This window comes from Streptomyces sp. NPDC002573, from assembly GCF_042889625.1.
Classification (GTDB): Bacteria; Actinomycetota; Actinomycetes; order Streptomycetales; family Streptomycetaceae; genus Streptomyces; species Streptomyces gibsoniae.
Genome location: NZ_JBIARC010000006.1, coordinates 183130 through 238813, shown reverse-complemented (window position 1 = coordinate 238813; position 55684 = coordinate 183130). Strand labels below are relative to the sequence as shown.

Here is a 55684-nt window from a genome sequence, read left to right as displayed (position 1 = left end):
TTCCAGCGCGGTGGTCATGGCGACGTTCCCTTGCTCAGATCATCGACTTGTCGGACACCTCATGACGACGCTGTGGCGGGACGGAGGGCCGACGGGTGGTCACCCGACGCTTCTGAGGGCCCGTTCGAGGATCGCCGCGCCCTCCTCGGCCTCCGCGACGGTGAGTGTGAGCGGCGGGGCGATGCGCAGAACGCTGGTGTTGTGCCCGCCGCCCTTGCCGATCAGCAGTCCGCCCTCACGGGCGGCCTCCAGCACGGCGGCCGCCGCGTCCGGGTCGGCCTCGTCGGTGCCGGGCCTGACCAGTTCGACGCCGACCATCAGGCCGCGTCCGCGCACCTCCCGGACGACCGGCAGCTGTGCGGCGACGGCCCGCAGCCGCTCGATGAGCAGCCCGCCGACCCGCCGGGCGTTGCCCTGGAGGTCGTGCTCCAGCAGATAGGTGAGGTTCGCGAGTCCCGCGGCCATGGTGATCTGGGTGCCGCCGAACGTCGAGATGGAGTTGGCGTCGAGGCAGTTCATGATCTCGGCCCGGGCGACGACCCCGCCGATGGACATGCCGTTGCCGATCCCCTTGGCGAAGGTGAGCAGGTCCGGCGGTCCGCTGCGGCCGTGCGCCTGCCAGCCCCAGAAGTGGTCGCCGGTGCGGCCCCAGCCGGTCTGCACCTCGTCGGAGATCCACAGGATGCCGCGTTCCTGGAGCACGTCCCGGAAGGCCGCGTACAGCCCGTCGGGCGGCGAGGTGAAGCCGCCGACGCCCTGGATGGGTTCGGCGATCAGCGCCGCGGGCGGCCGGCCCTGCCCGAGCAGGTCCTTCAGGTCCGCGACGCAGGCCGCGATGAAGTCGGCGTCGCTCAGGTGGGCGAAGGGGCCCCGGGTACGGACGCCCCCGTGGACGTACAGGGTCCCGAGCGGGGACAGCGAGGTGGGCGACCAGCTGCGGTTGCCGGTGATGCCGACCGAGCTGAAGGAGCGTCCGTGGTAGCTGTTGCGCATCGCCAGGAGCTGGTTGCTGCGCCGGTAGGTGGTCGCGAGCAGCAGCGCGGTGTCGTTGGCCTCGGTGCCGGACGTGGTGAAGAAGACGCGGGCGTCCGGGATGCCGCTCAACCGGGCGATGCGTTCGGCCAGTTCGACCATCGGCCGGTTGAGGTAGAGGGTCGAGGAGTGGATGATCCGCCCCGCCTGCTCGCTCACCGCCTTGGTGACCTCGGGCAGCGCGTGCGCGGTCATGGTGGTGAGGATCCCGCCGAAGAAGTCCAGGTACTTCCTGCCGTCGGCGTCCCAGACGTGGCGGCCCTCGCCGTGGGTGATCTCCAGGGGATCCTTGTAGTAGAGCGCGAGCCACTCGGGCAGGACGTCCCGGTGGCGGGAGTACAGGTCGCTCACGGCTTCACCAGTCCTTCGTACGCGTCGGGGCGGCGGTCGCGGTAGAACGCCCACAGCTGCCGCACTTCTTCGATGAGGTCGAAGTCGAGGTCTCGGACGATCAGCTCCTCCTTGTCGCCGGCGACGTCGCCTACGAACTGCCCACGGGGGTCGACGAAGTAGCTCGTGCCGTAGAAGTCGTTGTCGCCGTACTCCTCGCGGCCCACGCGGTTGATCGCGGCGACGAAGTACTCGTTGGCGACGGCGGCCGCGGGCTGCTCCAGCTGCCAGAGGTAGGCCGACAGACCGCGCGAGGTGGCGGAGGGGTTGTAGACCAGGTGGGCGCCGTTGAGGCCGAGTTGCCGCCAGCCCTCCGGGAAGTGGCGGTCGTAGCAGATGTACACCCCGACCTTGCCGACCGCGGTGTCGAAGACGGGCCAGCCGAGGTTGCCCGGCCTGAAGTAGTACTTCTCCCAGAAGCCGTTGACCTGGGGGATGTGGTGCTTGCGGTACTTGCCGAGGTAGCTGCCGTCGGCGTCGATCACGGCGGCGGTGTTGAAGTAGAGGCCGGACTGCTCGATCTCGAAGACGGGGACGACGATCACCATGCCGGTCTCGCGGGCCAGTTCCCGCATCCGGGCGACCGTGGGCCCGTCGGGCACCGGCTCGGCCCAGCGGTAGTGCTCGGGCTCCTGGACCTGGCAGAAGTATGGGGCGTTGAAGACTTCCTGGAAGCCGATGACCTGCGCGCCCTGCCGGGCCGCCTCCCGGGCGTGCGCCACATGCTTGTCGATCATGGATTCGGTGTCACCGGTCCAGGCCGCCTGGACCAGTGCGGCGCGTACGACGTGGGCCATGATGCCGCTCCTTTGCCTCAAATCCCGGTGAGGACGTCAGCGAGCCTCTACGCCCGTAGAAACAGGTGGTAGAGGCTCGAACGTAAGCCTCCGGGGAGGCCTTGCCAAGACCATCGTCGTCAACCCGCTGAGTCGATCATGTTTCGCACCTGTGCGGGTGAAGTCGTCGGATTGTCGACGGGGTGGTCAGGCGCTGAATCCGGCGACTCTCAGGGCGTGGACGAGGTCCCAGTGCCGCTGGTCGGAGACGCCCCGGGCCGCCTGGAGGAGCAGCGGCAGGATGCGTCCGGGATCCGCCGCGACACTGCGGGCCGCCTCCTCGGGGGTCCGCATACGGACGTAGGCGTCGAGGAGGGCGCCGACCTCACGGTGCCGGCCCTCGGCGCTCAGGCCCAGCACGGCCTCGCCGATCTCGCTCGCCGGGCGTACGACGCCCTGGCGCAGCATCTGCTCCCCGTCAGCGGTGCGGCCCGCCGCGGTGAGCGCGTCGGCGGCGGCGACGAGGCGGTCGGCGGGCAGCGAGGCGGCCTCCCACAGCAGGGTGGCCCAGTCGGCGCCGAGTCCCGCGCGGTGCAGTTCGTCGGCGAGCAGGGGGTAGCGGGCGGCGGGCCAGTGGGCGACCTCGACGAGCAGCGCATGGGCCTCGCCGCTACGGCCCTCGGCACGCAGCCGGGTGAGCGCCGCGACGGTGTCCGCGGTCCTCGGGTCCGTCCGGTCGGGACTCTCCGCCGTGCGCTCCTCGGACGGTGTCCCGGGCGCGGGGTCCGCGGCTCCGGCGAACCGCGCGCCGCGCAGGCCCCGGCGGCCGGGTGCGGGGTCCACAGCGGCGGCTGCGGGGCCCGTGGGCGCCTCCTGGACGTCCATCACCCCGGCGAACCGGGCACTGCCGCGGAGGCGGCGCCTGGGGCGCTGCTTGGCGCTGGGGGCAGGGTCCGCGACGGTGGGCTCCTGCGGGGCGGACGGGTGGGCGCCGTGCGGTGCCGCCGGGTCCGGGCCGGCCGGGTCGGCGGGGTGTGCCTCGCTCCGGAAGGCCGCCCCCGGGGCCCCTGAGGCCCGCGCGTCCTGCGCGGACGGGCGCCGGGCCCGGTGGTCCAGGGCCGCCGTGCGGCGGCGGAGTTCCGCGATACGGGTCGTGGCGCGTGCGTGGTCGTCCCGGGCCCAGGCCAGGTCGACGCGGAGCGACTCGGCCTCCTCCCGGGTCACGGCCGACTCCAGACGGCGGCCGAGCTCGGCCTGGCGCTCGGCCGCGTAGCGCTGTTCGCGGAGCATCACATCGAGCCGGTCGCCGAGGGCGGCCCAGCCGCCCGGCCGGGCGTCGTGCGCGGCGACCGCGGCACGGTGCAGCGCCCGCGCGCGGTCGGACTCCCGGGCGGCGCTCGCGGGCCCGTAGGCCGCGGCGACGTCCTGGAGCAGCGCCTCCACGACGTCCCAGGGCGGCACCTCCCGGCCGGCGAGGCAGGCCCGCATACCGTCGGCATCGCGCTGCCAGAAGACCGCGCACCAGCCGTCGTTCCGGTCGAGCCGCGCCAGCAGCCCGTTCAGGTAGTCCGCGAACTCCCTGACCTGCACCGGGAGTTGTTCCACTGCCATCGCCCAGCTCCCGCCCGACTGGAGTGCTCTGGTCCGGTAGACAACACCAGCTGTGTTACGGGAGGGCTACGGGGAGTTTTCGGACCGGCCGCGGAGCGCTCTGTCGTAGTGCGCAGACGCCGTGCGCGCCTGCCGTACCGGGCACGCGCCTCCCGTGCGCGCCCCTTTGCCGGGCGGGCTCCGGACATGCCGCGGGAGTGCGTTCGTGCCATCGTGGTCTACGAGCGCCGCGCGCGCCCCACAGGTGTAACCGGGCCCCGTCCGGGCACCCGGCACCGGCACGTCGATCAGCGAGCGTGTCCCGGGCCCCGCCGGGACGCCGGAACGGATGGCCATGACCAGCGGCTACAACGGTTCGCAGGGCTACGGCTCGGACCCCTTCCAAGAGTTCTTCCGACGCATCTTCGGCGGTGGGCCGCGCCCGGGTCCGCGTCAGATCGACCTGGGCCGGCTGCTGAGCGAGCCCGCCCGGCAACTGGTCGCCGGCGCCGCACGGTACGCCGTCGAGCACGGTGCCCGGGACCTCGACACCCAGCATCTGCTGCGCGCCGCGCTCGCCACCGAACCGACCCGGAGCCTGCTGAGCCGGGCGGGCGCGGACCCGGACTCGCTGGCGACGGAGATCGACCAGCGCTGGGGGCCGGTGCAGCACCCGGAGGAGGCCGCGCCCCCCACCTCGCTGTCGCTGACCCCGGCCGTCAAGCGCGCCTTGCTGGACGCGCACGATCTGGCCCGGTCGAGCGGCGCCGGTTACATCGGGCCCGAGCATGTGCTCACCGCCCTGGCCGCGAACCCCGACTCGGCCGCCGGGCACATCCTGCACTCGGCGCACTTCGCGCCGCCCGCCCTGCCGCCCGAGGCGGCCGACACCACCCAGCCGCGCCCGGAGCGGCCGCGCCCCGTCTCGACGCCGACCCTGGACAAGTACGGCCGCGATCTGACCGATCTCGCGCGCCAGGGCCGTGTCGACCCGGTGATCGGACGGGACGAGGAGATCGAGCAGACCATCGAGGTGCTCTCCCGGCGCGGCAAGAACAACCCGGTGCTCATCGGCGACGCGGGGGTCGGCAAGACCGCCGTCGTCGAGGGGCTCGCCCAGCGCATCGCCGACGGGGACGTGCCGGACGTCCTGCTCGGCCGCCGGGTGGTCGCCCTGGATCTGCCCGGCGTGGTCGCCGGCACCCGCTACCGCGGCGACTTCGAGGAGCGGCTCACCAATATCGTCGGCGAGATCCGCGCGCACTCCGACGAGCTGATCATCTTCATCGACGAGCTGCACACGGTCGTCGGTGCGGGCGGCGGCGGCACGGAGGGCGGGTCCATGGACGCGGGCAACATCCTCAAGCCCGCCCTGGCCCGCGGCGAACTGCACATCGTGGGCGCCACCACGCTGGAGGAGTACCGCCGGATCGAGAAGGACGCGGCGCTGGCCCGCCGTTTCCAGCCGATCCTGGTGCCCGAGCCGTCCGTCGCGGACGCCATCGAGATACTGCGCGGGCTGCGCGACCGCTACGAGGCCCACCACCAGGTCCGCTACACCGACGAGGCGCTGCTGGCCGCCGTGGAGCTGTCCGACCGCTATCTCACCGACCGTCATCTGCCCGACAAGGCGATCGACCTGATCGACCAGGCCGGCGCCCGGGTGCGGCTGCGCGCCCGGACCAAGGGCACGGACGTACGGGCCATGGAGCGCGAGGTCGAGCAGCTCGCGCGGGACAAGGACCAGGCGGTGGCCGACGAGCAGTACGAGCAGGCCACCCAGTTGCGCGACCGCATCACCAAGCTGAAGGAGCGGATCGGGGAGGCTTCCGGGGAGACCGAGGCGGACGAGGGGCAGCATCTGGAGGTCACCGCCGAGGCCGTCGCGGAAGTGGTCTCCCGGCTGACCGGGATCCCGGTCTCCCGGCTCACCGAGGAGGAGAAGCAGCGGCTGCTCGGCCTGGAGGGGCATCTGCACGAGCGGGTCATCGGGCAGAACGAGGCGGTCAGCGTGGTCGCCGACGCGGTGATGCGCTCGCGCGCCGGGCTGTCCAGTCCGGACCGGCCGATCGGCAGCTTCCTCTTCCTCGGCCCGACGGGTGTCGGCAAGACCGAACTGGCCCGCGCCCTCGCGGAGGTGCTGTTCGGCAGCGAGGAGCGCATGGTCCGCCTCGACATGAGCGAGTACCAGGAGCGCCACACCGTCAGCCGGCTGGTGGGTGCGCCGCCCGGGTATGTGGGCCACGAGGAGGCCGGCCAGCTCACCGAGGTGGTACGGCGGCATCCGTACTCACTGCTGCTGCTCGACGAGGTCGAGAAGGCGCACCCGGACGTCTTCAACATCCTGCTCCAGGTCCTCGACGACGGCCGGCTCACCGACGCGCAGGGCCGCACGGTGGACTTCACCAACACCGTCATCGTGATGACGAGCAACCTCGGCTCCGAGGCGATCACCCGGCGCGGCGCGGGCATCGGGTTCGGGCCGGGCGGTGCCGAGGCGGACGAGGAGGCGCGCCGCGAGCGGATTCTGCGACCGCTGCGCCAGCACTTCCGGCCCGAGTTCCTCAACCGGATCGACGAGGTCGTGATCTTCCGTCAGCTGACGTCCGATCAACTACGGGAGATCACCGACCTGATGCTCGACAAGACGCGTCGCCGGCTGCAGGCCCAGGACATCGGGGTCACCTTCACCGAGCGGGCCGTGGACTGGCTGGCGCGACGCGGCTACCAGCCGGAGTACGGTGCGCGCCCGCTGCGCCGGACCATCCAGCGCGAGGTCGACAACCAGCTGTCCCGGCTGCTGCTGGACGGCCGGATCGAGCGCGGAGGCCGGGTCGAGGTGGACGCGGAGGACGGGCAGTTGCTCTTCCGGCCGGAGCGGCCCGCCCGCAGGGAGCAGACCGAGTCCTCGGGCGCGCCCACGCAGTCACGGGCCGGCGAGGACGCCGCGCCGCCCGCGGTGCAGGGCGGCGAGACGGCCCGTCCCGAGGGGGACGGGGCCGCCCGCCCCGAGTGAATCGCCCGTCGGCCGTTACGGCGCCGGGTTCACGACCATCGCGGACCCGCCGCCGCGCCGTACCTTCTCGGCGGCGGCCAGCCACTTGCCGCCCGGCAGCCGCTGCACGCCGGTGGCGGCGCCGATCTCCGGGTTCAGTGTGAAGGAGTGCCCGATCGCCGCCAGCTGTGCCCGCAGGTCGCTGTTGTAGAGGGCGGGTTCGAGTTCCGTCTTCGCCGCGTTGCGCTGGCTGGCGCGCGGTGCGGCGATGGCGTCGACGAGCGGCAGATGCCGGTCGAGGAACTCGGTCAGGGTCTGCAGCACGGTGGTGATGATGGTCGCGCCGCCGGGTGAACCGAGCGCGACGACCGGCCGGCCCTGCTTGTCGAGCACGATCGTGGGCGAGATGGACGAGCGCGGCCGCTTGCCCGGGCCGGGCAGGTTCGGGTCGTGGACGGCCGGGTTGGCGGGGGCGAAGGAGAAGTCCGTCAGCTCGTTGTTGAGCAGGAAGCCGCGGTGCGGGACGGTCATGGCGCTGCCGCCGGTCTGCTCGATGGTGAGCGTGTAGGAGACGACGTTGCCCCATTTGTCGGCGACGGTGAGGTGCGTGGTGTTCTCGCCCTCGTACGTCGTCGGAGCCGCCGTTCCCCCGGTGCCGCAGGCCGCCGGGTGGCGCGGGTCGCCGGGCGCGAGCGGGCTGGTGAGGACCGCGTCGTCCTTGATCAGGCAGGCGCGGGAGTCGGCGAACCGCTGGGAGAGCAGTCCCTTGGTGGGCACGTCCTCGAAGGCGGGGTCGCCGACCCAGCGCCCGCGGTCGGCGAAGGCGATCCGGCTCGCCTCGATGAAGTGGTGCAGATACTGCACCTCGCTCGCCTTGGAGAGGTCGGTCCTCTCCAGGATGTTGAGCGCCTCGCCGACCGTGGTGCCGCCGGAGGAGGACGGGGCGATGGAGTAGACGTCGAGGCCGCGGTAGGAGGTCCTGGTGGGCGCCTGGAGCTTGGCCCGGTAGACCGCGAGGTCCTTCTCGGACAGCTTGCCGGGACGGGCGTTCCAGCCCGAGGCCGGGTCCACCGGGGGCTTGTCGGCGGTGGCGACGATGTCGTCGCCCAGATCGCCGTGGTAGATCGCGCCGATGCCCTTCCGGCCGAGCTCCGCGTAGGTGCCGGCGAGGTCGGGGTTCTTGAACGTGGAGCCGACCGCGGGGAGCGCGCCGCCAGGCAGGAACAGCTTGGCGGTGTCCGGGAAGGCGCGGAAGCGGGTCTCGTTGGACGCGGTCTGGGAGCGGAAGGTGTCGTCGACGGTGAACCCGTCACGGGCTATGCGCTCGGCCGGCTCCAGGACCGTGCCGAGCCGCCTGCTGCCCCACTCGTCCAGCGCCTTCTGCCAGGTAGCGGCGGTGCCCGGCGTACCCACGCTCAGGCCGCTGCTGACCGCGTCGGCGAAGGAGAGCGGCTTGCCGTTCTCCATGAACAGGCCGGAGTCCGCGGTGAGCGGGGCCGTCTCCCGGCCGTCGATGGTGTGCACCGTACGGGTCTTCGCGTCGTAGTAGACGAAGTAGCCGCCTCCGCCTATGCCCGCGGAGTAGGGCTCGGTGACGCCGAGCGCGGCGGCGGTGGCGACGGCCGCGTCCACCGCGTTGCCGCCCTTCTTCAGCACCTCGATCCCGGCGGCGGTGGCGTCCGCGTCGACGCTCGCCACGGCCCCGCCGTACCCGACGGCCACGGGGACCTTGTCCGGTGCGGGGGTGGACGACGGCGGCGCCGCCGCTCCCACCGACACCACGGCGGCCGAGACCGCCCATACCGCCAGTTTCCGTCCGACAGGGCGACGCATTCGTACCTCCAGTCGACGTCCGTCCACCGAGCGTAACCGCATTGCCATGGTCCCGTCAGTCCCATCGAACACCGGTTCACAACGGCCCGCTACCATGCCCGGCCATGAACGACGACGTGCGCAACATCGTCCTCGGGGTGGTCGCGGCCGGCATCAGCGCCGCGATCGGCTGGCTCGCCAGGACGTATCTCTGGAAGCGGAAACTCCGCCGCAAGCAGGTGTTCTTCGGGCTGCCCGACAACTCCGAGTCGCTGCTGGTGGTCAACCGGGAGGCGGGCGGGCCCGAGTTGACGGTGATGCGGCACGACGTGTTCGCCCTGCTGGAGCTGTCCGCGCTCATCAAGGACTGCGGGGCCCATGCCCAGGTCGTCGCGCACGACGCCGCCCAGCAGGGTTTCGGCGAGCGCACGGAGTTCTGCGTCGGCGGCCCGGCATCGAACCGCCGGATGGCCGCCCACCTCAACTCGTTGCTGCCTGGCATACGCATCAACACCGACGCGGAACCGGGCCCGGAGCGCGGTGCGTTCGCCATCGGGGGCGAGCGCTATCTGCTGCAGTCCGGCCGGGCGGAGTATGTGATCCTGGCCCGGCTCACCGCGGACCTGGGCCGCGGCGCACGCCCCGTCTTCCTCTTCTGCGGCCAGCGCGCGATCACCAACCAGGCCGCGACCCGCTATCTCGCCCGCCACCACGAGCGACTGGCACGCAAGTACGGGACCGGGTCCTTCGTCCTGCTGCTGAAGGTGGTCAACTCCCAGGCGTACGGACCGGACGTGGTGGAGCTGGTGGCGGACGTCACCCGGGCCGCACACGCTCCCGCACCGGAGGAATCTCCTTCCGACTCCTCACGTGTTTCCTAAGTTTGCTGAGACGTCAACAATCGTTACTGGCACGTAACTTACCGATGGGTTACCTCTGGTAAGGACATGAGGTTACCGTCTGGTCACTTTGCACTGACACGTGAGGAGTGACCCGTGGGAAACCACCGCAAGGCCCTGCGCACGACCACCGTGGGTGCCGTCTCGGCGACGCTGATCGCCGGCAGCGTCCTCGGGTTCGCCCCGACCGCCCAGGCGGCGTCGAACGACGTCCGCTTCGTCGACATCACGGGGGATGGCGGAACGGTCCTCAAGGGGAACGTGGTGACGCCCTCGGGCGCCGACGGCACGCGCCGCTATCCGCTGCTCGTGCTCCCGACGAGCTGGGGCCTGCCGCAGGTCGAGTACCTCGCCCAGGCCCAGAAGCTCGCGGACTCCGGCTATGTCGTGGTCACGTACAACGTGCGGGGGTTCTGGCAGTCAGGCGGCCAGATAGAAGTGGCCGGGCCCCCCGACATAGCCGACGCCTCCCGGGTCATCGACTGGGCGCTCGCCAACACCCCGTCCGACGCCCGGCACATCGGAATGGCGGGGGTCTCCTACGGCGCCGGCATCAGCCTGCTCGCCGCCGCGCACGACAAGCGCATCAAGGCGGTCGCCTCGCTGAGCGGCTGGGCGGACCTGATCGACTCGATCTACTCCCAGCGCACCCAGCACGTCCAGGCGGGCGCCCTGCTCGACGGCGCCGGTACCCTGACCGGCCGTCCGAGCCCCGAAGTCCAGCAGGTGTTCAAGGACTTCTTCGCCTCCAACCTGGCGAAGGAGCCGGACCTGATCGCCTGGGGCAGGAAACGCTCCCCCGCCACCTACATCGACGAGTTCAACAAGAACGGCACGGCGCTCCTGCTCGCCAACGCCTGGGGCGACACGATCTTCCCGCCCAACCAGTACGTCGACTTCTACGAGAAACTGACGGGACCGAAGAGACTGGAGCTGCGTCCGGGCGACCACGCCACGGCCGAACTGACCGGGCTGTTCGGGCTTCCCAACGATGTGTGGACCGACACCGAGCGCTGGATGGACCACTATCTCAAGGGCGAGGACAACGGCATCGACCGCGAACAGCCGGTGGAGCTCAAACCCCGCTCCCCGGGCGGTTACGAGGGCTACCCCGACTGGAAGTCGGTGGGCGCGACCCGGCGGAAGATCGACCTCGCGGGAACCACCACGATCCACGCCAACGTCGACTCCGGCGCGGACGGCGGGGTCATCTTCCTGTCCAGCATCCTCGACCAGATCGCCCATGTGCCGCCGATAGCCGCGATCCCGCTGCTGCCGCGCCGCTACGCGGCCGTGTGGCAGTCGCCCAGATACGCCACCGCGCAGCACATCCGCGGCACGGCGACGCTGCACACCACCCTCACCCCGACCAAGGAGAGCGGCACCCTCGTCGCTTACCTCTACGACGTGGGCCCGCTCGGCCTCGGCAAACTGGTCAGCAACGCGCCGTACACCTGGCACGGGCTGACGCCCGGCAAGCCGTTCGGCGTCGACCTGGAGCTGTTCTCCACGGCCTACGACGTCCCGGCCGGGCACCGGCTCGCGATGGTCGTCGACACGGTCGACCCGCTCTACATCGAGCACAACCCGTCCGGCGCGCAGCTGACCTTCTCCTCGCCCGCGGAGGACCCGTCCTACGTGTCCGTTCCGCTGCGCGAGCAGTGATCTTCGACCGCCACCGGCCGGGCACACCCCGATGAGCTGGTGCTGCCCTCCCCCTACGGTCCGGGTGGCTGTGGGGGGAAGTCCCACCGCCACCGAGATCGCGGGGACGAACGGCCCATCCTAGTCGAGGTTCCGGCCTGTGGTCCTCAGGGCCGGTGCCCCGGCAGGCAACGTCTGCCCGACGCGGCGAGCGTCACCTGTCGGGGCTCTAGAACTCCGCCACCTCGGCGTACACATGAGTCAGTTCGGGGGCGCCGGTGTCCGCCCAGGTGTGGCCGGCCTCGACCACGTCGATCTCCCGGCCGGAGGTCAGCCGTACCACGGGATGGCCGCTCGGCCACACCACCCAGGTCGCGCCCGGCACCGTACGCACGATCACCGTGCCCAGATACAGGCCCGCGTCGTTCCCGAGCCAGGGCACGATCTCGTCGTCGTCGCGCCAGCGCGGCACGATCTGGTCGAGCGCCTCCAACGACTCCGCCGAGTCGTCCAGTTCGACGCCCGCCTGGTCGGCCTGGGAGCGCAACAGTTCGCACTCGGAGAGAAGTGCGGCGACGCTGCCCGGGTCGGGGTCACCGGTGGAGAGCACCGAGACCCCTCGTGAGAGGCCTCGTTTCTTGCGCCAGTCGCCCAAGAAAGGGATGTTCATAAGCCCAGCGTGACACCACCGCCACGGCTCGCACCACAGGGCGCGCGGACTCCGGCCGCCGCGCCCCGCGCAAGGCCGTCACAACCCCAGGTCGACCACCACCGGCGCGTGATCCGACGCGCCCTTGCCCTTGCGCTCCTCCCGGTCCACGTACGCGTCCTTGACCGCCTTCGCGAACGGCTCGTTGCCGTACACCAGGTCGATGCGCATGCCGCGGTTCTTGGGGAAGCAGAGCTGGCGGTAGTCCCAGTACGTGTAGGGGTGGTCGTACTTCAGCGGACGCGGGACCACATCCGTGAGACCGGCCTCGCGCAGGGAGGTCAGGGCGGCGCGCTCGGCGGGGGTGACATGCGTCGCACCCTCGAAGGCGGCGATGTCGAAGACGTCGTCGTCCGTCGGCGCCACGTTGTAGTCGCCCAGCACCGCGAACGGGCGGCTGCCCCCGGCGTCGCCCGCCACGGCCGCCCTCAGGGCCTCGAACCACTGCAGCTTGTACGCGTAGTGCGGGTGATCCACCTCACGGCCGTTCGGCACGTACACCGACCAGACGCGGACCGGGCCGCAGGTCGCCGAGACGGCGCGGGGCTCCTGGACACCGTCGTAGCCCGGATCGCCCGGCAGGCCCTTGACCACGTCCTCCAGGCCCACACGGGAGAGCACCGCCACGCCGTTCCACCGGCCGGTGGCGTGGACCGCCGCCTCGTACCCCAGCTCGCGGAGCTGATCGTAGGGGAACTGGGCCTCCGAGACCTTGGCCTCCTGGAGGCACAGCACATCCGTGCCGCTGCTCTCCAGCCAGGCCAGGAGCCTCGGCAGACGGGCAGTGATCGAGTTCACGTTCCAGGTGGCGATGCGCATGTCCCCCAACCTACCGGGCGGGTACGACAACCGGCTGGGGGCGGCGGGGCCGGGCCCCCAGCCGGCGCGCCGCGACCGTCAGACCTCGGCCGACCCGCCCGGGGCCAGGCGCAGGTGCTCGGCGCCGCCCAGCGCGCCGATCTGGTGGTCGTAGATCGGCCGCGCGAGATCCGTCAGCAGGGCGTCGTGGATGTCGTACGCGCGCTGCGGCTTGACCTCGCGGACGTAGTCGATCACCTCGGAGATCTTGTTCCAGGGAGCCATCACCGGAAGCATCAGCGCCTCCACCGGGCGGTCGGGCACCGTGAGCGCGTCGCCCGGGTGGAAGACCTTGCCGCCGTCGATCAGAAAACCGACGTTCGTGATGCGCGGAATGTCCGGGTGGATCACCGCGTGCAGCTCGCCGTGCACCTGCACGTCGAAGCCCGCGGCGGTGAAGGTGTCGCCGTGACCGACGGTGTGCACCCGGCCCGGGAAGGTCGCCGAGATCTTCTCCGCGACGGAGGCGAGGGTCCAGATCTCCGCGCCCGGGTCGGTGTCCAGGGCGGCGCGCAGCCGGTCCTCGTTGAAGTGGTCGAGATGCTCATGTGTGACCAGGATCGCGTCGGCGCCGACCGCGGCGTCCTCCTCACTGAAGGTGCCGGGGTCGATGACGAGCGTGCGCCCGTCCTTCTCGAGCCGGATGCAGGCGTGCGACTTCTTCGTGAGCTTCATGAACACCATCCTGCCCCCGCCCGGGTGTCCGGGGTCCCCCCGACGTGGTGCTCCCACTACCCGGCTGACGATCACTCCTGCGGGGTCGTCTCCTCGCGGATGACCTCCTGCGCCACCTTGAACGCGCTGCTCGCGGCCGGTACACCGCAGTAGACCGACGCCTGGAGCAGCACTTCCTTGATCTCGGCCGGGGTCAGTCCGTTGCGCAGGGCCGCCCGGGTGTGGGAGGCGAGTTCCTCGAGATGGCCGCCCGCGACCAGCGCGGTGAGGGTGACACAGCTGCGGGCGCGCCGGTCCAGGCCCGGCCGGTCCCAGATCTCGCCCCACGCGTAGCGCGTGACGAACTCCTGGAAGTCCCCGGAGAAGTCGTCCGCCGAGGACAGCGCCCGGTCGACGTGCGCGTCGCCGAGCACCTCACGGCGGATCTTGAGACCCACCTCGTACGGGTCGGCCCGGTCCGCGGGCTCGGACGTCATGACGGGCGGGGCGATCTCGGCCACGGGCGCCACCGGGGCGGGCGGGGCGAGCGCCGGCTTGACCGGGGGTGTGGTGATCGCCGTCAGCTGGCCGGTCGTCGCGTCGAAGGCGGGCTGCCAGGCGGTCGAGAAGTGGTGGACGAGCAGATCGGTGACCGCCGCGGGCTGCTCCACGGGCACCAGATGGGAGGCGCCGGGGACGACCGCGAGCCGGGCGTCCGGGATCCCGGCGACCAGGGTGCGGGCCTCGGCGGGGCCGGTGACCTGGTCCTCCGAGCCCACGAGGACCAGGGTCGGCACGCCGATGCGGCCCAGCTCGGCCCGTACGTCGAAGGCGGCGAGCGCCTCGCAGGCCGCGATGTAGCAGCCGGGGTCGGTGGTGCGGACCATCTGCACGGCCCACTCGGTGATCGCGGGCTGGGCGGCCGCGAAGCCGGCGGTGAACCAGCGATCGGGGGAGGTCCGGGCGATGGGATCGAGCCCGTTCGTCCGGACGATCACGCCCCGCTGGCGGAACTCGTCGGCCGTGCCGAAGCGGGGCGACGCGGCGATCAGGGCGAGCGAGGCGAGACGCTCGGGGTGGCGCAGGGCCAGCTCCATACCGACGGCGCCGCCGAACGCACAGCCCGCGTAGCCGAAGCGCTGCACTCCGAGACCGTCGAGCGTGGCCAGCAGCCGGGCGGTGAGCTCGGCGACGGAGCCCACCGGGTGCGCCGGGGCGCCGCCATGACCCGGCAGGTCGTAGCGGAAGACCCGCCACTGCTTGATGAGCTCGGGGATCTGCCGGTCCCACATGTGCCATGTGGTACCCAGTGAGGGACCCAAGATCAGGACCGGAGCGTCTTCTGGCCCGTCAAAGCGGTATTGCAGGGTGTTCGGGGGTGTCTCACTCACGCCCCAGACCCTCTCACGTCTCACGGACGCCCCTATAACGCGGGGGCGCGGGAAACCGGTCTGACCAGGTTGAAGACCTCGCGGGCTGCGTATCGCTTGAGGCATCGGATGATCTCGCGTCGGGTCTTGCCCTCCTGGGTGCGGCGTTCGTAGTACGCCTGGGTACGAGGGTCGTGACGCAGGCGGGTGAACACGATGCGGTCCAGGGCGGCGTTGGCCTGGCGGTCTCCGCCGTGGTTGAGCCGGCGCGTGCTCCGCCGGCCGGAGGAGTACTCGATGGGGCTGACTCCGCAAAGGGCTGCAAAGGACGCCTCGGTGTTCAGTCGCTCGGGGTTGTCTCCCATGGTGATCAGGAGAGTGACGGCGCTGTCCGGGCCGATGCCCACCGGTTCGAGCAGCTGTGGGGCGTGGCGTTCGACGAGCCGGGTCAGGCGCTGGTTCAGCTCATCGATCTGCCCGGTGAGCTGTTCGATGCGCTCGGCGAGCATGCGTAACGTCATGTGGGTGGCCTGGGCCACCATGTCCTCGTCTCCCCCGTCATCGGGTGGGCTGAGGGTCGCGCAGGTGCGGAACAGCTCGGCATTGCCCAAGCTCGACAGCCGTTCCCGCAGGGCGGGGTCGGCGATGACCAGGACGGCTTTGAGCTGGTTGATCGCCTGGGTACGGGCCTTGACCGCTGAGTCCTTCGCCAGCTTGAAGATCCGGGCGCTGTGCACCGGACCGTGGCCGGATTTTGCCCGGGCCCGGGTGCGACCGCTGAGCACGGCTCGCGCGGCGGCCTGCGCATCGAGCGGGTCCGACTTCCCCAGCAGCCGGCGGGCCGAGCGGTCGGGCCGGTTCACTTCGAACACCTGGATCTGCTGGGCCAGCAGGTAGCGGGACAGGGCCGCGCCGAAGGTGCCGGTGCCCTCCACACCGGCCCGGCGCACTTTCCCCAGCTTGCGGGCCCAGGTGAGCAGCCGACGGTAGCCGGCCGCCGTGGCCGGAAAGGACTCGGAACCCAGGACCTTCCCCAGCGGGGAGACCACAGAGGCGACATGAACCTCGCCGTGCGTGTCCACGCCCAGGACGACCTCGCCCGGAACAGGAGGATCCGTGCTGGTGGAGGAGGTGCTGCGCTGTCTGGTCGTCATGGTGGTTCGCCTCTCCCGCGGGTGACGTGCTGGGTGGATGGCACCGGCCCGCTCGGGCGGTCTGAACCGTGATGGCGCCTGAAACTCGGCAAGGCCCCTATTGGGACACGCCCTGTGGCTCGGTACCTGCAGGTGCTATCCCGCAACGACAGTCGACACGCCTGTGACTGGACACTTCGGTCATAGATCTCATGAGTCAGACCCCCGTCCGGGACGGCACTGCACAACCGTCCCATCGATCCCGCCACAACGGCGCGACTCGATCACCGCCGGATGGCTTCGAACGAACCGACGCTCGAACTGGCCTGGACGGGCTGACAATAGGTCGACTCTTCGTCCACTCATGACCGGCATTGACGGACGGCGTGGAAGCCCGCCGGAAGCACCACCGGAGTACGGCCCTTTCGCCGTGAGCTGGGTGCGGATGAGCTGGGCTCAGTCCTCGCCCTGGGCGCGTCGGTAGAGCTTGGCGATGTCGTCGTCGAAGTACGCGGCGTAGGAGACATCGTCCTGGTCGCCGCCGCCCTCGTGGCCGCCCAGGACGCCGATGACGGTGCCGGTGTGGCGCTTGGGGTCGTAGTCGGCGAGCCAGGGGCTGCCGCTGGTCCCGTCCTCGAGGTCGGTGCACTGGATGCGCAGCTGGGTGTCGCTGAACTTCGTGGTGCGGTTCTGGCATGAGATCGGGGTGTCACGGCTGGTGGGGTAGCCGGTGATCTTGACCTTGTTGTCGAAGCCGCGGTTTATGCCGAGGGTGTTGTCGCCCAGGAGGTCCTGGATGTTCTTGCCGTCCTTCTGGTCGAGGACGAGGAAGGCGACGTCGAGGTCCTCGTCCTGCGACTTGGCCCAGCGGTCGTCGACGACCACCTTGCTGACCTTCCACAGGCCGGTGGGTTCGTCGCCGTTGCGGTAGCCGGGGGCGAAGACGAGGTCGTTCAGGGGCTGTCCGGAGTCGTTGTCGAAGGCGCAGTGGGCCGCGGTGATCAGCATGTTCCGGCCCGGACTCTGCACCACGCTCGCGGTGCAGAAGTGGGCGCCCTGGTCGTCCTTTTCGAAGATCGCGCCGATCCGGGCGTTCTCCTCGGTCCTGCGGGGGGTGTACGCGGTGCCGTCCTTGGCCGGGGCCGTCGCGGAGAGGGCCTGGTCCTGGTCCTGCGGGGACTGGCCCCGCTCGCCGGACTTGCCGAAACGGCTGCGCCCGCTGCTTGTGGCCGTATGAGTTTCCCACGCGGCGTCGCCCACCACTGCGGCTGCCCCGACGATGACCAGCATCAGGGGCAGGACGGCATTCCTGACCAGCGAGCGCACAAGGTCATTATCGACGCGGGCCGGGAGTCCGGGAGGTGCTCCACCGGGAGGTTCCCGTCACATTCCACCGCCCCGAAGGCACTGGCCTGACAGCCCACACCCGCAAGGACCTGCCGTCCGATTGCCCCGGCAGCACTGCTGAACCAGCCGTCGCCAACCAAGCCGCACATGACTGGTCGTTCATATGGACATGGATTTCATTTCCATCTACGGTGGAGCGTGCCGACCCGGCACGAGCCACAGGGGGTGATGCGCCATGGGCGACCGGACGACCCGACAACGCAAGGCGGTCACGCGGACACTCGCGGGCTGCCAGGACTTCGTGTCGGCCCAGGACTTGTACGCCCTTCTGGTGGCCGGCGACCACGCGATCGGCCTGACCACCGTCTACCGCGCCCTGCGCGAGCTGGAGGCCGACGGCGGTGTGGACGTCGTACGCGACGAGACCGGCAGGCGGCTCTACCGGCTGCGCCCCGCCGAAGGGCACCGCCACTACCTGATGTGCCGCGACTGCGGCCGCAGCCGGCCGGTGGACTCCGAGGTCGTCGAGGAGTGGGCGGGCCGGATCGCCGCCGCGACCGGCTTCACCGCCGTGGAGCACCCCGTCGAACTCACCGGCGTCTGCACCGACTGCCTCCCCCACACCGTCGGAGGCCGGCCGTCCGGGGACGGAAATGGAGGAGAGGAACAGCCATGCCACTGGGATCGCGGCCCGGGCCTCCGGGGCCCAGTCCGCAGCTGCGCGAGCTGAAGGAGACCGTGCGCGCCCTGCTCGGACTCGACGACGACACCGCCGTCCTGATCCGCCAGCTCGCCTGCACCGAACCGGGCTGCCCGCCATTGGAAACGGTCGTCATCGTGCTGCCGATGGAGGGCGACGCCCGCCGCTGGACGCTGCACCACCCCGCCGACCAGATCACCGAGGACGACCTGCGGGCCGCCCTCCTCGCCACACCCGAACAGCACGACTAGGAGACCGACTTGACCACCTCCGTAACCGAAGAGCCGCGCGACGTGGGGGCACCCCCGAACGAAGTCTGGGGGAGGGTCCCCGTCACCGTCCTGACCGGCTTCCTCGGCTCCGGCAAGACCACCCTCCTCAACCGCATCCTCACCGAGAACCACGGCATGAGGATCGCGGTCATCGAGAACGAGTTCGGCGAGGTCGGCATCGACGACGCCCTGGTCCTCGACGCCGAGGAAGAGATCTTCGAGATGAACAACGGCTGCATCTGCTGCACCGTGCGCGGAGATCTGATCCGCATTCTGGGCGCGCTGATGCGGCGTCGCGAGAAGTTCGACCACATCCTCATCGAGACCACCGGACTGGCCGACCCCGCACCGGTCGCGCAGACCTTCTTCATGGACGACGAGATCGCCGCCCAGCTGCGGCTCGACGCCATCGTCACCCTCGTCGACGCCGCCCACGTGCTCCAGCACCTGGACGAGGTCAAGCCGGAGGGCGTGGAGAACGAGGCCGTCGAGCAGATCGCCTTCGCCGACCGCGTCGTCCTCAACAAGACCGACCTGGCCGACGAGGAGACCATCGGACAGGTCGTGCGCCGCATCCGGGCCATCAACGGCGGAGTGCGGATCATCCCCGCACAGCACGCGCGCATCGATCTCCACGAAGTGCTGGACGTGGGCGCGTTCGACCTGGAGCGGGTGCTCGCCGACGATCCCGCCTTCCTCACCGAGACCGAGCACCAGCACGACACCACCGTCACCTCGGTCGGCATCGAGCTGACCGGGGAGCTGGACGAGGACCGGCTCAACGCCTGGCTCGGCCGGTTGCTGCGCACCAAGGGCGTCGACCTCTTCCGCTCCAAGGGCATCCTCGCCATCGCCGGAGCACCCAAGCAGTACGTCTTCCAGGGCGTCCACATGCTGCTGGACGGCACCTTCGGACGCGACTGGCGGGAGGACGAACCCCGCACGAACAAGCTGGTGTTCATCGGCCGCAACCTCGACCGGGAGGCCCTCGAACACGGTTTCGCCGACTGCCTGGCCACGGCGGGAGCGGCCGCGTGAGTACGACGGTTCAGTCCCCGCTCGCCTGGGAGGCCGGCGTCGACGACGCACCCGTCGCGCTCAATGCACGGGGTGATCTGGTCGCCGTCGCCGGGGCCGAGGGGACGGTGAAGGTCCTCGACGCGGCGATGGGCGCCGAGATCGGGGCGTTCGAGCTTTCCGGAGGCGCACTCGCGGTCGCGCTTTCCCCGGATGCCGGGCACATGGTGGCGACCGGCCCCCTGGGATATGCACTGTGGCGGGGGTACGACGGTGCGGGAGTCCGGCGCATGGTCGGCCGCCGCCGCGTGGGCCGACGGCACACGGGTCGCGGTCGCCTCCGGCCGCCGCGCACTCGTACTCGACACGGACGGCGGCGAGTTGTGGCGCACGGAGCCCGCCGCGTCCACCGTCACCGACCTCGCCTGGATGCGACAGGGACGGCGCCTGGCCGTGGCGGCGTACGGCGCCGTGCGCTGCCACGAACGGCACACCGAGAAGCCGGTCGCCACCTACCCCTACGTCGGCTCCCACCTCGCACTCGCCGTCGCACCCACCGGCAGGTGGATCTGCAGCGGCAACCAGGACGCCTCCATCCACATCTGGCGCACCCGCGACGGCGGCGAACTCACCATGTCCGGCTACCCGGAGAAGGTCTCCCGCCTCGCCTTCGACGACACCGGCTTCTGGCTGGCCGCCGACGGCGCACCCGACGTGACCGTATGGGACTTCTCCGGCAAGGGCCCGGAGGGCACGGCACCGCGCTCCCTGCGCTGCCACGAGACGGTCACCGCGCTCGCCTGGCGGCCGGGCGCGGCCGGGCATCTGGCCAGCGGCGGCGCCGACGGCACCGTAGCCCTGTGGCACGCCACGGCCGGGCGGCCCCAGGCACGCCTGCGCCCGGCGCGCGAACTGGACGGCACGGGCGAAGCGGTCGCCGCACTGGCCTGGACGGACCCGCACCTGCTGGCCGTCGCCTGGCGGGACGGACGGATCCGGACGTACGGCGTGCCGTCCCGGAACGCGCTGTGAACCGGGCCGTGATCCGGGCAGCCGCTCCCCGCCCCTGCACGCTAGTCGTGTGCCGGGGCTGCTGCTGCGGCAACCCGCGCAAGCACCCGAGCATCGACCACGCCTGGCAACTGGAACGCCTGCGCGCCGGCGCGGCACAGCACGGCTTCCAGGTCCGCACGACGGACTGCCTCGGCCCCTGCGACCAGGCCAACGTCATCGTCGTCCAGCCCTCCACCGCCGGGCGCCGCGCCGGAGGCCGCGCCGTCTGGGTCGGCTTCGCCATGGACGACGACAGCACCGACGACCTGCTGCGCTGGGCAGCCCAAGGCGGACCCGGCATCGTCGAACCGCCCACCGCCCTGGCCCTCCAGCTCATCCGCCCACCGCGCGAGGCCCGCGCCCGTGCACGCCGATGACCTCGACGCCGGCGGCCGCGACGTCCACGCGGCCGCCCGGCTGGACGAAGCCACCGCCGCCTCCGTCGCCACAACGCTCCAGGCCCTGGTCACACCGTCCCGCCTGCTGATCCTCACCACCCTGCGGCAACGGCCCTACCCGGTCGGCGAACTCGCCGCCGTCATCGGCATGGAACAGTCCGCCGTCTCCCACCAACTCCGCCTGCTGCGCGCCCTCGGCCTGGTCACCGGCCGCCGCGACGGCCGCCGCATCGTCTACAGCCTCTACGACGACCACGTCGCCCGACTCCTCGACCAGGCCGTCCACCACATCGAGCACCTGCGCCTCGGCGTCCGCGACCTCGACTGACGCACACCTCCAGGAGCAGCACGTCAGTTGAGGTGGGCGACCTGCTGCGGCGCCGGGGCTGCCCGGAGCCGGTCGGGCAGTGTGCCGTCGTCGGGCATCCCGGCCCGCAGCCACGCCCCCACCGCCTCGGCGTCGGCTTCCGTCACCAGCGGACCGAGGCGTACCACCATCCCAGTGGGCCTGCGGTCGATCCCGCAGGGCTGCACAGCGCCTTGCAGCCCGCGGCCGCCTTGGCAATGCAGCACCTTTCCCAGGCAACCGGTGGAGACCATCACCGCGTGCGGGCACTCCCGGACCGCGTGACGCAGCCCGTTCATCGCCCCTCCCCTCGCGGCGGCAGGGCATGAGCCGCAGACGACAAGGGTGAAAGGGCGGCTCTGACGGTCGCCGGCGGTATCGCTCATCTCCGTGTTTCCTCCGCATGAGTGAAAGAGGTCCCCCTATTTGCCGCCGCGGAGACCCAACCCGCCACAGCTGTCAGCAAGTTGACACACCGGGGATTTGACAGCGCCTGGCCGCATCACCAGCCTATGCTCATGACATCCATTTTCAACAGCGGGGGTGGCGGTTAGCCATGCGTGTTGCCTTCGTCGGCAAGGGCGGCAGCGGCAAGTCGACCCTGTCGGCCCTCTTCTCCCGCCACCTGGCGCACTCGGGGGCGCCGGTCGTCGCGATCGACGGCGACATCAACCAGCACCTGGCCCACGCCCTCGGCCTCGACGAGAACGAGCTCTTCGCCGCCCCGCCGCTCAGCGCGCGCACCGGCGAGATCAAGGACTACCTGCGGGGCACCAATCCGCGGATCCCGTCCCGCGACGCCATGGTCAAGACAACCCCGCCCGGACGCGGCTCCCGGCTGCTGCGGCTGCTCGGCGACGACGAGATCCACGGCCACCACGTCCAGGAGGTCGCAGGCGTCCCGCTCATGGTGACCGGCACCTTCGACGAGAGCGATCTGGGAGTGGCCTGCTACCACTCCAAGCTCGGCGCGGTCGAGCTGTACCTGAACCACCTCGTGGACGGCCCCGGAGAGTACGTCGTCGTCGACATGACCGCCGGCGCCGACGCCTTCGCTTCCGGCCTGTTCACCCGCTTCGACATGACGTTCCTGGTCGTCGAGCCGACCCGCAAGAGCGTCTCGGTGTACCGCCAGTACCGCGACCACGCGGCCGAGTTCGGCATCCCGATCGCCATCGTCGGCAACAAGGTCACCGGTGAGGACGACCTGCTCTTCCTCAAGAAGCACGTCGGCGACGATCTGCTCGCGCACTGCGAGCAGTCCTCCTACGTGCGCGCCCAGGACCAGGGCCGCAGCCACAGCGAGCTGGAGCCGCACAACACTCGCACCCTGGACCTGCTGCGCGCGGCCGTGGACGCCCGCCCCAAGGACTGGGCGGCCTTCCAGAAGCACGCCGTGGACTTCCACCTGCGCAACGCCGCCGCCTGGGCCAACGAAGCCACCGGCCAAGACCTCGCCGGCCAGGTCGACCCGGACTTCCGCCACGGCCCCGCATCACTGACCGCCTTCGCCTGACCCCCACTCCCCAAGACCAAAACCCAGAGCAAGAGAACAGGACAGCCCTTCATGTCACTCGACGTCTCCCCGCAGCTCCTCGCCGAAGCCGAGAACGGCGAGGTACGGGAGCAGGACTTCGTGGAAACGGCGCGCACCTCCCTGCCGTACGCCTACGACCTCATCGCCCGCCTCGCCGAGGAATTGAGGTCCGGCACGGCGGAGTTCGCCGACAACCAGACCCCGCCGCCCTCCGAGAAGGAGCGCGGCCAACTCCTGCGCGCCCTGTCCAGCGACGCCATCCGCGGCAGCCTGGAACGGCACTTCGGCATCGTCCTCGCCTTCCAGAACTGCCACCGGGTGGCCGCCTTCCACTCCGAGGCGCGCGGCAGCGCCACCCACACCCGCTTCACCTCCCCGCGCGCGCAGATCCTCAACCAATCACCAGAGTTCCGCGACTGCTGAACCACTGCCGATCGCGACCGCTGCATGCCGGAACCGGCGCTCGGCAGTCAGGTCCGCCACTTTGCCCCTTGGCGGCCGTCGCCCACCAGGACACCCGGTCCTCGTGAGCGACGGCCGCCAAGGCTTGTCCCGGAGGCATCCGGCGCACCCCCCTACCTGCGCAGCCCCGGAGCAGTCGTACGCCCGGTCAAAAGATGGCAACGGTTTTCATCTGGCATTGATCTGAAAATCATTTCCATCTAGCGTCGAAGGTGTCGCCACGCAGCCGACGCCTGTCCGTAGCGCGACCGGTATCGCCCGAAGGAGCTCCCGCATGTCCACCGCCCCCGCCTCCCGTTCCGCCCGGCCCGTCGCGAGGATCGCACTGGTCACCGCGACGGCCGCCCTGACGGCCGTGACGGCGACCGCCTGCTCGACCTCCTCCTCGCACACCACCGACACCGCCGCTACCGGCAGCGGACACGGCTCGGGCAACACGATCCAGGTGGTGGCAGCGGAGAACTTCTGGGGCAGCATCGCCTCCCAGCTCGGCGGCAGCCACGTGAAGGTGAACAGCATCATCACCAACCCGGACACCGACCCCCACGACTACGAGCCGACCGCAGCAGACGCCCGCACCGTGGCCAGCGCCCAGTACACGATCGTCAACGGCATCGGCTACGACGCCTGGGCCGACAAGCTGCTCGCCGCCAACCCCGGCAGCGGACGCACCCAGCTCAAGGTCGGCGACCTGGTCGGTATCAAGCCGGGCGGCAACCCGCACCGCTGGTACTCCCCGGACAACGTCCACCAGGTCATCGAGAAGATCACCGCCGACTACAAGAAGATCGACCCGGCCGACGCGGCCTACTTCGACCAGCAGAAGAAGACCTTCGAGACGAAGACCCTCGCCGGCTACAACAAGCTCATCGCCGGCATCAAGGCGAAGTACGCGGGCACCCCGATCGGTGCCTCGGAGTCCATCGTCACGCCGCTGTCGGACGGTCTGGGACTGAAGATGCTCACCCCGGAGACGTTCCTGGACGCGATGAGCGAGGGCTCCGACCCCACGGCCAAGGACAAGGCCACCATCGACCAGCAGATCAAGAACAAGAAGATCAAGATCTACGTCTATAACTCCCAGAACTCCACGCCGGACGTGCAGGCGCAGGTCAAGGAGGCCAAGGCCCAGGGCATCCCGGTCGCCACGGTGACCGAGACCCTCAGCCCTGCCGGGGCCTCCTTCCAGCAGTGGCAGACCACCCAGCTGCAGGGCATCGAGCAGGCCCTGGCCAAGGCCACCGGGAAGTGAACTGAAGCCATGAACCCGATAGCGAAGGCCCGCGAAGCCGTCACACACACCAGCGGCCACAGTGTCCCCGGCCGCCGAAGCGGGGGGCACGACACGGCCACAGGAACCGGAAGCGATCCGGTGGTCGCCCTGCGCGGGGCCGCCGTGCGGGTCGGCGGCCGAACGTTGTGGTCGGGGGTGGACCTTCGCATCGGGACCGGCGAGTTCACCGCCGTGCTCGGCCCCAACGGCGTCGGCAAGTCCACCATGATCAAGGTTCTGCTCGGCACCCTGCCTGCGGCGGCCGGAGACGTACGGGTCCTCGGGGCCCGGCCCGGACAGGCCAACGACCGCATCGGCTACCTGCCACAGCGCCGAAGCTTCGACGCCACCCTGCGCATCCGCGGCATCGACGTGGTGCGCCTCGGCCTGGACGGCGACCGATGGGGAGTGCCGCTGCCCTTCCCGAGCGCACGTCGACGGGCCGACCGCGCGCGGGTGGACGAGGTGATCGAGCTGGTCGGAGCGTCGGCCTACGCACACCGGCCCATCGGGCAGTGCTCCGGCGGCGAGCAGCAGCGTCTACTGATCGCCCAGGCACTGGTCCGCAGGCCCGAACTGCTCCTGCTCGACGAACCGTTGGACAGCCTCGACCTGCCCAACCAGAGCGCCGTCGCAGCACTCATCGGGCGCGTCTGCCACCAGGAGGGCGTGTCCGTGGTCATGGTCGCCCACGACGTGAACCCGATACTCCACCACCTGGACCGCGTGGTGTACCTGGCCGAGGGCGGCGCCGCCGCAGGCACACCGACCGAGGTCATCACCTCCGAGACGCTGACCCGGCTGTACGACACACCGGTCGAGGTGCTGCAGACCTCGGACGGGCGGCTGGTCGTCGTGGGCCAGCCGGAGGCACCGGCCGTGCACACCGACCGGCACGACACCCCGGGGAGCGGTCATGCTGCTGGCTGAGACAGGGGCACCAACCTGGTCGTGGAACCTCCTGACCGACTTCCAGGACATGTGGTCCTATCCCTTCATGGTCAACGCGTTCCGCGCCGGCGCGGTCGTGGCCGTGGTCTCGGCGGTCGTGGGGTGGTTCGTGGTGCTGCGGCGACAGACCTTCGCCGCGCACACCGTCTCCGCCATCGCCTTCCCCGGCGCCGCCGGGGCGCTCCTGCTCGGGTTCAGCGCGGTCTACGGCTACTTCACGCTGTGTGTGGCCGCCGCGCTGGTCATCGCGGCCCTGCGGGGCGGCGGTGAGCACGAGGAGTCGGCGCTGACCGGGACCGTGCAGGCGTTCCTGCTCGCGTCCGGGTTCCTGTTCACCGCCCTGTACCGGGGGCTGCTGGAGGGGCCGCAGACCATCCTCTTCGGCACCTTCCTGGGCATCACCTCCTCCCAGGTGACCGTGCTGACGGTGGTCGGCGCGGTGGTGCTCGCGGTGCTGGCGCTGATCGGTCGGCCGCTGCTGTTCTCGTCCGTCGACCCGCAGGTCGCCGCCGGGCGCGGGGTGCCGGTGCGCGCCCTGTCGGTGGTCTTCCTCGTCCTGCTCGGTGCGGCCACCGCCGAGGCGAGCCAGATCACCGGGACCCTCCTGGTCTTCGCCCTCATGGTGATCCCGGCCGCCACCGCGCAAGTCCTCACCGCCCGCCCGGCGTTGAGCCTGGCCCTGGCCGTCCTGCTGGCCTTCGCCGCGACCTGGCTCGGGCTGACCGCCGCCTATTACTCGCCCTACCCCTTGGGCTTCTTCGTGACGACCATCGCCTTCGCCGGATACCTGCTCGCGCTGGGCCGGCGCTCGCTGCGCGAGGTCCTCAGTCGCACCCGGGCCGGGGCCACGCCCACCGCCAAGGAGGTGATCGCATGACTGTCCTGCTCGCCGCCTCCCCGCTGTCCCACCCGTTCTTCCTTCACGCCTTCCTCGCCGGTACCGCCATCGCCGCCGCCTGCGGACTGGTCGGCTACTTCCTGGTGCTGCGGGCCCAGGTCTTCACCGGCGACGCGCTCAGCCACGTCGCCTTCACCGGCGCGATGGCTGCCCTCGCCTTCGGCGCCGACCTTCGCGTCGGCCTGTTCGCCGCCACCATCGGCATGGCTCTGCTCTTCGGCACCCTCGGCCGCAAGGCCCGGCCCGACGACGTGGTCATAGGGAGCGTCTTCTCCTGGATCCTGGGCCTGGGCGCCTTCTTCATCACCCTCTACACGACCTCGCGCAGCACCACGAACGGCACCGCCGGGGTGAGTGTGCTGTTCGGCTCCATCTTCGGCATCTCCTCCGCCAGCGCGGCCGTCGCCGCTCTGGTGGCCGCGGGGGTCGGCCTGCTGGTGGTCCTCATCGCCCGGCCGCTGCTGTTCGCCACGCTCGACGAGGCCGTGGCCGCCGCCCGCGGGGTACCGGTCCGGCTGCTCGGATACGGCTTCCTCGCCCTGGCCGGGATCAGCGCCGCCGAGGCCACCCAGGCGGTCGGCTCCCTGCTCCTGCTCGGCCTGCTCGCCGCCCCCGCCGGCGCCGCGATCCGGCTCACCGACCGCCCCTACCGGGCACTCGCCCTCTCCGCCGGCCTGGCGGTACTGGAGATGTGGGCAGGGCTGTTCGCCTCGTACACGGTGCCGAAGATGCCGCCCAGCTTCGCCATCATGGCCGCCGCCACGGCCGTATACGCCGCCACCTTCCTGATACGACGGCCCGCCCCCGGTCCTCTTACGCGAACCGCCGTCCCCACCGGCACATGAGCGAAGGCACCCGATGGCACCCGACCGCCAGTGCACCCCCACCCCGTCGCGCGACGTCACGCTGATCGGCCGCCTCACCCAGCAACGCACCACCGTGGTCGAGGCACTCGTCCGGGCCGACGGCTTCGTCGGCGCCCAGGCCCTGCACAACCAACTCGCCGCCGCCGGCTCGTCAGTCGGCCTCTCCACGGTCTACCGCACACTGACCGCCCTGGCCGGCGTCGGCCGGGCCGACATGGTCCGCGACACCAGCGGTGAACGCCTCTTCCGCTACCGCCCGGGACCCGAACACCGCCATTACCTCATCTGCACCGAATGCGGCCTGAGCCGGCCCGTCGACTCCGGCCCGGTGGAGGAGTGGGCCGACACCATCGCACAGACCTCCGGGTTCGCGAACGTCCGGCACACGGTGGAGTTGTCCGGGCTGTGCCCGGACTGCGGCCGACGGCAGGCGGCGGACCAGCCCCGGTGAACCCCGGCACCACTTCCTCCGGAGTGGGCTTCGTCAAGGGCAGCAGTCGCACCCCGGAGCACAGCCGCAGGCATCCTCCTCCCGCCGGCCCGCGCCCGGCGCGACGGCCGCCGGCGTCGCACAACACCCCTCCTCGCGCCAGGCACCGCGCCCCTCCTTCACCGCGACCGCGGCGATGACCAGGGCCGCGAGCGGATCGGCCCACGACCAGCCGAGCACGGCATTGACGACCAGACCCACCAGCAGCACCGCCGACAAATAGGTGCACAGCAAGGTCTGCTTGGAGTCGGCCACGGCGGATGCGGAGCCGAGTTCCCGTCCGGCGCGGCGCTGGGCCGCCGACAGCACCGGCATGACCCCGAGCGAGAGGGCGGCCAGCACGATCCCGGGCAGGGAGCGCGTGGCCTCTCCTGCGCCGGTCAGGGCCCGTACGGCGTCGACGGTGACGTAGGCGGCGAGCGCGAAGAACGACAGCGCGATGATCCGCAACGCGGTCTTCTCCCTGGCCTCGCGCACCGCGCGCTCGCGGGCGGAGAACTGCCAGGCGACGGTGGCGGCCGAGGAGACCTCGATGACGGAGTCGAGGCCGAAGCCGATCAGCGCGGTGGACGAAGCCAGGGCCCCGGCCGTGAGGGCGACGGCCGCCTCGACGGCGTTGTAGGTGATGGTCGCGGCGACCAGCAGCCGTATCCGCCGGGCAAGTGCGCCGCGCCTGGCCGGGTCGGGGCCGAGGGACAGGGATGCCTCTGCGCTCATGGTCAGCAGCACCCCTTCTCCTCGGCATCGACGCACGTGCGGTCGCCCTCGACGGCGACCACGGCGGTGCGCAGGTCGTCGAGCGCGTGGCCGAGGCGGTCGTCGGCGAGTTCGTAGCGAGTGCGTCGGCCGTCGGGGACGGTGACGACCAGGCCGCAGTCACGCAGGCACGCCAGGTGGTTCGACAGCCTGGTGCGCGAGATGTCCAGCGCGTCGGCAAGGTCGGCGGGATAGGCGGGTGCCTCCCGCAGGGTGAGCAGGATGCGACAGCGGATCGGATCGGCGAGCGCCCGGCCAAACCGAACCAGGACCTCGATGTCGGAGGCAACAGTCAGCACATCGTCGACGGTACACAAATTCCTGAATTCATGGAAGCGTGAACCATATCACTTCGTAATGGTGTTCATTTTCATCTAGCCTTTACTCGCCACCCCAACCAGGAGGACTCCCATGGCTGTTCCCAAGCGGAAGATGTCCCGCAGCAACACCCGCCACCGCCGCGCCCAGTGGAAGGCGAGCACGCCGGCGCTCGTGCCGGTCACCGTCGACGGAGTGTCATACCTGGTGCCTCAGCGGCTGGTGAAGGCGTACGAGCGTGGGCTGCTGCGCCCCGAGGGCTGAGCGTTGATGCCGTCCGATCCCCTTGGCCGACTGCCCGTCACGGTCCTGTCCGGATTCCTCGGCGCGGGCAAGACCACCCTCCTCAACCACGTCCTCGGCAACCGCGAGGGACTGCGTGTCGCGGTGATCGTCAATGACATGAGCGAGGTCAACATCGACGCCGCCCTGGTGCGGGGCGGCGAGGCGGCCCTGTCGCGTACCGAGGAACGCCTGGTCGAGATGACCAACGGCTGCATCTGCTGCACCCTGCGCGACGACCTGCTTCAGGAGGTCGACCGGCTGGCCCGCGAGGGCCGCTTCGACTACCTGCTCATCGAGTCGTCCGGCATCTCCGAACCCATGCCGGTCGCCGCGACCTTCGCCTTCGCCCGCGACGACGGCGCCACCCTCGGCGACCTCGCCCGCCTCGACACCATGGTCACGGTCGTGGACGCCGCGAACTTCCTGCCCGAGCTGGCAAGCGGCGACGAACTCGCCGAGCACGGCCTGGACCAGTACGCGGACGACGAACGCACCGTCAGCGACCTGCTGATGGACCAGATCGAGTTCGCCGACGTCATCGTCCTGAACAAGCTCGACCTCGTCGACGAGGAAGCGGCGGACCGGCTGCGGGCGACGCTCATCCGCCTCAACCCGGCCGCACGTGTCGTCCCGGCCGTCCACGGCAGGGTGAGGGTGGGCGACGTGCTGGGCACCCGGCTGTTCGACCTGGAACGCGCCCAACAGGCCCCCGGCTGGGTGCGGGAGCTCAACGGTGACCACGTCCCCGAGACGGAGGAGTACGGCATCTCCTCCACCGTCTTCCGCTCCGGACTGCCGTTCCATCCGGGTCGGTTGTGGACGTTGGTGACCGAGGAACTCGACAGCGGCGCATACGGACAGATCCTGCGCTCCAAGGGCTTTTTCACCCTCGCCAGCCGTCCGCACGTGACGGGCCTGTGGTCACAGGCCGGCTCCGTCGCGCGCTTCGAGCCCTCGGCTGCACGCGACGCCGACAGCCCCGAGTGCCAGGAACTGGTCTTCATCGGCACGCACCTGCACGCGGACGCACTGCACGCGGCACTGACCGACTGCCTCATGGCCGACGGCGAGAGCCTGCCGCCCAGGGACCCGTTCCCCGCCTGGGACACCTACGGCATCGACGACACCTGCGACCACGAGCATCCCGCACTCGTGACGGGCCCGGGCCGGGCGGCGAACACGGCCACGGCGCCGCCCGGCCCGGTATGGACACCAAGAGCTCCGGATAAATGCGTTGGGCTGACCGGCCCCCGCTGATAGCGTCTGGGCAGCCGTGAGAGAACGCGAGGAGGTGAGACCCATGAAGGCTGTATCCATGTGGGTGCTCCCCCATGTCGTCACGGTGGGCGATTGACGTAGGTGTCGCCGGGAGCGCCTCAACAAGGCACTCCTGAGAGGCAACACCTATGAACTTTGTGCATTCCACTCCGGGCACGGACAACCATCCGGTCGTGGTCACTCGGGTCTCGGACACGCAGTGGCACGCCGTGGAGGACGACCTGACGGTCGGCCGCGGCGTCGCTTCACGTCGGCCCGACGGGCGGCTCTTCATCAGCAATGATGCGTGGCACGGCGCGGTCTTCGACCGCATTGCCGACGCGATGCTGGCGGACCTGGCGGCACCGCTGTACACCGTCGTCGACGAGGCCGACCACGACTCGAGGTCCGCCTGGGAGCGGGCCGGCTTCGCCACCGCACGCCGCGAGTGGGGCTAATAGACGGAGAACGGTAGGTGGGTACCGTGCCGCATCTGGGCTTGGACGGCGTCGGTGTCGGGCTGTTCGAAGACGGTCCGCAGCAGTGTGGCGCCGCCGAGGCCGGAGGACACACCTGCTCGGCGGGGCAGACCGGCTTCGCACCCCCGTCTCCTCGGCGCCGCAGGGCACATCCTCACTTCACCATCACCGCACAGGGCCAGCCCGTGGGGTTTCTCGTCCTTCAGGAACAGGACCGGACCGAGCACGTCGCCACCGAGAAGGAACTCACCGAGGCCAAGAAACACTCCTGGGTCAGAATCCCCCGCTTCGACTACACCCCGTCCAAACGCCTCCGCTTCATCGTCAGCGGCGGCCAGCCACACCGGGCGAGCCAATGGGCCGACGCTCCCGGCCGCGCCCTCGAAGAGCAGCTCGCCGAGATTGCACTGGAGGTCACGCTTCGCGGCGAAGCCGCCGAACGCAGACGCCAGGACGAGGCCGAAGCGGCACGCCAGAAGCGCATGCGCGGGGAGGCCGCCATGGAACAAGCCCGCATCCGGTACGCGGAGGCGTACCGCGTCAGGCACTTTGAAGCCCAGGAAGCGGCATGGCGCCACGCCACCCGACTGACCGAGTACGTAAGCGCGGTACGCACACGAGTCGAGGCCATGCCACCGGGGCAGACCAGAACCGAGGCCGAAGCATGGATCAGCTGGGCAGCAGCCACCGTGGAGCGCCTCGACCCATTGAACACACGGCCCCGGCTGCCCGACATTCCCAACCCACGGGCCGACGACCTGAAACCCTTCCTCGGGCACTGGAGCCCCTACGGCCCCACCTACTGAACGCCCGCTCCACAAAAGCATCCGGCCCGCCGAAGTACGGGGACAACGCGACAGCCGCCGCCATCAGCGGCGCCGGAACCCCGCTGCTTTTCCTTCAGCTCCCGCAAGGACAGCCTGTGGGGTGCGCCCCTCACCTAGCATGACCTGCGCGACATCCAGGTGATGCCCTGTCAGAGGACGCAGCCGTGGGTGCCCCGTCCGAAGCCGAGTTGGCGGGCGGTATCGCGGCGGATCCGTTTACCTGCGACTTCGCCCTCGGCCGGCACATGCCGCTTCTTCGGACTCAGACGTATCCGCAGACAGTGGGACTCTTGTACGGTCCCGGAAACCGACCGCAGTCTGTGCGGCGACGCCGCGGCCGTGGCTGAAGCCGGTTGCAGCGGCAGCAGTCAAGCCGGTGCCAGGCCCAGCGATGGACATCGCCCGCGCCCGCGGCTTTCGGAGTCTCCTTGGGTCTTGAGCGTTCCAGCAGTTCAGGGCTCTTCTGGCTTGCCCACGGGGTGGCGTCTGTCCACGCATGGGCCATGCCGGAAGCGCCCCGGATTCCCGCCGCGTGGCGAAGCCGCCTTGCTGAGGGGTCAGGCGTGCTCCGCCGCGCGCTCGATCCGGTCGAGCAGTCGGTGGTGTCGGGCTCCGTGGGCGAAGTCGGGCACCTCGGATCCGCCGTGCGTCAGGTCACGCCGGATCTGCGCGTAGGCGGCGCCGATGTTGTATGCGGGGGTGCCGCGCAGCTCCTGGAGTTCGGGGTCGAAGTACCGCTCGGGTACGGTGAGCCGGCTGAGCTCGGCGTCGGATCCGTGCGCCCCTTCGATGGCGAACTCGCCCAACTGAAGGTGTCCGGTGTCGCCGGTGACGACCAGGTCGCCGTCCGTTCCGTTGATCTCCCAGTGGAAGTTGGTGCCGCGGGAGATGCCGCCGCGGTAGTGGACAGAGGCCACGGCGCCGGAGGAGAGCACGCCGCCGAACACCACCTGGTCGGCGACGTCGGGCCGGTAGACCCGGCCGGACTGCGGGTCCTTGACTTCTCGGTGGCGGGTGGCGGTGACAGCGGTGACCTTCTCGACATCGCCGAGCACCATGGTCAGGCCACTCATGGTGTGCCCGAACGGGATGGTCAGCATGGTTGCGCCGTTGGCGCGATCCAGCAGGTAGGCTCCGTTTTCAGGGAAGACCGCTCCCCAGCCTCCGCCCGAGGCCACCAGGCTCGTCGAGAGCACCTCGCCCACGTAGCCGTCGGCGACCAGATCGCGCAGGTAGCGCACTGCCGGGGCGGACCGGGCCTGCAGTCCGGTGAAAGTGTGCACCCCGCGCTCGGCAGCGGTGGTCGCCAGCTCCTCGGCCTCGGCCAGTCCGTTGCCCAATGGCCACTCGGAGAACACCATCTTCCCTGCAGCCAGGGCGGATTGGATGATCTCCCGATGGTCCGGCACCTTCACGGTGACCACTACCAGGTCGACCTCGTCGGCGCCCGCCAGTTCGCCGGCCGTCCCGAAGGACCGCGCGACTCCATACTTCTCCGCGGCCTGCCGCGCGGACTCGGCGCTGCTCGCAGAAAGTGCGCGCAGCTCAAAGCCGTCCAGCCGTTGCAGCGCGGGCAGGTGGGCCTGGGAAGCCCAACCGCGCCTGGCGGAAAGACCGACGATGCCCACGCCGATGGGGGCCTGTTGGGTGGATGACACGGTGGGACTCCTCGGCAGCACTCGAGACTGTTTGAAAGTGGTACAGGGCAGCGCCCACTTACTTGAAATTTCATATCACATCCTATGTCGGCGACGTATGAAACTTCAAGCGTGGGCGTTCAAAGCGAGCCGGTGCCCCCACCCTGGTCCCCGCGGCAGAACCGCGGCCCGGCGGCTGTCGTCTCTTCGGCGGGGGCGCCGAAAGCCGTCGATGATGGGGCCGTTGGAGGAGCGGGAGCATGCCGCGCGGCAGCACGTAGACGTCCTTCAGGCAGGCCCTGATCCGGCTGGCACAGGGTGCCCGCCGATCCGTTCCCGCCGTCGGCGGCGACGCGGACCGGGCCATTGCTTCCGCAGGACGGTCACCCCGACATCACTCACCGCAGGGCCCCGAGTGATCGCAGTACGGCTGATGGCCGCTCTGCCCGCAGGCGCACAGGATCGCCCTGGTCTCGGCGCGCGGGCCTTCCGCGGTTTCCACGCTCAACTCACCGCGCACGGTCAGCTGCCCGATGGAGCCGCGGACGATCCGCGCGGGCCGGTCCGGGGTCTCCGTCCCGCCGTCCGCGAGTTCGTACTGCAGCGCGCCCGAGGGGCAGCGCCGCACCACCTCGGCCAGGCGGTCGGCCGCGGCACCGTCCGGCTGGATCCACGGGCGCTTCGCCGTGTCGAAGACCTCCGGCAGGCCACGGACGCATTCGGCGGCGTGCAGGCAGCGCCTGGCCTCGAACGTGACCGTGATCGATTGCCCCTCGTACGCCTTCTTCTCGGATCTGCCGCTCATCGGGACTCCTTCACCTTGTGTTCGGCTGCTCGGTCGTTCGTTCAGTCACTGACCTTGCTGCGCGACTGGTACAGCAGGTCCTGGTACTCGGGGTGGCGGGCGATCCAGCCCGCGAAGAACGGGCATGTGGCCAGTACCAGGAGCCCTGAGGCGCGTGTCTCGTCGAGGGCGGAGCGGACCAGGGCGGACCCGACTCCCCTGCCCGCATACTCCGGCGCTACCTCGGTGTGCACGAACGCAACGACTTTTGCCGTACGGTCTCGGCAACGGGTGAAATTCAGCCGTTGCCGACATACGGATGTACTCCGCGACGCCCGCGACCCTGGCCGCTCCATCGACGCGGGCCTAATAGCGGTTCGCTCCGGGCGCGTTGTTCACTTCGACCGTCACATGCCCTCCTCTTGGACCTGCTCCCGTTCAGCTCCGCAACAGTCCGGCAACGTGCGCGAAAGCGCTCCGGCATTGCCGCTCTACGCGGCGGACGGCACCGTGCGACTTCATGAGCAACGGAGGCCGGGCCCTCTGGCCGGGCCCGGACCGATCAAGCGGACGTCCCGCCTTGGCGGACGACGCCGAGCGTGAGCTCACGGCGGTTCCACATGACGACTGCCGCCAGGACGAGCAGCACCGCTGCCGGTACCGGACTTTCGTCGATCACAAACAAGCAGGTCAGGAATGCGCCCGTCATGACTCCAGTGAGTATCAGACCACCCAGGGCACTCAGTCGGGGAACGAGCAGCAGGACGGCCCCGGCCAGCTCCAAGGAGCCGGTGACGTACCGAAGCCATTGCCCGGCACCGACGTCCTGGAAGATTTTGACCATGTCCTGCGCGCCGGCCAACTTCGAAGCCCCCACCATGACGAACACGCCGGCCAGAACGATCTGAAGGACCCACAGGACGATGTTCCGGGCCTTCCCGCCCACCCTAGGCACACTCTGCACAGTACGAGACATGTCTTCTCCCTAACGCACGAAGCGGCCGGCGCTCACCGTCCGGTGCGAAGCCGACCTCACACTTGAACTTTCATGTCACATCCTAAGACGTGACACATGAATATTCAAGCGAGAGCCGACTCGTGCTGCGGGGCCGAGGCGACCCGGGTGCACCATCTGCGGACCGCGGCCGACGTTCCGGTCGACGGACGGCCACACTGCCGTGCTGATCAGCGTCAACACAGGCATCCTGGCGCGAGGTCGGCCGCGAAGCTCCGCGAAGTCGAGACGCCGCCTCCCACCCGAGCGGATGGGGTCTTCGGCAAGGGCAGGGTCAGACGGTGATGTCGGCGGCGATACCGGCGAACAGGTCGTCCTCAGGGAGCGAGGTGTCGACCAGCGAGCGGGCCAGCTCGTACTCCTCGGTCGGCCAGATCTCGCGCTGGACGTCGAGTGGCACCAGGAACCACGGGCCGTCCGGGTCGATCTGGGTGGCGTGGGCAATCAGCACCCGGTCGCGCACATCGAACCAGGCGGCGCACTGCACCCGGGTGGTGAACTCGCGCTCCTTGCGGCCCTCCTTGTCCCAGTCGGCGATCCACTCGCCGAAGGGGGACTCGTGGCCGTGCTCCATCAGGTAGGCGTAGAGGGCGCGGATCCGGGCCATCGACATGCCGTGGTTGTAGTACACCTTCAGCGGCTGCCAGGGCTCACCGGACTCCGGGTAGGCGTCGGGGTCCCCGGCCGCTTCGAACGCGGCCATCGTGATCGTGTGGGTCATGATGTGGTCGGGGTGCGGGTAACCGCCGGTCTCGTCGTACGTGGTGATCACGTGCGGGCGGAACTCCCGGATCAGCCGGACCAGCGGCTCGGCCGCCTCCTCCACCGGCACCAGCGCGAAACAGCCCTCGGGCAGCTAAGGCAGCGGATCGCCCTCCGGCAGACCGGAGTCGACGAACCCCAGCCAGGCCTGCTTGATGCCGAGGATCTCGCGGGCGGCGTCCATCTCCTTGCGCCGCACCTGCTGGAGGTTGGCCTCGACCTCCGGGTTGCCCTGCAGCTTCGGGTTGAGAACGGAGCCGCGCTCTCCCCCGGTACATGTGGCCACCAGGACCTCCACGCCCTGAGCGGCATGCTTCGCCATGCTGGCAGCACCCTTGCTGGACTCGTCGTCCGGGTGCGCGTGGACCGCCATCAGCCGCAACTGCTCTGTCAACGCATGTTCCTTCCGCATCGCCTCGCTGCGAGGACCGGAGACCTTCCCGGGGCCCTCCGCGCCGAACGGAGGCCCACTGAGCGGCCTGCCCTGCCTTTTGCGGCGGTGATGTCGTGCGCGTATCGCTCCACCGTCGCCGTGGCAATCGACTCGAGCCCTCCACCCGGCATTTGAGCTCACGTCACGTGACCGCGACCGGCGCCCGGAGCCGGCCGGAGGCCGCTGCCCGTCCACGAACGGCAGCAGATGACAGTGCACGAAGCGGTCGACGCTCGCCGACTGACGCGGGGTCGAACCTTCACTTGAATTTTCATGTCACACCCTAGGCGGCAACTCATGAAGATTCAAGCGTGATGCCGTATCATGAATTTTCATGAGTGACATTTCTGAGGTGATCGCCCGGCTGGAACGGGTCGAGACCGAGCTTGCCCTGCGCCGCGCGGCGCACCAGTACTGCGTCGCGGGCGACCTGCGCGATCTCGAGCTTTGGCGTGGCGTGTGGACGCCGGACGCTGTGTGGGAGCTAAGCCCCGACATGGTGTTCACCGGTATCGAGGCGATCTGCGAAACCGTCGAACGGCAGTGGCAGATGTTCCCGGCCATGTCGCACGGAACGGTCAATCTCGACGTCGACGTGGAGGCCGCTACCGGCCGCAGCGACGTCATCGTCCACATCCAGCTCCAGGACACCACCTGGGTCACCGGCGGAGCCACCTATCTCGACGAGTACCGCCGCCACGACGGCGCCTGGCGCATTGCGCGGCGGACGGTGACCCGGACGTTCAACGTCGGGCCGATCCCGAACTGGGGGCCGCCAGGGGAGCGGTAGCCAGCCAAGGGCCTGTGCGACGGTCACGGCGGCTGTTCGGTCGTTGACGTCGAGCTTGGTAAACACGTGCAGCAGGTGGCTTTTCACGTGGCCTCGCTTACGTTCAGCTCCTGGCTGATGGCGTTGTTGGACAGCCCACGGGCGACGAGCGCGAGCACCTCGGCCTCGCGCTCAGGCCCGGCCGTTGCATGGCGGGGCGGTCACGAATGTCGTACTCGGTCGGGATGATCATCACCGAACAGATTCACCAGGCTGTGCTCAAGGTCCCCGCCCCCGCCTGGACGCCGGCGATCGAACCGGGCGGTGGGATCCGGGACGGAGCCTGGGTCGCCGAACTCACCGGTGACTGCCTGAAAAGCCGGCCCAAGGGGATGCGGCTGATCGTCGCAAGGAACGTCGCCATCCGGGAGCCCAGTTGCGCATCACCGACGCCGACGGGCTGCGGCTCACCGCGTTCGCGACCAACAGCGCCGACGGGCCGATCGCCGTACTGGAGCTGCGACACCGCCAGCGCGCTCGGGCCGAGGACTGTTCGGTTACGGGCCCTGCGACGGCCGGTCAGCCGATCAGGGAGGGGTAGTCGGTGTATCCGGTGGCGTCGCCGCCGGAGATGACCGCGGGCCGGAGTTCGTTGAACGGGGAGCCGACGGCGAGGCGGCGCGGCAGGTCGGGGTTGGCGATGAAGAGGCGTCCGAATGCGATGGCGTCGGCCCAGCCCGCGCGCAGGATGCGGGCGCTCTTGTCGGGGGTGTAGTTGCCGGCGGCGATGATGACACCGTCGTACGCCTCGCGGAGCTTGATGCGGAAGTCGTCGTCGAGTGCCGGGCCGCCGTCCCAGTCGGGCTCGGCCAGGTGGAGGTAGCCCAGTTCGCGCCGGTTGAGTTCACCGGCGATGTGCAGGCCCATCTCCAGGCCGTCGCTGTCGTCCAGGCCGCGGGCCTTGATCATGGGGGAGATGCGCATGCCGACGTGGGCCGGATCCCAGGCGTCCACGACGGCGTCGACGACCTCGAGGGGGAAACGGGCGCGGTTGTCGAGGCTGCCGCCGTACTGGTCCTCGCGGTGGTTGCTGCTGGTGGACATGAACTGCTGGAGGAGGTAGCCGTTGGCGCCGTGGATCTCGACCATGTCGAAGCCGGCGGCGCGGGCGTTGAGGGTCGCACGGTGGTAGTCGTCGGCGACGCGGGGCAGTTCGTCGGTGGCCAGGGCGCGCGGGGTGGGCGCGTCGACGGAGATGAGGTTGCCGTCGGGGCCCTGGATCCTGGTGGTGCCCTTGAACGGCAGGGCGCTGGCGGAGACGCCCGGCTCGCCGCCGTGGACGGCGGGGTGGGTGATGCGGCCGACGTGCCACAGCTGGAGGGCGATCCTGCCGCCCGCTTCGTGGACGGCGTCGGTGATGCGGCGCCACCCGGCGACCTGCTCCTCGGAGTGGATGCCCGGGGTGGCGTGGTAGCCCTTGCCTTCGGGGCTGATCTGGGTGCCTTCGGTGACGATCAGGCCCGCGCCGGCGCGCTGGGTGTAGTACTCGCGCATGAGGTCGGTGGGGACGTCGCCGGGCTGGGCGGCGCGCATGCGGGTCAGCGGTGCCATGAACACGCGGTTGCGGGCGGTGAAGGCCGGCAGGGCGAGTCGATGGGTCAAATTGGGCATGGTTGGTCCCTCCAACCGGCATCGGCCGGCTGTGATCTGTGTTCTTGGGAATGTGTACCGCCGCCCGACGCCGGACGGGCGGGCCTGCCTAGTCGATGCCGTGGGCGGTCAGCAGGGCCTCGACCGCCGCGCGCACGGTATCCGGGTAGTGGCCGGTGAGCAGGGTGTAGTCGGCCGCCCCGGTGTGCAGCACGACGAGCTGCTCCGCGAGTACCTCCGGCTCGGACGCCCCGGCGCGTTCGGCCTGGCGGCGCACATAGCCGTGCAGTTGGTCCTTGTGGGAGCGCGCCTGCCGCACCGCAGGGTGCGACGGGTCGCGGAACTCGGTGCCGATGTTCACGAAGAAGCAGCCGGAGAACCCGGGAGCCTCGCCATGGACGCGTTGCGCGTCGAAGACTCCCAGCAGCCGCTCACGTGGTGTGGCGTCATCGGTCTCGTCGGGGAAGTCCCGCACGGCCATGTCGTGGCACCGCTCAAGGACCTCCGTCAGAAGGTCGCCCTTGGACCTGAACTGCTTGTAGAGCGTCTTCTTCGAGATTCCCAGATCGGCGGCAACGCGGTCCACGCCCACGGCGTGGTACCCCTCACGGTGGAACAGGCCGGTGGCGTGCTCCACCAAGCGGTGCCTGGTGTTTTCACTAGCCATGATGCGAATGTAACACACATGGAAACAGATCTGTTTCCTGACGGCCGAGCGGGTGGACGACACGATGCCTCTGTGGGCGCAGCCGACCCGATGGCGCCGCGTTCGAAGTAACCGAGGACGCGTCACGTCGTGGTCGTAGCCGTCGTCGGGCCTTGTCCGCGCGGTCCGCGGCGGGAAACCGATAGGCGGGAAGCGAGGGACGTGAGGCCCTGCTGCTCCTCGAGGGGTGGCGCAGATGATGCCGATGATGAGGTGCAGACCGGGCGGTTCGGCGACCCAGCGGCACTCAGCCTCTGTGTTGGATCACGCCGGTAGCGGGGCCCTGGGTCACCAGGGCCCCGCTACGGGCTCAGCCGCGGAGCCGACCAGACAGGCCGCTGGCGTGGCGTTCGCGTTCGCACTCGGCTACGGCGATGGCAGTCCTCTCGCCCGCCTTCCGGCTGGCCAGGGCGTCAGACCCGGACCGTCTTGAGGGCGCGGGCCCAGGATTCCAGCTGGTCGAACAGAGTGGTCGCGGCGGCGTCGTGCTGCTCCGCCGGCTTGAAGACGGAGAAGTTCTCGAAGTCGGTGAACAGCGAGAAGGACAGCTGCTGACGCACGTGGGCCAGCTGCAGTTCGCTGGCCACGCCCCGCAGGTGCTCGATGGCCCGGGCGCCGCCGAGAGAACCGTAGGAGACGAAGGCGGCGGCCTTGTTGTTCCACTCGCCGTACAGGTAGTCGATCGCGTTCTTGAGTACGCCGGAGGTGGAGTGGTTGTACTCGGGGGTCACGAAGATGTACCCGTCGAACTCGGCGATCTTGGCCGCCCATGCCTGGGTGTGCTCACCCTGGTACTGGCCCATGGCCGGCGGGATGGCCTCGTCCAGGTGGGGCAGCGGGTAGTCGGCCAGGTCGACCAGCTCGTACTCGACGCCGGCGCGGGCGCCGGCGCGGTCTACCACCCAGTCCGCGACGGCCTTGCCGTTGCGACCGGGCCGGGTGCTGCCGAGGATGACGGCGATCTTCAGGTCACTCATGTGGTCTTCTCCTTGACGGGTCGACCGTTACAAGGCCGACCCTTCACTTGAATTTTCATGTCATAGCCTAGACCGTTGGCTCATGAAGATTCAAGCCTGAACCGCGTCTCGTGAACGTTCATGCCGGATAGACTCCGGGCATGCCTGAAAAGCCTCAACCGTCGAACGATCAGCCCCGCTGGCTGACCCCGGCAGAACGGGAGACTTGGCAGCAGTTCGCCATGATGCTGCACAGACTGCCTGCCGCCCTGGGAGCGCAGCTGCAGCAGGACGCAGACCTCAGTTACATCGAGTACTACGTCCTTGCCGGACTGTCCGACCAGCCGGAACACCGCATGCGGATGAGCGATTTGGCCGTCCTCGCCAACTCCGAGCAGTCCCGCCTCTCCCACATGATCAGCAGGCTGGAACGCCGGGGCTTCGTCCGCCGCGAACCCGACCCCACCAACGGCCGCTACACCCACGCGATCCTGACCGAGGCCGGCCACGCCCATCTCACCGAGGCCGCCCCGGGGCACGTGGCCCGGGTACGCGACCTCGTCTTCGACGTGCTCGACCCCGCCGAGCTGGACAACCTGCGCACCGCCGCCGAGAAGATCAGCGAGCGCATCGATCACTGGGAGCAGCGGAAGTAACCCCGCAAGGACACCACCCCGCCTCTCGGCTGCCGCAGCGGGACGCCACGCGTGGGGGACGTCCGGCCAGTCGAGGACTGCGCCTCCGACAAGCGCGACCGGTGCGCGGTGCTCACCGACCAGGGCGTCGAGGGTACTGCGGCGTACCGCGCCGGGCCATGCCCTCCTCGCGCCCTTCCTCAGGGGGTGACCGGTGTCTCAATGGGCAACCACCGGGACCGCCACCTCGACCTCGGCGTCCTCGCCGGCCGGGCGGCGGTTGACCAGGGTCAGGGCAATGACCGTGGCGATCAACAGCACGCCGACGCCGAACCAGAGGGCGTTGGCGTAGCCGTGCACCACACCCTGCAGCTGGACCAGCTGCTGCTGCGGCTTCGTCGCAGCATCGGCGATGTGGTCCTTGACGTACGAGGTCGTCGCGGAGGCGGCGATCGTGTTCAGCAGGGCGGTGCCGATCGCGCCGCCCACCTGCTGCGAGGTGTTGATCATCGCGGAGGCGACACCGGCGTCCCCGGGTTCGATGCCCAGGGTGGGCAGGGACATGGCGGGCGGCAACGCCGTACCCATGCCGAGACCGAGCAGCACCAGCGCCGGCAGGACGGTCGAGGCGTATGACGAGCCGACCTCCAGCCGGGCCAGCAGCAACATGCCGACCGCAGACACCAGAAAGCCTGGACCCATCAGGAACCGGGCCGGGACGCGGGTCCCCAGACGCGTGCCGATCTGAGTCGAGCCGACCATCATGCCCGCGACCATCGGCAGGAAGGAGAATCCGCTCTCGACCGGCGAGTAGCCCTTCACGACCTGCAGGAAATAGGTCAGGAACAGGAAGCTGCCGAACGTCGCGATGACCGCGATGCCGAGGGAGAGGTAGACGCCGCCGCGGTTGCGGTCCATGACCACGCGCAGCGGCAGCAGCGGGGCCTTGAGCTTGGCTTCGGTGATCACGAAGGCGAGGAGCAGGACCGCCGACGCGACGAACAAAGAGATGGTCGTGGTGTCGCTCCAGCCGTCGGACTCGGCCCGGGTGAAGCCGTAGACCAGCGAGACCAGGCCCAGGGTGGACAGGACGACGCCGGGGATGTCGAGCGGGGAGCGGTTACGGCTGCCCTCGGGCTCACGGACCACGAAGTAGGCACCTGTCGCCGCGGCGATCGCGAACGGGATGTTGACGAAGAACGTCCAGCGCCAGTCCATGTACTCGGTGAGCACGCCGCCGAGAATGAAGCCGACGGCGCTGCCGCCACCGGCGATCGCACCGAAGATGCCGAACGCCTTGGCGCGCTCCTTGCCGTCCGTGAACATCACGGCAAGGAGGGAGAGCGCGGCGGGGGCGAGCACGGCACCGAAGGCGCCCTGGAGAGCGCGGGCGCCGAACATCGCCGGGCCGGTGGTTGCCGCGCCGCCGAGCGCGGAGGCGGCGGCGAAGCCGACCAGGCCCATGACGAACGCTTTCTTACGGCCCCACAAGTCGGATACCCGGCCGCCGAACAGGAGCAGACCGCCGAAGGCCAGAGCGTAGGCCGTGACGACCCACTGCCGGTCGCCGTCGGAGATGCCCAGGTCCTGCTGGGCGGAAGGCAGGGCGATGTTCACGATGGTGGTGTCGAGGACGACCATCAGCTGGGCGAGCGCGATGAAGACGAGCGCTTTCCAGCGGTTGGCGTGCGCGTCACCGGGAGCCTGGAAGGCTGTTCGGGACATGAAGGTTACCCACTTCGGGAAAAGAAGGCGCCGGCTGAAGGTGACTGAGAGCGTGCGGGAGACACGGCTCGCCCACGTCGGCGGCCGACGGTCTCGTCGCGTGTGACGTGCACGAAACGGTCGACGCCCAGCGGCCGGCGATGGGCCGGCCCCTCACTTGAATTTTCACGTCACACCCTAGACGGCGATTCATGAAGGTTCAACCGCGCACGGGCGGCCTCTTCCGACACCGGCACTCGGGTCCCAGGCCGACCGGCCCCACACCAGCGCCGACGGCTTCCCGTCCGCAGGCCGGTGCGGCGGGAGTCGGCCCGTCGAGTGGGGTTCAGGCGTGGGCGTCCTCGTGGGCGACTCGTCGCACTGTGCGCAGCGTCGACTGGAGACTGTCCATATCGGTCGAGCCGAGAGCGAGGCGGAGCGCCTGCGGCGTGTGCTTCGTGGTGGTGAAGGGCTCCGCCGTGCTGACCGAGATGTGCTGACGCGCGAGGGTGGCGGTCAGGCGATCGGCGCGTGCGTCGTCGGGCAGGGTCAGCCATGTGAAGTAGGACGAGGGGTGGCCGGTGAGGGGGAGGCCGGCCAGTTCTCGTCTGGCGAGTGCTTGGCGGGCCTTGGCGTCCTCTCGTTTCTGCGCTTCCAACTGGTCCACCGTGCCGTCCTCGATCCAGCGGCAGGCGATCGCGGTGGTGAGGGCCGGGGTGTTCCATGTGGTCGCCCTGATCGCGCGTTCGAGCGACGGCACCCTGGACGGCGGGGCGACGACGAAGCCGACGCGGAGGCCGGTGGCGATGCTCTTGGACAGTGTCGAGACGTAGACGGTGATGTCCGGTGCGCTTGCGGCCAGAGGCGGTGGAGGGTCCTCGACCAGGTAGGCGTATGCGGCGTCTTCGATGATGAGCGGACCGTGCCGCCGGGCGATCTCGATCAGACGGGTGCGGTCGGTTGTCGGCATGACCCAGCCCAGAGGGTTGTGCAGGGTTGGCATGGTGTAGATCGCGCGCACTGGGCGGGTCGCGCACAGCTTCTCGAGGGCATCGAGATCCGGCCCGTCGGTGGTTGTGGGTATGGGCTCCAGGTCGAGATGGAAGGCATGCGCGAGCACCTTGAAACCCGGGTAGGTGAGGGCGTCGACCGCGACGACGTCGCCGGCGCTGAGCGCGGCCATGACGGTGATGGCCAGGCCGTGCTGCGCACCGTTGACGATGAGGATCCGGTCCGCGTCAGGAGTGATCCCTCGACGCCTCAGGTGCCGGGCGATCGAGGCTCTGTCCTGGGGACGTCCTCGATGGGGTTGGTAGCGCAGCAGCGAGTCGAGTTCGCCGGAGGTGGCCACCTCTCGCAGAGTCTGCCGTAGGAGATCGGCTTGGCCGGGCAGCGACGGATAGTTGAAGTTGAGATCGACCACGTCCGTGGCGACGACGTGCAGATCGATGCCGTGGCCGGCGGGAACCGCGATGTCTCGCACGAACGTGCCGCGGCCCTGTTCCCGGCTCACCAAGCCCATCGCTTCCAGCTCGGCGTAGACCCGAGTCGCGGTCACCAGGGCGATGCTTTCGCGGGCGGCGAGCTCGCGGTGTGTCGGCAGCCGCACGCCTGCGGCGAGCCGGCCTGTCCGGATGTCGGATGCGAGCGCGTCGACCAGCTTTTTGTACCGCGAGGCTGCCATGCACCGGATTGTATCCATGACAATTCTTTGACTGTCCTGTTCGCGGGTCCTTACCGTCAAGCCCCACTCATCCGGAAGGACGGCCGCCATGCACATCGCCATCCTCACCTTCGAGGGCTACAACGAGCTCGACTCCCTGATCGCGCTCGGCGTGCTCAACCGCATCAAGACCGACGACTGGCGCGTCACCATCGCCACCCCCGGCCCCAAGGTGACGTCAAGGAACGGGGTGGTCATCGAACAGATGTCCACTCTCGAGGAGGCGTGCGCCGCTGACGCCGTCATCGTCGGCAGTGGCATCACCACCCGCGAGGTCGTCGAAGACCCGGCGATCATGAACATCCTGCGCGGCCTGGACCCCTCGCGCCAACTCATCGCCGCGCAGTGCTCCGGCGCGCTCGTGCTGGCCAGGCTCGGCCTGCTCGACGACATCCCCGCCTGCACCGACCTGACCACCAAGCCCTGGGTCATCGCCGCCGGCGTCGAGGTGCTCAACCAGCCCTTCTACGCCAAGGACAACATCGCCACCGCCGGTGGCTGCTTCGCCTCGCAGTACCTCGCCGCCTGGATCATCGCCCGCCTGGAGGGCAACGACGCTGCCGAAGGTGCGCTGCACTATGTCGCCCCGGTCGGCGAGAAGGAGGAATACATCGAGCGCGCCTGGCGCAACATCACCCCCTACCTGCCCGCTCCCGCACCGGCGCTCGTCTGAAGCGACCAGTCGCAAGCAGTGACCGGCCGGGAAGTCATGCCCCCGGCAGCCTGGCCGGTCGTTCGCAGCACACACACCAACAACACATGGTCTGGAGCACTCTCGCGCAGGACTTTGAGCAGGCCCGCGCCCACTGGCCTGTCGAGCGACTCATCCAATTCGTTGCTCAGGCAGAGCAGTTCCGCGAGCTGAAGCGAACAACCGTGCCGGGCGCTCCGGCTGGGCCTCGTTACGCCGCGCAGCTTGGCTCCGAACACTGCCATGGCTGGCGCCGCACTCCGTCGTGGCCGCTCCGTGCCGAAGCCCCGTCGGGATGGTTTCCCGACGGGACTTCGCCGTATCACCAGCTATCACACTGCCCCTATGAGCGGGGAGCTGACTGTAGCTGTTTGACCAGGTGGAAGACCTCCCGGGCTGCGTACGTAGCGTTTGAGGCAGCGGACGATTTCGCGCCGGGTCTTGCCCTCCTTGATCCGGCGCTCGTAATAGATCTGGGTGCGCGCGTCGACCCTCAAGCGGGTGAACACGATGCGGTGGAGCGCGGCGAACGACGCCTCGTTGTCCAGCCGTTCCGGATTGTCCCCCACCGTGATCAGCAAAGCGACCGCCGTGTCCGGGCCGATCCCCACTACGTCGAGCAGCTGCGGTGCATGGCATTCCACGAGCCGGGCAAGACGACCCTCCACGTCCCGGATCTGCTCGGAGAGTTGGCCGATCCGGTGAGCCAGCAGGCCCAACGTGATCCGAGTGGCCTGCAGCACCGACTCCGCGCCGGCCTCCTCGCAACCACGCGCATCGGTGAACTGTGCGCAGGTACGGAAAAGTTCGGCATTGCCCAGTCCGGCCAGTTCTTCCCGTAAAGCGGGATCAGCAGTAACAAGGACGGCCTTGAGCTGATTGATGGCCGTAGTGCGGGCCTTGACGGCCGACACTTTCGTGAGTTTGTACAGGGCTGGTCCCGATGTCGCCGAAGACGACGCCGAGCGCGCCGATCACCACGGCGAGCCGCACCGAGTCGCGCGCCAGCTGTCTGTGCGCCTCCGGGGGCTCCGCCGACGCGGTCTCCTGCCGGCTGTCGGCCATGGTGAACCTCTCCTCCTCGCTGGCCATCGTGGTGACGGCCCCGTCCCGTGCATCAGTGCGGACATTACCGATGCGTTGATCGGACTGCTGGTAGCGGGGGTGTCGGTTCTCGAAACGTTTCGGCATGGCGTCGGCCGTCGAGCAGAGGGGTGCCCGAGCGGGTCGGCCGGCCTGCGGGAATGCCGACCCGCTCGGGGGTATTTACAGCAGCCCCTCCGCCAGCGGGCCCAGGGACAGGGCCGGCAGGAAGTTGAGGAGCGCCAGGATGAGGGCCGCGCCGGTGGCCAGGGCGACGAAGTTCACACCGCGGGCCTGGAGCGTGCCGACCGTGACCACGCCCGGCTGCTGGCGGGCCAGCCGGCCGGCGAGGGCGAGCAGGAACACCATCGGGACGTAACGGCCGATCAGCATCGCGACCGTCATCAGCAGGTTGTGGAAGTCGGTGGCACCGTTGAAGCCCGCCATCGCGCTGCCGTTGCTGTTGACGTTGGAGGTGTACGCGTACACCAGCTCCGTCAGTCCGTGCGGCCCGGGGTTGCCCATGGACGACTGCCCCTCCCCCAGCGCGATCGCGAGGGCTGCACAGCCCAGGACGGCCGTCGGGGCGACCAGCGCGTACAGGACGACGTGGCGCATCTCCGGGAAGCCGATCCGCTTGCGCAGGTACTCGGGCGTGCGGCCGACCATGAGGCCGCCGACGAAGACGGCGATCATGACCGCCATGATCAGGCCGTACAGCCCGCTGCCGGTGCCGCCGGGGGCGATCTCGCCGAGCATCATCGCCGACAGCAGCACCCCGCTGCCCATGCTGGAGAAGCTGTCGTAGGACGAGTTCGCCGCGCCGTCCGCCGATCCGGTGGCGGCGATGCCGAAGAGGGTCGAGCCGGGGACGCCGATCCGTGTCTCGGTGCCCTCGTACTGTCCGCCGACCGCCTGGGTCACCGTGCCGTTGTGGGCGCCCTGCGCGAGGGTGCCGACGGTCAGGAGCAGGCCGAAGAGGATGCCGGCGACCGCGAGCAGCGTCCAGCTCTGTCGCAGGGAGCCGATCATGCGGCCGTAGGTTCGGATGAAGGCCGTCGGGATCAGCAGCATCAGCACGATCTCGATCGCGTTGGTGATCGAGGACGGGTTCTCGAAGGGGTGGGCGCTGTTGGCGTTGAAGATGCCGCCGCCGTCGCCCGACATCAGCTTCAGCGGCTCCCAGGAGCCGACCGGGCCGCCGAGCAGGGTCTGCTGTCCGCCCGCGATCGTGGTGGCGGTGTGGGCGCCGGCGAGGTTCTGGGGGACGCCGAGGGCGATCAGGACGATGCCGAACACGATGGAGAGCGGGAGGATGACCCGGAAGATCGTACGGATCAGGTCCACCCAGAAGTTGCCCAGCCGGTCGGTGTCGCGGCGCACCAGGCCCCGGATCAGGGCGAGCGCGGCGCAGATGCCGACGGCGGCCGAGGCGAACGCCTGCACGCCGAGGCCCGCCATCACCGCGAGGTGACCGGTGGTGGACTCGCCCGCGTAGTTCTGCCAGCTGGTGTTGGTGGTGAAGCTGACCGCGCTGTGCAGGGCGAGCCGCCAGGGCATGCCCGCGTGGCCGGTCGACCAGGGCAGCCTGCCCTGGAGGGTGAAGAGGGCGAACAGCGCGGCGATGCCGACCACGCTGAAGGCGAGCAGGGCGAACAGGTAGTGCCGCCAGTCCTGTTCGCCGTCCGGGTCGATGCCGCAGACCTTGTAGAGGACGCGCTCGGCGCGTCTGTGCGGGCCGCCGTCGAGGGCGCGGGCCATGTAGTCGCCGAGCGGGACGTGCAGTCCGACGACGAGCGCGAGGATCAGGGTGGCCTGAAGCCAGGCGTACATGAGGTCAGGCCCCCTTCATGGGGTGGGTACGGTCGAGGGCCGCGTTCAACTCGACGACGTTCACGTCCGGTTCGCCGAGGAAGCCGAGGCCGCGGCCGCTGGTGTACTGCGCGATCAGCTTGAGTACGGCTGCCTCGCTCATCCCGCGTTCTCGGGCGACGCGCGGGATCTGGAGCTTCGCATAGGCGGGGCTGATCTGCGGGTCGAGGCCGCTCGCGCTCGCGGTGACGGCGTCGGCCGGGACCTTCGGGTGCGCGGGGGCGTCACCGCGGATCGGGGTGACCACGGTCTTGCCGTAATCGACGCCGGGCTTGGCGCACTCGACCGCGACGCCTTCGTACGAGGCGATGAACGGCCTTGCCGGACATGCCTGGTCGAGGCTGACCACGCGGGTGGCCCGGCCGGTGGTACCGCCGTCGCGGAAGACGCCGAGCACCGCGCCGACGCCGTCCGCCGTGCAGTACGGACGGGACCCGTCGACGTGCTCCAGCTCGCCGACCGCCCTGCTGCGGGCGCAGACCTGGGTGAGCAGGCTCTGCTTGCCGTCGGGCCCGAGTACGTCGACGGTCGACTCCGGGCCGAGGTTGCCGGCCGCGGAGGCCGAGGCGTCGTATCCGGTGCCGGCGTCGGAGGGGCGGGTCTGGAAGTAGTACGGGATCGGGGCGCCCTTCCTGTCGAGGAAGGACTGGCCGATCAACTTGCTGCCCCCTCCGGAGAGTTCCGAGCCGTGCGCCTGGTCGCGAAGTCCGGGGACCTGGGCGAGTGCCGTCATTCCCAGGGGGTAGGCGAGTCCCAGGACGACGGTGAGTACGACGACCACCCGGATCGCGGCCACGTGGTGGCCCACCCAGGAGGGTGTTTTGGACAGGAAGTTCATGGTCAGATCCCGGGGATGAACTGGACGACGGCGACATCGATGAATTTGATCGCGAGGAAGGGCAGGATCAGTCCGCCCATGCCGTAGATCCACAGGTTGCGGGTGAGCAGGGCGTCGGCGCTGCTGGGCCGGTAGCGGACACCGCGCAGGGCGAGCGGGATCAGCGCCACGATGATGACCGCGTTGAAGATGACGGCCGACAGGATCGCGGAGGTCGGCGAATGCAGCCGCATGATGTTGACCGCGTCGAGCGCCGGGTAGACCCCGCCGAACATCGCCGGGAGGATCGCGAAGTACTTGGCGATGTCGTTGGCGATGGAGAACGCGGTCAACGCCCCTCGGGTGATCAGGAGTTGCTTGCCGATCTCCACGATCTCGATGATCTTCGTGGGGTCGGAGTCGAGGTCGACCATGTTGCCGGCCTCCTTGGCGGCCGACGTACCCGTGTTCATCGCCACGCCGACGTCGGCCTGGGCGAGGGCAGGGGCGTCGTTGGTGCCGTCGCCGGTCATGGCGATCAGGTGGCCGCCTGCCTGCTCCTTCCTGATGAGGGCGAGCTTGTCCTCGGGGGTGGCCTCGGCGAGGAATTCGTCGACGCCCGCCTCATCGGCGATGGCCCGGGCGGTGACGGGGTTGTCGCCGGTGACCATGACGGTGCGGATGCCCATCCGGCGCAGTTCGGCGAAGCGTTCGCGCAGACCGGGCTTGACGACGTCCTTGAGGTGGACGACGCCCAGCATGCGCGCCGGGCCCTCGCCCAGGTACTCGGCGACCGCGAGCGGGGTGCCGCCGGAGGCGGAGACCTGTTGCACAGCGGCGTCGAGGGCGGCCGGCACGGTGCCGCCGTTGTCCCGCACCCAGCCGGCGATCGCCGAGGCGGCCCCCTTGCGCACCCGGCGGCCGCCGGGCAGGTCGGCGCCGGACATCCGGGTGGTCGCGGAGAAGGGCACCCACTCCGCGTCGTCCGGCACGGTCCCCTCCCAGCCGAGGTGCCGGTTCACGTGGTCGACGATCGAGCGGCCCTCGGGGGTCTCGTCGGCCAGGCTCGACAGCACGGCCGCGTCGGCGAGTTGACGCCCCGTCACCGAGCCGACCGGCAACAGCGCGGTCGCCTGCCGGTTGCCGTAGGTGATGGTGCCGGTCTTGTCGAGCAGCAGTGTGTTGACGTCGCCGGCCGCCTCGACCGCGCGCCCCGACATGGCGAGCACGTTGCGCTGCACCAGCCGGTCCATGCCCGCGATGCCGATCGCCGACAGCAGCCCGCCGATGGTCGTGGGGATCAGGCAGACCAGCAGGGAGACGAGGACGATCCCGGTGACGCCGTCGGCGTTGAGCGCCGCCGTGTCGTGCGCGGCACTCGCGAAGTCCTTCGAGAAGATCGCCATCGGCTGCAGCGTGAGGACCGCCACCAGGAAGACGAAGGTCATCATGACCAGCAGCAGGTTCAGGGCGAGTTCGTTCGGGGTCTTCTGCCGGTTGGCTCCCTCGACGAGGGAGATCATCCGGTCGAGGAAGGACTCGCCGGGTTCCTGGGTGATCCGGACGACGACGCGGTCCGACAGCACCCGGGTGCCGCCGGTGACGGCCGAGCGGTCGCCGCCGGCCTCCCTGATCACCGGCGCGGACTCACCGGTGATCGCCGACTCGTCAACGCTCGCGACGCCTTCGACGATGTCACCGTCGCCGGGCACCAACTCCCCCGCCTCGACGACCACGAAGTCCCCGCGGTGCAACTCCCCGGCACCCACGCCCTCCTCGACGTACGAGCCCTCCGCGGCTGCAGGCCGCCAGCCGCGGAGCAGCCGGGCGACGGTCTGACGGCGCATAGCGCGCAGGGTGTCGGCGTGGGCCCGGCCGCGGCTCTCGGCGACGGCTTCCGCCAGGTTAGCGAAGACGACCGTGAGCCACAGCCAGACGGCGATCAGCCAGCCGAACAGGGACGGATGCGCGAACGCGATCCCCGTCGTCAGAGCCGCGCCGACCTCCGTGACGAACATGACGGGGTTGCGGGCCAGTGTCACCGGGTTGAGCTTGCGCAGCGCGGCGGGCAGGGCGAGCCACAGCTGCTTCGGGTCGAGCAGACCGCCGCTGATCCGCCGCGCGGGGCCCGGACCGGGTGGTCGTACGACGTCTTCGGTTCTCTCTCGCACGGGTGCGGGCGCGGTCATCAGAAGCGCTCCGGTTTGATCAGGGCCACCACGAGGTAGGCCAGCAGGCCGATCGCGACGATCAGCCCGACGATGTTCTCCGCGGTCACCGCGACCTCACATGTCTTGCATAACGAGTGTTTGGGACGCCTCCGGGCGAGGGCCGGGCCGCCGCTCGCCCGGAGGCAGAAAAGGGATGCGACGCGGGGCTACAGACCGACGTCGCGGCTGCGGATGTCGTCCAGGGACTCCCGGCGCACCAGGAGCCGGGCGTGACCGTCGCGCACGGCCGCGACGGGCGGGCGGCCGACCAGGTTGTACCCGGAGGCCATGGACAGGTGGTAGGCACCGGCGACGGGGACGGCGAGCAGGTCTCCGGGATGGACATCCGCGGGGAGTTCGACGTCGGTGGCGAGCACGTCGCCGGCCTCGCAGTGCCGGCCGACGACGGTGACGGGAGCCCGGTCCGCGGTGGTGCGGCGGCCGACGAGACGGGGCGCGTAGCGGACTCCGTACAGGGCGGGCCGCGGGTTGTCGCTCATGCCGCCGTCGACGGCGACGTACGTGTGCGAGCCGGTGCGTTTGACGGCGAGCACGCGGTACAGCGCGATGCCCGCAGGTCCGGCGATGGCCCGCCCCGGTTCGATGATCAGGCGGGGCACCGGTAGCCCGGCCGCCGCGCACGCCTCGGCCAGCTCGGCACGGACCTTGCGGGCCAGGGTGGTCAGGTCCAGGGCCTGCTCACCCGGGCGGTAGGCGATGCCGTGTCCGCCGCCGAGATCGAGCTCGGGCAGGAGGAGGCCGTGCTGCTCGTGCAGCCGTGCCATCAGCCCCACGATGCGCCGCACGGCGGCCAGATACGGCTTGACGCTGGTGATCTGGGAGCCCAGGTGGCAGTGCAGGCCGGTGAGTTCGAGCTGTGGCTGGTCGAGTATCCGGGCGATGGCGTGCTGGGCGTACCCGTCGGAGATGCTGAGACCGAACTTCTGGTCCTCGGTGCCGGTGCGGATCTTCTCGTGGCCGCCCGCGCTGATCCCGGGCACCACCCGGACCATGACCTTCTGATGCCCGTCGGGTCCGACGGCGGCGGCCAGCCGGGCGATCTCGGACGGGCTGTCGATGACAATGCGGCCCACGCCCAGGCGCAGCGCCGACTCCAGGTCACGCGGGGACTTGGCGTTGCCGTGCAGCACGATCCGCTCGGCAGGGAAGCCCGTGGTGACGGCCAGCTCCAGTTCGCCGGCCGAGCAGACGTCGAGCCCGAGGCCCTCCTCCTGCATCCAGTGGATCATCGCGCGGCACAGGAACGCCTTGGCCGCGTAGAGGATCTCGGTGTCGGAGAAGGCGTCCCGGTAGAGGCGGCACCGGTCGCGGACCTCGGCCTCGTCGAGGACGTAGACGGGGGTGCCGAAGCGGTCGGCGACCTCGGCGAGCAGTACGCCGCCCACCGCCAGGTCACCCGGGCGGGGCTCGGTGGTCGACGCGGGCCAGACCGAGAGGTCACCGGCGAAGGTGGTGACGGCAGTGTCGTGAACGGTGGTCATCGTGCCCCCTCTCAGGCAACGCGCAGGGCGAGCGCGGGGACGACGGGGTGCACCGGCCGGGCGGCCCGTGCCGTGAACTGGGGATCCACCGTGACTGTGGCGATGCCGAGTGGTTCGGTCAGCGCGCGCAGCGCGGGCTCGGCGAGCCTGATCCACGCCTGCCCGGGGCCGAGCGTGGCGATCAGCCGGTTCTCGGAGGTGAAGCCGACGGCCGTACGGTCGCCGAGAGGGGTGCGGAAGACACGCGTCACACACCCCGAGGGTCCCGACCGGACGGGGACGAACAGAGGTCCGGCCGGGAACCGTTCAGAGGGCTCCGGGTCCTCGCCGCACAGGATGTCTTGCATGGAATACCTCCGGGGACCGAGGTCCGAGCGGGCCTCGGTCGGGTCGGATCGAGTGGCTTGACGGCCCCGAACGCGGGGAGGCGGAACGGGGCTCACCGGGGACGCTATGCCCGACCGGCGTGGTGATCCGCCGGCTCATGACGCAACGCTGACGGGCATCGGGCGAACACTGACGCGGCGCTGACACCAGCGACGATGGGGCTTCGCGGGTGCCGTCAGAATGGCGCCAAGAACTGGCCGGCGAGCTGTTCGAAAGCCTCGGCGCGAAGGTGAGATGGACGTGGTTTCCATGAGGTTCGCCGACGCGGGACCGCCGTCGGCGTGTGAAGAACGGTGAAGTGATGTCCGAGTCCGACGCACCCTCAACCGCTCGACGAGTCCTGGTCGGGGTCAGCGGTTCGCCGGGAAGTCTGACCGCTCTGTGTCTGGCCGTGGGCGAGGCCCGGCGTCGGGGTGCCGAGCTGTGGCCGGTGCTGGCCTGGGAGCCGCCCGGCGGGGATCCCGCCGCGCATCGCCCACTGGCTGCGTCCCATCTCGTCCGGGAGTGGGAGAGGCTGGCGCGGGAGCGGTTGCTCGCGGCGCTGCGCGACATCTTCGGCAACGCCGACACAGGGCTTCCGGGGCAGGCTCTCATCGCCCGGGGTGCTCCCGGGCGGGCGCTCGTCGAGATCGCCGACCGCGACGACGATCTCCTCGTCGTCGGCACCGGGCGCCGTGGTTTCCTGCGCCGCGTGCTGCGGCCGTCGGTCGGCCGATACTGCCTCGCGCACGCCACCTGTCCCGTCCTCGCCGTGCCACCGTCGCCGCTGGAGGCCGCGCTGGCCGCCGCGCACCGCCGGAACACCTGGCGGCTGCGACTGGACACCCGTGATGTGGAAAAGGAGTTCGAGACCGTGCCGCCCAAAGACTGAGTCCCTCGGACCCCGCCCGTCAGGAGGTGGCCGTGGCCGGCAGGTCCGGCTGCTCCGTCCGACGTTGCGGTGCCGTCGGAACGCTGAGCACCATCGTGAGACCGCCGCCGGGGGTGTCCTCGGCGCTCAGAGTGCCGCCCACGGCCTCCGCGAAGCCGCGGGCGACGGCGAGGCCGAGTCCGACGCCGTTGCCGCGCGGGGAGTCGCCGTAGCGCTGGAAGGGTTCGAAGATGCGGTCCTTGGCGTCGTCGGGAACGCCGGGGCCCTGGTCCACCACGCGTATTTCGACGCGGTCGGCGATGGCGCTGGCCGAGACGAGGACCTTCTCCTGCGGTGGGCTGTACTTGACGGCGTTCTCGACGACGTTGGCGACGGCCCGCTCCAGCAGTCCCCGGTCCACGTGGACCATGGGCAGTGTCTCCGGGATGTCCAGCTCCACGCTGTCCTCGGGCACGCCGCCGAGGGCCATGGGGACGACCTCGTCGAGGTCGGTCTCGCGGAGTATCGGCGTGACGGTGCCGGTCTGGAGCCTGGACATGTCGAGGAGGTTGCCGACGAGATGGTCGAGCCGGTCCGCTCCCTCTTCTATGGCCTCCAGCAGGTCTGCCTGGTCCTCCTCGGACCACTCGACGTCGTCGGAGCGCAGGGAGGTGACGGCCGCCTTGATGCCCGCGAGGGGGGTGCGCAGGTCGTGGCTGACGGCGGCGAGCAGTGCGGTGCGGATGCGGTTGCCCTCGGCCAGCTCCTTGGCCTGGTCGGCCTCCTGCCGCAGGCGCTGACGGTCCAGGACGACGGCGGCCTGGGCGGCGAAGGCGGCGAGCACCCGACGGTCGGCGGCCGGCAGCACGCGTCCTGAGAGCGCCAGGGACATGTGGTCGCCGACCGGTACGTCGACGTCCGCGTCGTCGGGGTCCTGGCAGGGCCTCGGTCCCACGCTGCCCGCGCAGGTCCACGGATCGGTCTCGCCTGCCCGTTCCAGCAAGGCTGCCGACTCCATGCCGAACGTCTCGCGCACGCGCTCCAGCAGCTCCTCCAGGCTGGTCTCGCCGCGCAGCACGTTGCCCGCGAGGAAGGACAGGATCTCGGACTCGGCGCGCAGCCGGGCGGCCTGGTGCGTGCGCCGCGCAGCGAGGTCGACGACCGAGGCAACGGAGACGGCGACCCCGACGAAGATGGCGATGGCGACGATGTTCTTCGGGTCGGCAATGGTCAGGGTGTGGACGGGCGGAGTGAAGTACCAGTTGAGCAGTAGGGAACCCACGACCGCCGAGGCCAGCGCCGGCAGCAGCCCGCCGACCAGGGCCGCCGCCACCGTCAGGGTGAGGAACAGCAGCATGTCGTTGGCAAGGCCGACGCTCGGGGTGGCGCTGGTGAGGAGCCAGGTGAGGAGGACCGGGCCGAGCACGCCGACGAGCCAGCCCCACATGACCCTGGTCCGTCCGAGGCGCGCTCCGCGTGCCACCGGCAGTCCGCGGCCTTTGCCGGCCTCGTCATGGGTGATGAGGTGGACGTCGAGGTCGGGGCCGGAGTCGCGGGCGACCGTGGCGCCGACGCCGGGCCCGAATGCGTACTGCCAGCTCCGGCGGCGCGACACGCCCAGGACGATCTGGGTGGCGTTCACCCCGCGGGAGAAGTCCAGCAGCGCGACCGGGATGTCGTCGCCGACGACCTGGTGGAAGGTGCCGCCCAGGTCCTCGACGAGGGTGCGCTGGACGGCGAGTTCCTTCGGGGAGGCGGCAGTCAGGCCGTCGCTGCGCGAGATGTAGACGGCCAGCACCTCGCCACCGGCGCCCTTCTCGGCGAGCCGCGCGGCCCGGCGGATCAGGGTGCTCCCCTCGGGGCCGCCGGTCAGGCCGACGACGATCCGCTCGCGCGAGCCCCAGATGGTCGAGACATGGTGCGCGCTGCGGTACTCGGTCAGATACGCGTCGACCCGGTCGGCCACCCACAGCAGCGCCAACTCCCGCAGCGCGGTGAGGTTTCCGGGCCGGAAGTAGTTGGACAGGGCCGCGTCGACCTTGTCCGGCTTGTAGATGTTGCCGTGCGCCATCCGGCGGCGCAGCGCCTGCGGCGACATGTCGAC

General features: G+C 70.1%; 55 protein-coding genes and 4 pseudogenes (2 of these 59 running past the window's edge). 25 read left to right on the top strand and 34 right to left on the bottom strand.

From position 1 onward, the window contains the following. The 4 genes from ACFYX0_RS09045 to ACFYX0_RS09030 form a co-directional block, all read right to left on the bottom strand. Nucleotides 1-18, bottom strand: the 5' end (the start) of a protein-coding gene (locus ACFYX0_RS09045) for a PucR family transcriptional regulator (protein ID WP_355913402.1). It extends 1542 nt beyond the left edge of the window; the window shows 18 of its 1560 coding nt (coding positions 1-18); it begins with the start codon at nt 16-18; the stop codon falls past the left edge of the window. A gap of 81 nt (nt 19-99) precedes the next feature. After that, entirely contained in the window at nt 100-1383 is a 1284-nt protein-coding gene (locus ACFYX0_RS09040; protein ID WP_388968176.1) for an aspartate aminotransferase family protein, read from the bottom strand. Beyond that, nucleotides 1380-2219, bottom strand: a complete 840-nt coding sequence (locus ACFYX0_RS09035) for a nitrilase-related carbon-nitrogen hydrolase (protein WP_388968173.1) — start codon at nt 2217-2219, stop codon at nt 1380-1382. Before ACFYX0_RS09035 ends, ACFYX0_RS09040 begins: the two co-directional genes overlap by 4 nt. 186 nt (nt 2220-2405) lie before the next feature. Beyond that, the gene (locus ACFYX0_RS09030; protein WP_388968170.1) at nt 2406-3809 is read right to left on the bottom strand and encodes a hypothetical protein; all 1404 of its coding nucleotides are present in this window, start codon (nt 3807-3809) and stop codon (nt 2406-2408) included. Between the two features lie 334 nt (nt 3810-4143). Here ACFYX0_RS09030 and ACFYX0_RS09025 point away from each other — a divergent pair, with 334 nt between their 5' ends. Then, nucleotides 4144-6804, top strand: a complete 2661-nt coding sequence (locus ACFYX0_RS09025; RefSeq protein WP_388968233.1) for an ATP-dependent Clp protease ATP-binding subunit — start codon at nt 4144-4146, stop codon at nt 6802-6804. Nucleotides 6805-6819: 15 nt separating this feature from the next. Here the strand turns inward: ACFYX0_RS09025 and ggt are convergent, their stop codons facing one another. Then, entirely contained in the window at nt 6820-8616 is a 1797-nt protein-coding gene (ggt, locus tag ACFYX0_RS09020; RefSeq protein WP_355913414.1) for a gamma-glutamyltransferase, read from the bottom strand. A 104-nt stretch (nt 8617-8720) separates the two neighbouring features. Here ggt and ACFYX0_RS09015 point away from each other — a divergent pair, with 104 nt between their 5' ends. Together ACFYX0_RS09015 and ACFYX0_RS09010 are read left to right on the top strand one after the other, a co-directional pair. Beyond that, entirely contained in the window at nt 8721-9476 is a 756-nt protein-coding gene (locus ACFYX0_RS09015) for a hypothetical protein (RefSeq protein ID WP_388968168.1), read from the top strand. 114 nt (nt 9477-9590) lie between these two features. Further along, complete coding sequence (locus ACFYX0_RS09010; RefSeq protein ID WP_388968165.1) at nt 9591-11159, top strand: alpha/beta fold hydrolase; 1569 nt, start codon at nt 9591-9593, stop codon at nt 11157-11159. Nucleotides 11160-11367: 208 nt separating this feature from the next. Here ACFYX0_RS09010 and ACFYX0_RS09005 read toward each other — a convergent pair whose 3' ends face one another. From ACFYX0_RS09005 to ACFYX0_RS08980, 6 genes are all read right to left on the bottom strand, one after another. After that, nucleotides 11368-11808 carry a DUF6278 family protein gene (locus ACFYX0_RS09005; RefSeq protein ID WP_311693363.1) on the bottom strand — a complete coding sequence of 147 codons (441 nt, stop codon included), beginning with the start codon at nt 11806-11808 and terminating at the stop codon, nt 11368-11370. Between the two features lie 78 nt (nt 11809-11886). Beyond that, nucleotides 11887-12666, bottom strand: coding sequence for an exodeoxyribonuclease III (locus tag ACFYX0_RS09000; RefSeq protein WP_355913425.1), 780 nt, complete (start codon nt 12664-12666; stop codon nt 11887-11889). Nucleotides 12667-12744: 78 nt separating this feature from the next. After that, complete coding sequence (locus ACFYX0_RS08995) at nt 12745-13380, bottom strand: MBL fold metallo-hydrolase (protein ID WP_388968162.1); 636 nt, start codon at nt 13378-13380, stop codon at nt 12745-12747. Between the two features lie 71 nt (nt 13381-13451). Continuing rightward, entirely contained in the window at nt 13452-14750 is a 1299-nt protein-coding gene (pcaC, locus tag ACFYX0_RS08990) for a 4-carboxymuconolactone decarboxylase (protein WP_388968160.1), read from the bottom strand. A 32-nt stretch (nt 14751-14782) separates the two neighbouring features. Further along, entirely contained in the window at nt 14783-15883 is a 1101-nt protein-coding gene (locus tag ACFYX0_RS08985; RefSeq protein WP_388968157.1) for an IS110 family transposase, read from the bottom strand. Nucleotides 15884-16318: 435 nt separating this feature from the next. After that, nucleotides 16319-17188, bottom strand: coding sequence for a trypsin-like serine peptidase (locus ACFYX0_RS08980; protein WP_388968154.1), 870 nt, complete (start codon nt 17186-17188; stop codon nt 16319-16321). A gap of 256 nt (nt 17189-17444) precedes the next feature. On the opposite strand from ACFYX0_RS08980, the gene ACFYX0_RS08975 reads away from it, so the two are divergent. From ACFYX0_RS08975 to ACFYX0_RS08950, 6 genes are all read left to right on the top strand, one after another. Continuing rightward, nucleotides 17445-17939 (top strand): Fur family transcriptional regulator, encoded by a 495-nt coding sequence (locus tag ACFYX0_RS08975; protein WP_388968152.1) that lies wholly within the window; start codon nt 17445-17447, stop codon nt 17937-17939. An 8-nt stretch (nt 17940-17947) separates the two neighbouring features. Beyond that, the gene (locus ACFYX0_RS08970) at nt 17948-18160 is read left to right on the top strand and encodes a hypothetical protein (protein WP_388968149.1); all 213 of its coding nucleotides are present in this window, start codon (nt 17948-17950) and stop codon (nt 18158-18160) included. A 9-nt stretch (nt 18161-18169) separates the two neighbouring features. After that, a complete protein-coding gene (locus ACFYX0_RS08965; RefSeq protein ID WP_388968146.1) occupies nt 18170-19219 on the top strand; it encodes a CobW family GTP-binding protein in 1050 nt (349 codons plus the stop codon). A gap of 252 nt (nt 19220-19471) precedes the next feature. Then, nucleotides 19472-20230: a WD40 repeat domain-containing protein gene (locus ACFYX0_RS08960; protein ID WP_388968143.1), complete on the top strand. Its 759-nt coding sequence runs from the start codon at nt 19472-19474 to the stop codon at nt 20228-20230. Next, entirely contained in the window at nt 20227-20628 is a 402-nt protein-coding gene (locus ACFYX0_RS08955) for a (2Fe-2S) ferredoxin domain-containing protein (RefSeq protein ID WP_388968140.1), read from the top strand. The genes ACFYX0_RS08960 and ACFYX0_RS08955 overlap by 4 nt, the downstream gene beginning before the upstream one ends. Next, nucleotides 20615-20977, top strand: a complete 363-nt coding sequence (locus ACFYX0_RS08950) for an ArsR/SmtB family transcription factor (protein WP_388968137.1) — start codon at nt 20615-20617, stop codon at nt 20975-20977. Before ACFYX0_RS08955 ends, ACFYX0_RS08950 begins: the two co-directional genes overlap by 14 nt. A 23-nt stretch (nt 20978-21000) precedes the next feature. Here the strand turns inward: ACFYX0_RS08950 and ACFYX0_RS08945 are convergent, their stop codons facing one another. Then, nucleotides 21001-21294 (bottom strand): hypothetical protein, encoded by a 294-nt coding sequence (locus ACFYX0_RS08945; protein ID WP_388968134.1) that lies wholly within the window; start codon nt 21292-21294, stop codon nt 21001-21003. 257 nt (nt 21295-21551) lie between these two features. Here ACFYX0_RS08945 and ACFYX0_RS08940 point away from each other — a divergent pair, with 257 nt between their 5' ends. From ACFYX0_RS08940 to ACFYX0_RS08910, 7 genes are all read left to right on the top strand, one after another. Further along, entirely contained in the window at nt 21552-22511 is a 960-nt protein-coding gene (locus ACFYX0_RS08940) for an adenylyl-sulfate kinase (protein WP_388968131.1), read from the top strand. A 51-nt stretch (nt 22512-22562) separates the two neighbouring features. Continuing rightward, a complete protein-coding gene (locus ACFYX0_RS08935) occupies nt 22563-22955 on the top strand; it encodes an SCO5389 family protein (RefSeq protein WP_388968128.1) in 393 nt (130 codons plus the stop codon). Nucleotides 22956-23268: 313 nt separating this feature from the next. Beyond that, entirely contained in the window at nt 23269-24246 is a 978-nt protein-coding gene (locus ACFYX0_RS08930) for a metal ABC transporter solute-binding protein, Zn/Mn family (protein WP_388968125.1), read from the top strand. A gap of 9 nt (nt 24247-24255) precedes the next feature. Beyond that, nucleotides 24256-25197 (top strand): metal ABC transporter ATP-binding protein, encoded by a 942-nt coding sequence (locus ACFYX0_RS08925; RefSeq protein ID WP_388968122.1) that lies wholly within the window; start codon nt 24256-24258, stop codon nt 25195-25197. Next, nucleotides 25184-26095, top strand: coding sequence for a metal ABC transporter permease (locus ACFYX0_RS08920; RefSeq protein ID WP_388968119.1), 912 nt, complete (start codon nt 25184-25186; stop codon nt 26093-26095). The genes ACFYX0_RS08925 and ACFYX0_RS08920 overlap by 14 nt, the downstream gene beginning before the upstream one ends. Continuing rightward, a complete protein-coding gene (locus tag ACFYX0_RS08915) occupies nt 26092-26961 on the top strand; it encodes a metal ABC transporter permease (protein WP_388968116.1) in 870 nt (289 codons plus the stop codon). Before ACFYX0_RS08920 ends, ACFYX0_RS08915 begins: the two co-directional genes overlap by 4 nt. A gap of 13 nt (nt 26962-26974) precedes the next feature. Continuing rightward, a complete protein-coding gene (locus ACFYX0_RS08910) occupies nt 26975-27433 on the top strand; it encodes a Fur family transcriptional regulator (protein ID WP_388968113.1) in 459 nt (152 codons plus the stop codon). A gap of 33 nt (nt 27434-27466) precedes the next feature. On the opposite strand, the gene ACFYX0_RS08905 is transcribed toward ACFYX0_RS08910, so the two are convergent. Further along, entirely contained in the window at nt 27467-28189 is a 723-nt protein-coding gene (locus tag ACFYX0_RS08905; protein ID WP_388968110.1) for a cation transporter, read from the bottom strand. Nucleotides 28190-28191: 2 nt separating this feature from the next. Further along, entirely contained in the window at nt 28192-28527 is a 336-nt protein-coding gene (locus ACFYX0_RS08900) for an ArsR/SmtB family transcription factor (RefSeq protein ID WP_388968107.1), read from the bottom strand. A 112-nt stretch (nt 28528-28639) separates the two neighbouring features. Between ACFYX0_RS08900 and rpmF the strand changes: the two genes are divergently transcribed. The 4 genes and pseudogenes from rpmF (at nt 28640) to ACFYX0_RS08880 (ending at nt 31373) form a co-directional block, all read left to right on the top strand. Next, nucleotides 28640-28810: a 50S ribosomal protein L32 gene (gene rpmF / locus ACFYX0_RS08895; protein ID WP_351204455.1), complete on the top strand. Its 171-nt coding sequence runs from the start codon at nt 28640-28642 to the stop codon at nt 28808-28810. A 6-nt stretch (nt 28811-28816) separates the two neighbouring features. Then, nucleotides 28817-30088 carry a GTP-binding protein gene (locus tag ACFYX0_RS08890; protein WP_388968105.1) on the top strand — a complete coding sequence of 424 codons (1272 nt, stop codon included), beginning with the start codon at nt 28817-28819 and terminating at the stop codon, nt 30086-30088. A gap of 149 nt (nt 30089-30237) precedes the next feature. Beyond that, nucleotides 30238-30540: pseudogene (locus ACFYX0_RS08885) on the top strand (GNAT family N-acetyltransferase); the annotation flags it as partial. 23 nt (nt 30541-30563) lie between these two features. Beyond that, the gene (locus tag ACFYX0_RS08880; RefSeq protein ID WP_388968102.1) at nt 30564-31373 is read left to right on the top strand and encodes a hypothetical protein; all 810 of its coding nucleotides are present in this window, start codon (nt 30564-30566) and stop codon (nt 31371-31373) included. Between the two features lie 578 nt (nt 31374-31951). Here ACFYX0_RS08880 and ACFYX0_RS08875 read toward each other — a convergent pair. The 5 genes and pseudogenes from ACFYX0_RS08875 to mca form a co-directional block, all read right to left on the bottom strand. Beyond that, nucleotides 31952-33052 (bottom strand): Gfo/Idh/MocA family protein, encoded by a 1101-nt coding sequence (locus tag ACFYX0_RS08875; RefSeq protein ID WP_388968099.1) that lies wholly within the window; start codon nt 33050-33052, stop codon nt 31952-31954. Nucleotides 33053-33425: 373 nt separating this feature from the next. Continuing rightward, a complete protein-coding gene (locus tag ACFYX0_RS08870; RefSeq protein ID WP_388968096.1) occupies nt 33426-33836 on the bottom strand; it encodes a (4Fe-4S)-binding protein in 411 nt (136 codons plus the stop codon). 41 nt (nt 33837-33877) lie between these two features. Then, nucleotides 33878-34136, bottom strand: a pseudogene (locus ACFYX0_RS08865) (GNAT family N-acetyltransferase). Between the two features lie 241 nt (nt 34137-34377). Next, nucleotides 34378-34761 carry a DoxX family protein gene (locus ACFYX0_RS08860; RefSeq protein WP_388968093.1) on the bottom strand — a complete coding sequence of 128 codons (384 nt, stop codon included), beginning with the start codon at nt 34759-34761 and terminating at the stop codon, nt 34378-34380. 343 nt (nt 34762-35104) lie between these two features. Continuing rightward, a pseudogene (gene mca, locus ACFYX0_RS08855) lies at nt 35105-35986 on the bottom strand (mycothiol conjugate amidase Mca). A gap of 373 nt (nt 35987-36359) precedes the next feature. Between mca and ACFYX0_RS08850 the strand changes: the two are divergent. After that, on the top strand, nt 36360-36815 hold the full coding sequence (locus tag ACFYX0_RS08850) for a nuclear transport factor 2 family protein (RefSeq protein ID WP_355910594.1): 456 nt from the start codon (nt 36360-36362) through the stop codon (nt 36813-36815). Between the two features lie 83 nt (nt 36816-36898). Here the strand turns inward: ACFYX0_RS08850 and ACFYX0_RS08845 are convergent, their stop codons facing one another. Continuing rightward, nucleotides 36899-36973, bottom strand: coding sequence for a LuxR C-terminal-related transcriptional regulator (locus ACFYX0_RS08845; protein ID WP_388968229.1), 75 nt, complete (start codon nt 36971-36973; stop codon nt 36899-36901). 30 nt (nt 36974-37003) lie between these two features. Here ACFYX0_RS08845 and ACFYX0_RS08840 point away from each other — a divergent pair. Next, nucleotides 37004-37344, top strand: a pseudogene (locus ACFYX0_RS08840) (IS1380 family transposase); the annotation flags it as partial. Nucleotides 37345-37373: 29 nt separating this feature from the next. On the opposite strand, the gene ACFYX0_RS08835 reads toward ACFYX0_RS08840, so the two are convergent. From ACFYX0_RS08835 to ACFYX0_RS08825, 3 genes are all read right to left on the bottom strand, one after another. Then, nucleotides 37374-38465, bottom strand: coding sequence for an alkene reductase (locus tag ACFYX0_RS08835; RefSeq protein WP_388968089.1), 1092 nt, complete (start codon nt 38463-38465; stop codon nt 37374-37376). An 88-nt stretch (nt 38466-38553) separates the two neighbouring features. Further along, a complete protein-coding gene (locus ACFYX0_RS08830) occupies nt 38554-39111 on the bottom strand; it encodes a TetR/AcrR family transcriptional regulator (RefSeq protein WP_388968085.1) in 558 nt (185 codons plus the stop codon). 452 nt (nt 39112-39563) lie between these two features. After that, nucleotides 39564-40127: an NADPH-dependent FMN reductase gene (locus ACFYX0_RS08825; protein ID WP_388968082.1), complete on the bottom strand. Its 564-nt coding sequence runs from the start codon at nt 40125-40127 to the stop codon at nt 39564-39566. 140 nt (nt 40128-40267) lie between these two features. On the opposite strand from ACFYX0_RS08825, the gene ACFYX0_RS08820 reads away from it, so the two are divergent. After that, nucleotides 40268-40762: a MarR family transcriptional regulator gene (locus ACFYX0_RS08820; protein ID WP_100829079.1), complete on the top strand. Its 495-nt coding sequence runs from the start codon at nt 40268-40270 to the stop codon at nt 40760-40762. A 198-nt stretch (nt 40763-40960) separates the two neighbouring features. Here ACFYX0_RS08820 and ACFYX0_RS08815 read toward each other — a convergent pair whose 3' ends face one another. Both ACFYX0_RS08815 and ACFYX0_RS08810 read right to left on the bottom strand, forming a co-directional pair. Then, the gene (locus ACFYX0_RS08815; protein ID WP_388968079.1) at nt 40961-42466 is read right to left on the bottom strand and encodes an MFS transporter; all 1506 of its coding nucleotides are present in this window, start codon (nt 42464-42466) and stop codon (nt 40961-40963) included. Nucleotides 42467-42791: 325 nt separating this feature from the next. Then, on the bottom strand, nt 42792-44129 hold the full coding sequence (locus tag ACFYX0_RS08810) for a PLP-dependent aminotransferase family protein (RefSeq protein ID WP_388968076.1): 1338 nt from the start codon (nt 44127-44129) through the stop codon (nt 42792-42794). Between the two features lie 88 nt (nt 44130-44217). Between ACFYX0_RS08810 and ACFYX0_RS08805 the strand changes: the two genes are divergently transcribed. Then, nucleotides 44218-44841: a DJ-1/PfpI family protein gene (locus tag ACFYX0_RS08805; RefSeq protein ID WP_388968073.1), complete on the top strand. Its 624-nt coding sequence runs from the start codon at nt 44218-44220 to the stop codon at nt 44839-44841. Between the two features lie 350 nt (nt 44842-45191). On the opposite strand, the gene ACFYX0_RS08800 is transcribed toward ACFYX0_RS08805, so the two are convergent. The 8 genes from ACFYX0_RS08800 to ACFYX0_RS08765 form a co-directional block, all read right to left on the bottom strand. Next, a complete protein-coding gene (locus tag ACFYX0_RS08800; protein WP_388968071.1) occupies nt 45192-45773 on the bottom strand; it encodes a hypothetical protein in 582 nt (193 codons plus the stop codon). After that, the gene (locus ACFYX0_RS08795) at nt 45709-46050 is read right to left on the bottom strand and encodes a hypothetical protein (RefSeq protein WP_388968068.1); all 342 of its coding nucleotides are present in this window, start codon (nt 46048-46050) and stop codon (nt 45709-45711) included. The genes ACFYX0_RS08800 and ACFYX0_RS08795 overlap by 65 nt, the downstream gene beginning before the upstream one ends. Nucleotides 46051-46125: 75 nt before the next feature. Beyond that, entirely contained in the window at nt 46126-47775 is a 1650-nt protein-coding gene (gene kdpA, locus ACFYX0_RS08790; RefSeq protein WP_388968065.1) for a potassium-transporting ATPase subunit KdpA, read from the bottom strand. A 4-nt stretch (nt 47776-47779) separates the two neighbouring features. Continuing rightward, nucleotides 47780-48652: a potassium-transporting ATPase subunit C gene (locus ACFYX0_RS08785; protein WP_388968062.1), complete on the bottom strand. Its 873-nt coding sequence runs from the start codon at nt 48650-48652 to the stop codon at nt 47780-47782. 2 nt (nt 48653-48654) lie between these two features. Next, nucleotides 48655-50820, bottom strand: coding sequence for a potassium-transporting ATPase subunit KdpB (gene kdpB / locus ACFYX0_RS08780; protein ID WP_388968059.1), 2166 nt, complete (start codon nt 50818-50820; stop codon nt 48655-48657). Beyond that, complete coding sequence (gene kdpF / locus ACFYX0_RS08775; protein WP_384563344.1) at nt 50820-50909, bottom strand: K(+)-transporting ATPase subunit F; 90 nt, start codon at nt 50907-50909, stop codon at nt 50820-50822. Before kdpF ends, kdpB begins: the two co-directional genes overlap by 1 nt. Before the next feature lie 99 nt (nt 50910-51008). Continuing rightward, nucleotides 51009-52343 (bottom strand): diaminopimelate decarboxylase, encoded by a 1335-nt coding sequence (lysA, locus tag ACFYX0_RS08770; protein ID WP_388968055.1) that lies wholly within the window; start codon nt 52341-52343, stop codon nt 51009-51011. A gap of 11 nt (nt 52344-52354) precedes the next feature. Continuing rightward, the gene (locus ACFYX0_RS08765; protein ID WP_123972952.1) at nt 52355-52690 is read right to left on the bottom strand and encodes an SAV_915 family protein; all 336 of its coding nucleotides are present in this window, start codon (nt 52688-52690) and stop codon (nt 52355-52357) included. 341 nt (nt 52691-53031) lie between these two features. Here ACFYX0_RS08765 and ACFYX0_RS08760 point away from each other — a divergent pair, with 341 nt between their 5' ends. Beyond that, nucleotides 53032-53601 (top strand): universal stress protein, encoded by a 570-nt coding sequence (locus ACFYX0_RS08760; protein WP_388968052.1) that lies wholly within the window; start codon nt 53032-53034, stop codon nt 53599-53601. 19 nt (nt 53602-53620) lie between these two features. Here ACFYX0_RS08760 and ACFYX0_RS08755 read toward each other — a convergent pair whose 3' ends face one another. Beyond that, nucleotides 53621-55684: the 3' portion of an ATP-binding protein gene (locus tag ACFYX0_RS08755; protein ID WP_388968050.1), read on the bottom strand. 480 nt of this gene lie beyond the right edge of the window; the window shows 2064 of its 2544 coding nt (coding positions 481-2544); its start codon lies beyond the right edge, outside the window; it ends in the stop codon at nt 53621-53623.

Coding starts and splice junctions, on each gene's coding strand:
- ACFYX0_RS09035 (WP_388968173.1), bottom strand. CDS start 2,219: ATGGCCCACGTCGTACGCGCCGCACTGGTCCAGGCGGCCTGGACCGGT.
- ACFYX0_RS09030 (WP_388968170.1), bottom strand. CDS start 3,809: ATGGCAGTGGAACAACTCCCGGTGCAGGTCAGGGAGTTCGCGGACTAC.
- ACFYX0_RS09025 (WP_388968233.1), top strand. CDS start 4,144: ATGACCAGCGGCTACAACGGTTCGCAGGGCTACGGCTCGGACCCCTTC.
- ggt (WP_355913414.1), bottom strand. CDS start 8,616: ATGCGTCGCCCTGTCGGACGGAAACTGGCGGTATGGGCGGTCTCGGCC.
- ACFYX0_RS09015 (WP_388968168.1), top strand. CDS start 8,721: ATGAACGACGACGTGCGCAACATCGTCCTCGGGGTGGTCGCGGCCGGC.
- ACFYX0_RS09005 (WP_311693363.1), bottom strand. CDS start 11,808: ATGAACATCCCTTTCTTGGGCGACTGGCGCAAGAAACGAGGCCTCTCA.
- ACFYX0_RS09000 (WP_355913425.1), bottom strand. CDS start 12,666: ATGCGCATCGCCACCTGGAACGTGAACTCGATCACTGCCCGTCTGCCG.
- ACFYX0_RS08995 (WP_388968162.1), bottom strand. CDS start 13,380: ATGAAGCTCACGAAGAAGTCGCACGCCTGCATCCGGCTCGAGAAGGAC.
- ACFYX0_RS08985 (WP_388968157.1), bottom strand. CDS start 15,883: ATGACGACCAGACAGCGCAGCACCTCCTCCACCAGCACGGATCCTCCT.
- ACFYX0_RS08975 (WP_388968152.1), top strand. CDS start 17,445: ATGGGCGACCGGACGACCCGACAACGCAAGGCGGTCACGCGGACACTC.
- ACFYX0_RS08945 (WP_388968134.1), bottom strand. CDS start 21,294: ATGAACGGGCTGCGTCACGCGGTCCGGGAGTGCCCGCACGCGGTGATG.
- ACFYX0_RS08940 (WP_388968131.1), top strand. CDS start 21,552: ATGCGTGTTGCCTTCGTCGGCAAGGGCGGCAGCGGCAAGTCGACCCTG.
- ACFYX0_RS08935 (WP_388968128.1), top strand. CDS start 22,563: ATGTCACTCGACGTCTCCCCGCAGCTCCTCGCCGAAGCCGAGAACGGC.
- ACFYX0_RS08930 (WP_388968125.1), top strand. CDS start 23,269: ATGTCCACCGCCCCCGCCTCCCGTTCCGCCCGGCCCGTCGCGAGGATC.
- ACFYX0_RS08925 (WP_388968122.1), top strand. CDS start 24,256: ATGAACCCGATAGCGAAGGCCCGCGAAGCCGTCACACACACCAGCGGC.
- ACFYX0_RS08920 (WP_388968119.1), top strand. CDS start 25,184: ATGCTGCTGGCTGAGACAGGGGCACCAACCTGGTCGTGGAACCTCCTG.
- ACFYX0_RS08915 (WP_388968116.1), top strand. CDS start 26,092: ATGACTGTCCTGCTCGCCGCCTCCCCGCTGTCCCACCCGTTCTTCCTT.
- ACFYX0_RS08910 (WP_388968113.1), top strand. CDS start 26,975: ATGGCACCCGACCGCCAGTGCACCCCCACCCCGTCGCGCGACGTCACG.
- ACFYX0_RS08905 (WP_388968110.1), bottom strand. CDS start 28,189: ATGAGCGCAGAGGCATCCCTGTCCCTCGGCCCCGACCCGGCCAGGCGC.
- rpmF (WP_351204455.1), top strand. CDS start 28,640: ATGGCTGTTCCCAAGCGGAAGATGTCCCGCAGCAACACCCGCCACCGC.
- ACFYX0_RS08890 (WP_388968105.1), top strand. CDS start 28,817: ATGCCGTCCGATCCCCTTGGCCGACTGCCCGTCACGGTCCTGTCCGGA.
- ACFYX0_RS08870 (WP_388968096.1), bottom strand. CDS start 33,836: ATGAGCGGCAGATCCGAGAAGAAGGCGTACGAGGGGCAATCGATCACG.
- ACFYX0_RS08850 (WP_355910594.1), top strand. CDS start 36,360: ATGAGTGACATTTCTGAGGTGATCGCCCGGCTGGAACGGGTCGAGACC.
- ACFYX0_RS08835 (WP_388968089.1), bottom strand. CDS start 38,465: ATGCCCAATTTGACCCATCGACTCGCCCTGCCGGCCTTCACCGCCCGC.
- ACFYX0_RS08830 (WP_388968085.1), bottom strand. CDS start 39,111: ATGGCTAGTGAAAACACCAGGCACCGCTTGGTGGAGCACGCCACCGGC.
- ACFYX0_RS08825 (WP_388968082.1), bottom strand. CDS start 40,127: ATGAGTGACCTGAAGATCGCCGTCATCCTCGGCAGCACCCGGCCCGGT.
- ACFYX0_RS08820 (WP_100829079.1), top strand. CDS start 40,268: ATGCCTGAAAAGCCTCAACCGTCGAACGATCAGCCCCGCTGGCTGACC.
- ACFYX0_RS08815 (WP_388968079.1), bottom strand. CDS start 42,466: ATGTCCCGAACAGCCTTCCAGGCTCCCGGTGACGCGCACGCCAACCGC.
- ACFYX0_RS08810 (WP_388968076.1), bottom strand. CDS start 44,129: ATGGCAGCCTCGCGGTACAAAAAGCTGGTCGACGCGCTCGCATCCGAC.
- ACFYX0_RS08805 (WP_388968073.1), top strand. CDS start 44,218: ATGCACATCGCCATCCTCACCTTCGAGGGCTACAACGAGCTCGACTCC.
- ACFYX0_RS08795 (WP_388968068.1), bottom strand. CDS start 46,050: ATGCCGAAACGTTTCGAGAACCGACACCCCCGCTACCAGCAGTCCGAT.
- kdpA (WP_388968065.1), bottom strand. CDS start 47,775: ATGTACGCCTGGCTTCAGGCCACCCTGATCCTCGCGCTCGTCGTCGGA.
- ACFYX0_RS08785 (WP_388968062.1), bottom strand. CDS start 48,652: ATGAACTTCCTGTCCAAAACACCCTCCTGGGTGGGCCACCACGTGGCC.
- kdpB (WP_388968059.1), bottom strand. CDS start 50,820: ATGACCGCGCCCGCACCCGTGCGAGAGAGAACCGAAGACGTCGTACGA.
- lysA (WP_388968055.1), bottom strand. CDS start 52,343: ATGACCACCGTTCACGACACTGCCGTCACCACCTTCGCCGGTGACCTC.
- ACFYX0_RS08765 (WP_123972952.1), bottom strand. CDS start 52,690: ATGCAAGACATCCTGTGCGGCGAGGACCCGGAGCCCTCTGAACGGTTC.
- ACFYX0_RS08760 (WP_388968052.1), top strand. CDS start 53,032: ATGTCCGAGTCCGACGCACCCTCAACCGCTCGACGAGTCCTGGTCGGG.